This window comes from Nonomuraea sp. NPDC005501 (genome assembly GCF_040605905.1).
Classification (GTDB): Bacteria; Actinomycetota; Actinomycetes; order Streptosporangiales; family Streptosporangiaceae; genus Nonomuraea.
Genome location: NZ_JBEXDT010000074.1, coordinates 1 through 49,069, shown reverse-complemented (window position 1 = coordinate 49,069; position 49,069 = coordinate 1). Strand labels below are relative to the sequence as shown.

49 protein-coding genes, 2 tRNA genes and 1 other RNA gene are annotated in these 49,069 nt (G+C 71.7%); 21 read left to right on the top strand and 31 right to left on the bottom strand.

Features of this window, described 5'->3' with window-relative positions; genetic code table 11:
* Positions 1–136 precede the first annotated feature (136 nt).
* From ABZS51_RS30255 to ABZS51_RS30245, 3 genes are read right to left on the bottom strand one after another with little or no spacing between them, the layout of a single operon-like run.
* Positions 137–1,135, bottom strand: a complete 999-nt coding sequence (locus tag ABZS51_RS30255) for an LLM class flavin-dependent oxidoreductase (RefSeq protein ID WP_355447949.1) — start codon at positions 1,133–1,135, stop codon at positions 137–139.
* Positions 1,136–1,144: 9 nt separating this feature from the next.
* Positions 1,145–1,816 (bottom strand): ribonuclease HII, encoded by a 672-nt coding sequence (locus ABZS51_RS30250; protein ID WP_355447946.1) that lies wholly within the window; start codon positions 1,814–1,816, stop codon positions 1,145–1,147.
* 11 nt (positions 1,817–1,827) lie between these two features.
* On the bottom strand, positions 1,828–2,763 hold the full coding sequence (locus ABZS51_RS30245) for a LysR family transcriptional regulator (protein ID WP_355447943.1): 936 nt from the start codon (positions 2,761–2,763) through the stop codon (positions 1,828–1,830).
* Between the two features lie 79 nt (positions 2,764–2,842).
* On the opposite strand from ABZS51_RS30245, the gene ABZS51_RS30240 reads away from it, so the two are divergent.
* From ABZS51_RS30240 to ABZS51_RS30230, 3 genes are all read left to right on the top strand, one after another.
* Positions 2,843–4,129, top strand: coding sequence for a pyridoxal phosphate-dependent aminotransferase (locus tag ABZS51_RS30240; protein WP_355447940.1), 1,287 nt, complete (start codon positions 2,843–2,845; stop codon positions 4,127–4,129).
* Positions 4,130–4,270: 141 nt separating this feature from the next.
* Positions 4,271–4,915 (top strand): GNAT family protein, encoded by a 645-nt coding sequence (locus tag ABZS51_RS30235; RefSeq protein ID WP_355447937.1) that lies wholly within the window; start codon positions 4,271–4,273, stop codon positions 4,913–4,915.
* A gap of 313 nt (positions 4,916–5,228) precedes the next feature.
* Complete coding sequence (locus ABZS51_RS30230) at positions 5,229–8,279, top strand: BTAD domain-containing putative transcriptional regulator (protein WP_355447934.1); 3,051 nt, start codon at positions 5,229–5,231, stop codon at positions 8,277–8,279.
* 319 nt (positions 8,280–8,598) lie between these two features.
* On the opposite strand, the gene ABZS51_RS30225 is transcribed toward ABZS51_RS30230, so the two are convergent.
* Positions 8,599–10,023: a methyltransferase gene (locus ABZS51_RS30225; protein ID WP_355447931.1), complete on the bottom strand. Its 1,425-nt coding sequence runs from the start codon at positions 10,021–10,023 to the stop codon at positions 8,599–8,601.
* A gap of 147 nt (positions 10,024–10,170) precedes the next feature.
* Between ABZS51_RS30225 and ABZS51_RS30220 the strand changes: the two genes are divergently transcribed.
* The gene (locus tag ABZS51_RS30220) at positions 10,171–10,473 is read left to right on the top strand and encodes a hypothetical protein (RefSeq protein ID WP_355447928.1); all 303 of its coding nucleotides are present in this window, start codon (positions 10,171–10,173) and stop codon (positions 10,471–10,473) included.
* Between the two features lie 23 nt (positions 10,474–10,496).
* On the opposite strand, the gene ABZS51_RS30215 is transcribed toward ABZS51_RS30220, so the two are convergent.
* On the bottom strand, positions 10,497–11,096 hold the full coding sequence (locus ABZS51_RS30215) for a TetR/AcrR family transcriptional regulator (protein ID WP_310707846.1): 600 nt from the start codon (positions 11,094–11,096) through the stop codon (positions 10,497–10,499).
* A 26-nt stretch (positions 11,097–11,122) separates the two neighbouring features.
* Entirely contained in the window at positions 11,123–11,605 is a 483-nt protein-coding gene (locus ABZS51_RS30210) for a GNAT family N-acetyltransferase (protein WP_355447924.1), read from the bottom strand.
* Positions 11,606–11,665: 60 nt separating this feature from the next.
* On the opposite strand from ABZS51_RS30210, the gene ABZS51_RS30205 reads away from it, so the two are divergent.
* Positions 11,666–12,133: a helix-turn-helix domain-containing protein gene (locus ABZS51_RS30205; RefSeq protein ID WP_355447921.1), complete on the top strand. Its 468-nt coding sequence runs from the start codon at positions 11,666–11,668 to the stop codon at positions 12,131–12,133.
* 127 nt (positions 12,134–12,260) lie between these two features.
* Here the strand turns inward: ABZS51_RS30205 and ABZS51_RS30200 are convergent, their stop codons facing one another.
* Positions 12,261–12,908, bottom strand: coding sequence for a VC0807 family protein (locus ABZS51_RS30200; RefSeq protein ID WP_355447918.1), 648 nt, complete (start codon positions 12,906–12,908; stop codon positions 12,261–12,263).
* A gap of 240 nt (positions 12,909–13,148) precedes the next feature.
* Between ABZS51_RS30200 and ABZS51_RS30195 the strand changes: the two genes are divergently transcribed.
* Positions 13,149–13,964, top strand: a complete 816-nt coding sequence (locus tag ABZS51_RS30195) for an SURF1 family protein (RefSeq protein ID WP_355447916.1) — start codon at positions 13,149–13,151, stop codon at positions 13,962–13,964.
* A gap of 198 nt (positions 13,965–14,162) precedes the next feature.
* Positions 14,163–15,359, top strand: coding sequence for an amidohydrolase family protein (locus ABZS51_RS30190; RefSeq protein WP_355447913.1), 1,197 nt, complete (start codon positions 14,163–14,165; stop codon positions 15,357–15,359).
* 20 nt (positions 15,360–15,379) lie between these two features.
* Here ABZS51_RS30190 and ABZS51_RS30185 read toward each other — a convergent pair whose 3' ends face one another.
* The 3 genes from ABZS51_RS30185 to ABZS51_RS30175 form a co-directional block, all read right to left on the bottom strand.
* Positions 15,380–15,721 carry a YkvA family protein gene (locus ABZS51_RS30185; protein ID WP_355447910.1) on the bottom strand — a complete coding sequence of 114 codons (342 nt, stop codon included), beginning with the start codon at positions 15,719–15,721 and terminating at the stop codon, positions 15,380–15,382.
* A 69-nt stretch (positions 15,722–15,790) separates the two neighbouring features.
* Complete coding sequence (locus ABZS51_RS30180) at positions 15,791–16,732, bottom strand: LLM class F420-dependent oxidoreductase (RefSeq protein ID WP_355447952.1); 942 nt, start codon at positions 16,730–16,732, stop codon at positions 15,791–15,793.
* A gap of 139 nt (positions 16,733–16,871) precedes the next feature.
* Positions 16,872–17,540, bottom strand: coding sequence for a TetR family transcriptional regulator (locus ABZS51_RS30175; protein ID WP_310707838.1), 669 nt, complete (start codon positions 17,538–17,540; stop codon positions 16,872–16,874).
* Positions 17,541–17,816: 276 nt separating this feature from the next.
* Here ABZS51_RS30175 and ABZS51_RS30170 point away from each other — a divergent pair, with 276 nt between their 5' ends.
* A complete protein-coding gene (locus ABZS51_RS30170; protein WP_355447907.1) occupies positions 17,817–18,329 on the top strand; it encodes a hypothetical protein in 513 nt (170 codons plus the stop codon).
* Between the two features lie 353 nt (positions 18,330–18,682).
* Here ABZS51_RS30170 and ABZS51_RS30165 read toward each other — a convergent pair whose 3' ends face one another.
* From ABZS51_RS30165 to ABZS51_RS30145, 5 genes are all read right to left on the bottom strand, one after another.
* Positions 18,683–19,741, bottom strand: a complete 1,059-nt coding sequence (locus ABZS51_RS30165) for an aspartate-semialdehyde dehydrogenase (RefSeq protein WP_355447904.1) — start codon at positions 19,739–19,741, stop codon at positions 18,683–18,685.
* Positions 19,738–21,012, bottom strand: coding sequence for an aspartate kinase (locus ABZS51_RS30160; RefSeq protein ID WP_310707835.1), 1,275 nt, complete (start codon positions 21,010–21,012; stop codon positions 19,738–19,740). The genes ABZS51_RS30165 and ABZS51_RS30160 overlap by 4 nt, the downstream gene beginning before the upstream one ends.
* A 111-nt stretch (positions 21,013–21,123) precedes the next feature.
* Positions 21,124–21,654: a DUF5063 domain-containing protein gene (locus tag ABZS51_RS30155; protein ID WP_310707834.1), complete on the bottom strand. Its 531-nt coding sequence runs from the start codon at positions 21,652–21,654 to the stop codon at positions 21,124–21,126.
* Positions 21,647–22,246, bottom strand: a complete 600-nt coding sequence (gene recR, locus ABZS51_RS30150; protein WP_175590161.1) for a recombination mediator RecR — start codon at positions 22,244–22,246, stop codon at positions 21,647–21,649. Before recR ends, ABZS51_RS30155 begins: the two co-directional genes overlap by 8 nt.
* Positions 22,247–22,249: 3 nt before the next feature.
* Positions 22,250–22,600 carry a YbaB/EbfC family nucleoid-associated protein gene (locus tag ABZS51_RS30145; RefSeq protein ID WP_310707833.1) on the bottom strand — a complete coding sequence of 117 codons (351 nt, stop codon included), beginning with the start codon at positions 22,598–22,600 and terminating at the stop codon, positions 22,250–22,252.
* Between the two features lie 289 nt (positions 22,601–22,889).
* On the opposite strand from ABZS51_RS30145, the gene ABZS51_RS30140 reads away from it, so the two are divergent.
* Positions 22,890–24,629 (top strand): GAF domain-containing protein, encoded by a 1,740-nt coding sequence (locus ABZS51_RS30140; RefSeq protein ID WP_355447898.1) that lies wholly within the window; start codon positions 22,890–22,892, stop codon positions 24,627–24,629.
* Between the two features lie 507 nt (positions 24,630–25,136).
* On the opposite strand, the gene ABZS51_RS30135 is transcribed toward ABZS51_RS30140, so the two are convergent.
* Positions 25,137–27,902: a DNA polymerase III subunit gamma and tau gene (locus ABZS51_RS30135; RefSeq protein WP_355447895.1), complete on the bottom strand. Its 2,766-nt coding sequence runs from the start codon at positions 27,900–27,902 to the stop codon at positions 25,137–25,139.
* A gap of 30 nt (positions 27,903–27,932) precedes the next feature.
* Positions 27,933–28,028: signal recognition particle sRNA small type (gene ffs, locus ABZS51_RS30130), an RNA gene on the bottom strand.
* Between the two features lie 96 nt (positions 28,029–28,124).
* On the opposite strand from ffs, the gene ABZS51_RS30125 reads away from it, so the two are divergent.
* Positions 28,125–28,212, top strand: a tRNA-Ser gene (locus tag ABZS51_RS30125).
* Between the two features lie 220 nt (positions 28,213–28,432).
* Here the strand turns inward: ABZS51_RS30125 and ABZS51_RS30120 are convergent.
* Together ABZS51_RS30120 and ABZS51_RS30115 are read right to left on the bottom strand one after the other, a co-directional pair.
* Positions 28,433–28,843, bottom strand: coding sequence for a MerR family transcriptional regulator (locus ABZS51_RS30120; protein ID WP_355447894.1), 411 nt, complete (start codon positions 28,841–28,843; stop codon positions 28,433–28,435).
* A gap of 9 nt (positions 28,844–28,852) precedes the next feature.
* Complete coding sequence (locus ABZS51_RS30115) at positions 28,853–29,629, bottom strand: SDR family oxidoreductase (RefSeq protein WP_355447891.1); 777 nt, start codon at positions 29,627–29,629, stop codon at positions 28,853–28,855.
* A 155-nt stretch (positions 29,630–29,784) separates the two neighbouring features.
* Between ABZS51_RS30115 and ABZS51_RS30110 the strand changes: the two genes are divergently transcribed.
* A complete protein-coding gene (locus ABZS51_RS30110) occupies positions 29,785–30,219 on the top strand; it encodes a hypothetical protein (RefSeq protein WP_355447888.1) in 435 nt (144 codons plus the stop codon).
* A gap of 12 nt (positions 30,220–30,231) precedes the next feature.
* On the opposite strand, the gene ABZS51_RS30105 is transcribed toward ABZS51_RS30110, so the two are convergent.
* On the bottom strand, positions 30,232–30,873 hold the full coding sequence (locus ABZS51_RS30105; RefSeq protein ID WP_355447885.1) for a LysE family translocator: 642 nt from the start codon (positions 30,871–30,873) through the stop codon (positions 30,232–30,234).
* Positions 30,874–31,038: 165 nt separating this feature from the next.
* Between ABZS51_RS30105 and ABZS51_RS30100 the strand changes: the two genes are divergently transcribed.
* The 3 genes from ABZS51_RS30100 (at position 31,039) to ABZS51_RS30090 (ending at position 33,734) form a co-directional block, all read left to right on the top strand.
* The gene (locus ABZS51_RS30100; RefSeq protein ID WP_355447882.1) at positions 31,039–31,878 is read left to right on the top strand and encodes a neutral zinc metallopeptidase; all 840 of its coding nucleotides are present in this window, start codon (positions 31,039–31,041) and stop codon (positions 31,876–31,878) included.
* 94 nt (positions 31,879–31,972) lie between these two features.
* Positions 31,973–32,269 (top strand): type II toxin-antitoxin system VapB family antitoxin, encoded by a 297-nt coding sequence (locus tag ABZS51_RS30095; RefSeq protein WP_310707822.1) that lies wholly within the window; start codon positions 31,973–31,975, stop codon positions 32,267–32,269.
* Positions 32,270–32,876: 607 nt separating this feature from the next.
* Complete coding sequence (locus ABZS51_RS30090) at positions 32,877–33,734, top strand: hypothetical protein (RefSeq protein WP_355447879.1); 858 nt, start codon at positions 32,877–32,879, stop codon at positions 33,732–33,734.
* 77 nt (positions 33,735–33,811) lie between these two features.
* Here the strand turns inward: ABZS51_RS30090 and ABZS51_RS30085 are convergent, their stop codons facing one another.
* The gene (locus ABZS51_RS30085; protein WP_355447875.1) at positions 33,812–34,852 is read right to left on the bottom strand and encodes a bile acid:sodium symporter; all 1,041 of its coding nucleotides are present in this window, start codon (positions 34,850–34,852) and stop codon (positions 33,812–33,814) included.
* A gap of 343 nt (positions 34,853–35,195) precedes the next feature.
* The gene (locus ABZS51_RS30080) at positions 35,196–35,636 is read right to left on the bottom strand and encodes a hypothetical protein (RefSeq protein WP_355447872.1); all 441 of its coding nucleotides are present in this window, start codon (positions 35,634–35,636) and stop codon (positions 35,196–35,198) included.
* A 192-nt stretch (positions 35,637–35,828) separates the two neighbouring features.
* Here ABZS51_RS30080 and ABZS51_RS30075 point away from each other — a divergent pair, with 192 nt between their 5' ends.
* A complete protein-coding gene (locus ABZS51_RS30075) occupies positions 35,829–37,646 on the top strand; it encodes a glycosyltransferase (RefSeq protein ID WP_355447869.1) in 1,818 nt (605 codons plus the stop codon).
* A 4-nt stretch (positions 37,647–37,650) separates the two neighbouring features.
* Here the strand turns inward: ABZS51_RS30075 and ABZS51_RS30070 are convergent, their stop codons facing one another.
* The 4 genes from ABZS51_RS30070 to ABZS51_RS30055 are packed head-to-tail and all read right to left on the bottom strand — an operon-like array spanning position 37,651 to position 42,102.
* Positions 37,651–40,176: an FtsX-like permease family protein gene (locus ABZS51_RS30070; RefSeq protein WP_355447866.1), complete on the bottom strand. Its 2,526-nt coding sequence runs from the start codon at positions 40,174–40,176 to the stop codon at positions 37,651–37,653.
* Positions 40,170–40,847, bottom strand: a complete 678-nt coding sequence (locus ABZS51_RS30065; protein WP_355447863.1) for an ATP-binding cassette domain-containing protein — start codon at positions 40,845–40,847, stop codon at positions 40,170–40,172. Before ABZS51_RS30065 ends, ABZS51_RS30070 begins: the two co-directional genes overlap by 7 nt.
* Complete coding sequence (locus ABZS51_RS30060) at positions 40,844–41,536, bottom strand: ABC transporter ATP-binding protein (protein WP_355447860.1); 693 nt, start codon at positions 41,534–41,536, stop codon at positions 40,844–40,846. Before ABZS51_RS30060 ends, ABZS51_RS30065 begins: the two co-directional genes overlap by 4 nt.
* On the bottom strand, positions 41,494–42,102 hold the full coding sequence (locus tag ABZS51_RS30055; protein ID WP_355447857.1) for a hypothetical protein: 609 nt from the start codon (positions 42,100–42,102) through the stop codon (positions 41,494–41,496). The genes ABZS51_RS30060 and ABZS51_RS30055 overlap by 43 nt, the downstream gene beginning before the upstream one ends.
* A gap of 86 nt (positions 42,103–42,188) precedes the next feature.
* Between ABZS51_RS30055 and ABZS51_RS30050 the strand changes: the two genes are divergently transcribed.
* Positions 42,189–43,502 (top strand): HAMP domain-containing sensor histidine kinase, encoded by a 1,314-nt coding sequence (locus ABZS51_RS30050; RefSeq protein WP_355447854.1) that lies wholly within the window; start codon positions 42,189–42,191, stop codon positions 43,500–43,502.
* On the opposite strand, the gene ABZS51_RS30045 is transcribed toward ABZS51_RS30050, so the two are convergent.
* From ABZS51_RS30045 to ABZS51_RS30025, 5 genes are all read right to left on the bottom strand, one after another.
* Entirely contained in the window at positions 43,490–44,167 is a 678-nt protein-coding gene (locus ABZS51_RS30045; protein WP_355447851.1) for a response regulator transcription factor, read from the bottom strand. The two genes, ABZS51_RS30050 and ABZS51_RS30045, sit on opposite strands and share 13 nt — an antisense overlap.
* Before the next feature lie 230 nt (positions 44,168–44,397).
* A tRNA-Ser gene (locus tag ABZS51_RS30040) sits at positions 44,398–44,484 on the bottom strand.
* A gap of 10 nt (positions 44,485–44,494) precedes the next feature.
* Positions 44,495–44,866, bottom strand: coding sequence for a nucleoside deaminase (locus ABZS51_RS30035; RefSeq protein WP_355447848.1), 372 nt, complete (start codon positions 44,864–44,866; stop codon positions 44,495–44,497).
* Positions 44,867–45,080: 214 nt separating this feature from the next.
* Positions 45,081–45,554, bottom strand: coding sequence for a tRNA adenosine deaminase-associated protein (locus ABZS51_RS30030; RefSeq protein WP_310707821.1), 474 nt, complete (start codon positions 45,552–45,554; stop codon positions 45,081–45,083).
* Positions 45,555–45,572: 18 nt separating this feature from the next.
* Entirely contained in the window at positions 45,573–46,082 is a 510-nt protein-coding gene (locus ABZS51_RS30025; protein ID WP_310707820.1) for a tRNA adenosine deaminase-associated protein, read from the bottom strand.
* A gap of 141 nt (positions 46,083–46,223) precedes the next feature.
* Here ABZS51_RS30025 and upp point away from each other — a divergent pair, with 141 nt between their 5' ends.
* The 5 genes from upp to ABZS51_RS30000 form a co-directional block, all read left to right on the top strand.
* On the top strand, positions 46,224–46,862 hold the full coding sequence (gene upp, locus ABZS51_RS30020) for a uracil phosphoribosyltransferase (RefSeq protein WP_355447845.1): 639 nt from the start codon (positions 46,224–46,226) through the stop codon (positions 46,860–46,862).
* Positions 46,863–47,033: 171 nt separating this feature from the next.
* Entirely contained in the window at positions 47,034–47,279 is a 246-nt protein-coding gene (locus ABZS51_RS30015) for a hypothetical protein (protein WP_355447842.1), read from the top strand.
* A gap of 96 nt (positions 47,280–47,375) precedes the next feature.
* A complete protein-coding gene (locus ABZS51_RS30010; protein ID WP_310707817.1) occupies positions 47,376–47,534 on the top strand; it encodes a hypothetical protein in 159 nt (52 codons plus the stop codon).
* A complete protein-coding gene (locus ABZS51_RS30005; RefSeq protein WP_310707816.1) occupies positions 47,531–48,061 on the top strand; it encodes a PH domain-containing protein in 531 nt (176 codons plus the stop codon). The genes ABZS51_RS30010 and ABZS51_RS30005 overlap by 4 nt, the downstream gene beginning before the upstream one ends.
* Before the next feature lie 154 nt (positions 48,062–48,215).
* A partial coding sequence (locus ABZS51_RS30000) for a helix-turn-helix domain-containing protein (RefSeq protein ID WP_355447838.1) occupies positions 48,216–49,069 on the top strand: 854 nt, incomplete at its 3' end.

Below are 49,069 nucleotides of genomic sequence, written 5' to 3'. Positions count from 1 at the left end.
TCTCTTCCGATCTAGCAGGACGGCCGTAACATGATCATGGTGCTCGGCCCGCACAAGAAGAAGGCCGAGTCCCCGCGGGATCGACGGCCGGCGCGAGTCCCCGCGGGATCGACGGCCGGCGCGGGTCCCGGCGGGATCACAGTGTCGCCGCCCGGACGCGGGGCAGCACCTCGGCGCCCAGGCGGCGGACGTTCTCCACGGCCCGCCGGTGGTCGCCGATCCCCTCGACCATGAGGATCAGCCGCCGCACCCCCGTGGCCTCGGCCGTGCCGAGGATCGCCTCCACGCACCGGTCCGCCGACCCGACCGGATGCACCCGGGTCAGGAAGCCGGCGTACGCGGCCACGTCCCGGCGGGGCCTGGGCCGCCCGTCCACCGGCAGGTAGCCGGCCAGGCCGGGCTCCAGCCAGCGCGGCATCGCCTCCCTGAGCTCCCGGACGGCCTGCCGCGTCGAGTCCGCCACATGCCCCACGGCCGCCGCCACATGCCCGGCCTCCCCCGGCCGGTGCTCACGCAGGGCGTCGTACGCGGCCACGGCGGCGGCCTTCTCCCGGTCGTCCACGTGCATCCCGAGCAGCATCGGCAGCCCCCGTTCGGCGGCCAGCGCCAGCGTCGCCTCCGACGTGCAGGCCACCACCGGCCGCAGCGTCGCCGCGGGTACCATGGCCACCTCCCGGAACCGGAAGAACTCCCCCTCGGCCGACACCCGGCCACCCGACAGCGCCCGTACGAGCAGGTCCAGCGACTCCCCGAACCCGCGCTCGAACCGCTCCGGCCCGGTCCCGAACACCTCCAGGTCCACCCACGGCCCGCCCCGCCCGACTCCCAGCGTGAACCGGCCGCCCGACAGGTGGTGCAGCATGGCCGCCTGCTCGGCCAGCGCCACGGGATGCCAGGTGGACAGCACGCTCACCGCGGTGCCCAGGCCGATCCGCGAGGTGCGCCCGACGGCCACGGCGGCCAGCGTCGTCGCCGACGGGCACACCCCGTACGTCATGAAGTGGTGCTCGGCGATCCAGGCGTCGTCGAACCCGGCCTCCTCGGCCGCCACCACGAGCTCGACCGTGTCGGCCAGCACCCGCCCCGGGTCCCGCCCGGGGAAACCGGCCGCCACCAGGAAGACGCCGACGCGCACCGGACCTCCCTATCCGAACAGGCTGACCTGGCCCTCGCTCGCCGCCGGATCGCGGTGGCGCTTGAGGTGGCGCCACTGCGGCAGGTCGTCGAGGTAGGACCAGGACACGCGGTGGTGCTCGGTGGGCCCGAGCCGGGCCAGCGCCTCCTGGTGCACGGGCGAGGGGTAGCCGGCGTTGTCGGCGAAGCCGTAGTCGTCGCAGCCGAGCGTCGCCATGTGCGCGTCGCGCCGCACCTTGGCCAGCACCGACGCGGCGGCCACCGAGACGCTGGCCGCGTCGCCCCTGACCTCCAGGCGCACCGGCCAGGGCGGGCCGATGTAGTCGTGGGAGCCGTCGAGGATGACCGCCCCCGGCCGTACCGGGAGGGCGTCGAGGGCGCGGCGGGCGGCCCGGCGCAGCGCCTCGGTCATGCCCAGCTCGTCGATCTCCTCATGCGTGGCCTCGCCGTAGCCGATGCCCGCGGCCCACGACGGCAGCTCGGCGGCCAGCGCCTCGCGCCGGGCGGCCGTGAGCTGCTTGGAGTCGGTCAGCCCGGCGGGCGGCTCGGACAGGTCGGTGACGACCGCGCAGACGGTCACGGGCCCGGCCCAGGCGCCCCGGCCCACCTCGTCCACTCCGGCCACCGTGCTGACGCTGGGCTGGGAGAGCAGGAGGCGCTCGATGTCGTACGTCGGCGGCATAGCCGCACACGCTACCGGTCGGCGAGCCGTATCGGGTCCAGGTCGGCGGCGATGTAGCGGGCCGCCACGTGCACGGCCCGCAGCGTCACCGACACCGACGGCCGGTGGACGCTCGACCCGCGGGCGACCGCGTGGACCTCCCGCCCCACCGGGTCGCCCGGGAACTGGCGCACCGCCACCCCCCGTACCCCCGCCGCGAGCGCGAGCGCCGGCACGGCGGCGATGCCCAGCCCCTTGGCCACCAGCGACAGGATCGCGCCCAGCCCCTCGAACTCCCACGGCGTCGGCCGCGTGCCGCCCACGTCGGAGAGGAGCCGGTCCACGGCCAGCCGCGACGGCTCGCCGTCCGGGGTGGCCATCCACGGCTCGTCGCGCAGCTCGCGCAGGTCGATCGGCACGTCCGGGTCGGCCAGCCGGTGCTTACGCGGCACCACCAGCACGAGCGGGTCGCGCAGCAGCGGGAAGACGCGCAGGTGCTCGCTGTCGCGCGCGCGGCCGTACCAGTCGTCGACCAGCGCGATGTCCACCTCGCCCGACTGCACCTCGCGCATGCCCCGGCCGGACCGGCTCTGCCGGAGCCGGAGGGTCAGCTCGGTGTGGCGGCGCAGCGAGCGGGCGAGCGCGGGCGCGAACGCCACGGCACCCGTCGGGAAGGCCGTCACCACGACCCGCCCCGAGGGCGTGCCCGCGTGCGCGGACAGGTCCGACTCCGCCTCCTCCACCATGGACAGGATGCGCTCGGCGTGCGCCACCAGCCGGCGGCCCGCGTCGGTCAGCTCGGCGCTGCGCGCGGTCCGGTCGAGCAGGGCCGTGCCGGTCTCGCGCTCCAGGGCGACGAGTTGCTGCGAGACCGCCGACGGGCTGTAGCCGAGCGACGCGGCGGTGGCGGCGATGCTGCCCCGTCGAGCGAACTCGCAGATCAACGTCAATCGCCGCAGATCGAGCATCGGACCTTCTTTCGCCTACCCACAAAAAGCCTCGCTTGTCCTGATGCAATACTTTAAGCAGGCTGGGAACGTGACAAACATGAGCATCACCCTCTCCGCCACACTGGCGGCCAACGAGGACATCGAGCGAAGACGGCGCGCCGGGGAGCGCGTGCTGCACCTGGCCTTCGGGGAGGCAGGTCTGCCCGTCCACCCGGCGCTGCGCGACCGGCTGGTCGCCGCGTCCGGCCGCAACGGCTACGGCCCCGTCGCGGGCGCCCCCGAGCTGCGCGCCGCCGCGGCGGGCTACTGGGCCCGGCGCGAACTCCCCACCGACCCCGACCTGGTCGTCTGCGGACCGGGCAGCAAGCCCCTCCTGTACGCCCTGCTCCTCGCGATCGGCGGCGACATCGTCCTGCCCGCGCCGAGCTGGGTCAGCTACGCCGCGCAGGCGGACCTCGTCGGCTCCCGGTCCATCCTGGTGCCCCCGCCCGCCGGCGAGGGCGGCGTGCCGGACCCCGGCCGGGTCGCCGAGGCGGTCCGCCACGCCCGCGCGCGGGGCCGTACCGTGAGCTCCCTCCTCGTGACGCTGCCGGACAACCCGACCGGCCGCCTCGCCACCGCCGAGACCATCGGCCGTCTGGTGGACGTGGCCCGCGAGCTGGACCTCGTGATCATCTCCGACGAGATCTACCGCGACCTGATGCACGACCCCGCCCCGCCCTACACCTCGCCCGCCGACCTCGCGCCCGAGCGCACGATCGTGACCACCGGGCTGAGCAAGAGCCTCGCGCTGGGCGGCTGGCGGATCGGCGTGACCCGGCTGCCCGAGAACGCGCACGACCTGCGCGAGAGGCTGCTCGCGGTGGCCAGCGAGATCTGGTCCTCACCGGCCGCGCCGGTGCAGCAGGCGGCGGCCTGGGCGTTCACCGAGCCGCCCGAGCTGGCCGAACGCGTCGCGCTGAGCCGCCGCCTGCACGGCGCGGTCGCGCGGGCGGTCCACGCCCGCTTCGCCGCGGTCGGCGCCCGGACGCCGGAGCCGCAGGGCGGCTTCTACCTCTACCCGGACCTCGGCCACCTCCGCCTCGGCGGCTCGGCCGCCGTCACCCGCCTGCTGCTGGAGGAGCACGGCATCGGCGTCCTGCCCGGTCACGCGTTCGGCGACGACCCCTCCGCCGCCCGCGTGCGCGTCGCGGTCAGCCTCCTGTACGGCGAGACGGCCGAGCAGCGGCTGGCCGCCCTGGACGCCCCGAACCCCGTCACGCTGCCGTGGATCTCGGCAGCCCTGGACCAGCTCTCGGACGGCCTGTCGGGGCTCGCGAAGGGCCGCCCGGAGGCGGCGCGTGAACGACGGCCGGCGCTCGTGCCGACCGCATGTCACGGTTAGGCGAAATCTTCGCCCAGCGGGCCCGTCCGAAACCCGGAATCACCCCGCTGACCTGGGCAAACACCATGTTGCCCGAAACCCGCCGAAGAAGGTGCTCGCGGCCTGGTCACAACGGGCCCGGTCAGCCCTCATCATGTGCTCATGCCCGCTCTTGTCACCCTGTCCGGGCGCCTCGTGCGCCTGGAACCTCTCAGCCCCGCGGCGATCGACGACCTCGTCGCCGCGGCGAGTGAAGACCGCTCCACCTATGCCTTCACTCGCGTCCCGAACGGCCGGGACGAGATGGTCTCCTACGTGGAGGCCGCGCTGGCTGAGCAGGCGGAGGGCCGCACGCTGCCCTTCGCCATCCGGTGGCTGCACACCGATCGCCTGATCGGTGCCACCCGTCTCATGAACCTGGATTACTGGCAGGGCCCCATGCCCTGGCCTCCGGGCGCACAGAGCGTGGTGGGCGAGGTCCCGTCCGTGGCGGACATCGGCTACACCTGGCTGGGCGCCTCAGCCCAGGGCACGGGTGTCAACCGGGAGAGCAAGTTCCTGCTGCTCTCACACGCCTTCGAGACCTGGAACGTCCACCGCATCACGCTCAAGGCTGACGTACGCAACGTCCGATCCAGGGCCGCCATCGAGGCTCTCGGCGCACACTTCGACGGGGTGCGGCGAGCGGAAAGCCGGGGCGCCGACGACACGGTCCGAGATACGGCGTTCTATTCGATCCTCCACTCCGAGTGGCCGGCCGTCCGTGAACGGCTGGCGCGAAGACTCGGGCTGGTGGAGGCCGCGTAGAAACCATGTCCAAGGCCCCGCCCGGGTGATCAGGGCGGGGCCCGTATTCCGTTCCGGGAGGCATGACCGCCCCCGCTTCGTTCCGGGGCCATGCCTCACTTGCTGCTCAGCATCCGCTCCGGTACTCAACGCCCGATCAACACTGAATCAACGCCTTAACCCGAAAATACGAAGAGAATCCCGCTAGAGCCCCTTTCGGCGAAGATCGCGATGCGCCGGAAGTTTTCCCGGCAGAGGGGCATGCCTATGTGTCAGGCAAGGTTCGCTCTATGATTTGGTAACAAATCGTTCCATTGCCCTGGAGACATACGGCATGGCTGGTCAGAGCGTCGAAGGCGGCCTACGGTTCGCCGTGCTCGGTCCCGTGCGGGCGTGGCGTGATGGCGAGGAACTCGACCTGGGCACGCCCCTGCAGCGGTCCATTCTCGGCATGCTGCTCCTCCGCGAGGGCCGCGCGGTCACCCCTGCCGAGATGATCGACGCCGTCTGGGGGGACGACTCGCCGCCCAGAGCCCTCGGCGCCCTGCGCACGTACGTCTCCCGGCTGCGGACGGTCCTCGAACCCGACCGGCCCGCCCGGTCGCGCCCCGAGATCCTCACCTCGGTGGGACGCGGCTACGCGCTGCGCCTGTCCGACGGCGCGCTCGATCTCGTCCGCTTCGAGCGCGGCCTGCAGGAGGCGGAGACGGCCCGCAAGGCCGGGCGGCCCTCCGCCGCGGCCGGGGCGCTGCGCGCCGCCCTCGCCCTGTTCGAGGGCGAGCCGCTGGCCGGCGCCGTCGGCCCCTACGCCGAGCACCAGCGCGACCGCCTCGTCGAGTGCCGGCTCAGCGCCATCGAGACGCTCATGGACGTGGACCTGGAGCTGGGCCGCCACGCCGACGTGGTGTCCGAGCTGATCGCGCTGACCGCCGATCACCCGCTGCGCGAGCGGCTGCGGGCCCAGCTCATGCTGGCGCTGTACCGGTGCGGGCGGCAGGGCGACGCGCTGGCCGTCTTCACCGAGACCCGCCATGCCCTGATCGACGAGCTGGGCATCGAGCCCGGCCCCGACCTGTCCGCGCTGCACCAGCGCATCCTGGCCGCCGACCCGTCGCTCGCCGCCGCCGCTCAGCCGGCCGTCACGGTCGCCCCGGAGCCCGCGGAGGAGCCGGAGCCGCGCGCGGAGGAGCCGGTCCACGAGCTGCCCCGCCCGGCGCAGCTCCCGGCCACGGTGAGCGACTTCACCGGCCGCAAGGAGATCTCCAGGCGGCTGCGCACGATGCTCGGATCGCACACGGGCGCGCTCTCGTCGCACACGGCCGAAGGCGTGCCGGTGGCCGTGATCTGCGGCATCGGCGGCGTCGGCAAGACCACCCTGGCCGTCCACGTGGCCCACGCCGCCGACGACCTCTTCCCCGACGGACAGCTCTACGCCGACCTGCGCGGCTACACCGGCGAGGCGACCGCGCCCGAGTCGGCTCTGGGCGCGTTCCTGCGGGCGCTCGGCATCCCGCCCGACGTGATCCCCGAGGTGCCGGCCGAGCGGTCGGCGCTGTTCCGGTCGCTGCTGGCCGACCGCCGCATCCTCGTCCTGCTCGACAACGCCCGAGACGCCGAGCAGGTCATCCCGCTGTTGCCGGGCTCGCCCGGCTGCGCCGCCATCGTCACCAGCCGGGTCAAGCTGGCCGACCTGCCGGGGGCGCGGCTGTTCGACCTCGACGTCATGGAGCCGGACGAGGCACTGTCGCTGTTCGCGTCCGTGGCCGGGCCGGAGCGGGTCGCCGCCGAGCACGCGGCGGCCATGGACGTGGTGGCCGCGTGCGGGTTCCTGCCGCTGGCCGTGCGGATCGTCGCGGCGCGGCTGGCCGCCCGGCCGTCCTGGACGGTCGCCTCGCTCGTGCCCCGGCTCGCCGACGAACAGCGCCGCCTCGACGAGCTCCGCGTCGGCAACCTCGCCGTGGAGGCCACGTTCGCCCTCGGCTACGGCCAGCTCGACCCCGCCCAGCAGCGCGCGTTCCGGCTGCTGTCGCTGCCCAACGGCCCCGACATCTCCGCCGGCGCCGCCGCCGCGGTGCTGTCGCTGAGCCCGTTCGAGGCCGAGGACCTGCTGGAGTCGCTGGTCGACGCCAGCCTGCTGGAGGCGCCCGCGCCGGGCCGCTACCGCTTCCACGACCTGCTGAAGCTGTTCGCCCGGCGCATCCTCGACAGGACCGAGCGGCAGCAGGCCAAGACGCTGGCGCTGCGCCGGCTGCTCGGCTTCTACCTGGCCTCGGCCCAGTCGGCGCACCGGCTGGCCTACGAGGGCAGCATGATCGCCGACAACCTCGTGGTGGTCGGCACGGGCCGGGCGTTCGGGGCGGCCGACGAGGCCGTGGCCTGGCTGATCGCCGAGGGTGACTCGCTGTTCGCCGCGATCAACCAGGCGGCGTCCGACTCGCGTACCGCCGAGGAGCTGCTGCCCGCGGCCGACCTGCTCGTGGCCATGGAGCCGCTGATGGAGTCGGGCACCCACACCCGCGAGTTCGACCACGGCACCCGGGCGGTCCTGGCCGCGGCGCTGCGCATCGGCGACGCCGGCAGCGAGCTGCGCTCCCGCTACGTGCTCGGCCGGGTGCTGTTCGCCGGCAACCGGCTGACGGAGGCCGAGGAGCAGTTCAGGACGGTCCACGAGCTCTCCGTGGAACGCGGCGAGAAGATCGTCACGGGCGAGGTCAAGAACGCGCTCGCCGTCGTCGTCGGGCGGCAGCGGCGCCACACCGAGGCCCTGTCGTGGTTCGACTCGGCCATGCGCTGGTACCGGGAGAGCGGCGTGCCCGCCGGCGAGGCGCTGGTGCTCAGCTACTCCGCGCGCGACCATCTCGGCCTCAACCGGCCGGAGGACGCGATCGCCGCCGCCGAGAAGGGCCTGGCGATCTTCACGGAGATCGGCAGCGGCGCCGGCACCGCCCGCGCCCGCTACCACCTCGGCATCGTGCTGTCCCGCGTCGGCCGCCTCACCGAGGCCGTCCACCACCACGCCGAGTGCCTGGCGTTCTTCCGGGCGAGCAAGCAGCGCGTGTGGGAGCAGCGGGTGTGCTCGCGGCTGGCCGAGACCTTCATCGCCGCCAAGCGCTACCCGGAGGCCGTGCGCCACGCCGAGCAGGCGCTGGTCGTGTCGCGGGAGATCGGCCACCCGTACGGCGAGGCGCTTTCGCTGGCCGTGCTGGGCAAGGCGCTCAAGGGCCTGGGCAGCACCACGCGCAGCACCGACTGCCTACGGCAGGCCTTCGACATCTTCTCCAGGCTCGGCGCTCCCGAGGCCGGAGACCTGAAGGTCCTCCTGGACTCCGCCGCCGCCCCCGCCTCCGTGGTCGAGGCCGTCGACGGGCCCCTCGTCGAGTCCTGAGTACAGCGTGTCGTCCAGTCGTGTCATCCACACATGGTTGATCAAGGCTGTCCTTAGGGAGTCACGAGCCCCCGTGACCGTTCGTCTGAGGAGTGGTGCAGCCCGGCCGGCCATCTCGGTCGCCGCGCGTCGCCAGGGGGCCCGGATGTCGGGTTGCTCCGCGCGACGGCCAGCCGCCTCACACAGACGACCGGCCGGACCCGGCACCGGCCTCGAACCCCCCGGGGCCGGTGTCGTGCTCCAGAGCCTCCACCGGAGGGCTCAACATCGGATCAACACCGGATTGCCGCACCGGTCAACGCCGTTGTGACTCGCGGAGTCAAAGCGTGAAGTAGCCCTCGGCGATGAGGGGGCGAAGGGCGTCGGCGCCCAGCACCTGGCCGTCGCCGACCAGCTCGGCGATCACGTTGAGCAGCGGGCCCAGCGCCAGGTCCCCGTCGCACACCCCGGCCAGCGCCGCCTCCACCGTGCCGACCTCCCGGCTGCGGCGCAGGCCGTCCGTCTGGCGCAGCACGATCCGCATCGGGTCCTCGGCCCCGGGCAGTCCGACGCGCTCGTCCAGCAGTCCATCGGCCGTGCGCAGCCGCGCCGTCTGGAGGTCCTCGACGCGGTGGGCCGTCGCGATGGCGTCGAGCACGCGGTCGACGTAGTCGCCCACCGGCAGCGAGACCTGGTGGGTGAGCCGCTCCAGGCGTACGACCGGGTCGAGCGTGCCGGAGTTGCGCATGGAGATCCAGCCGAAGCCGACCGCCTCCACCTTCCGCTCGTCGAACCACGACAGCCAGCGGTCGTAGTGCTCCGTGTAGCCGGGGGTGCCCTGCTCGGCCGCGTCGCGCAGCCACAGCTCGACGTACTCGGCGGGGTCCTGGACGTCGCGCTCCACCACCCAGGCGTCGCAGCCGGTGCCCGCCAGCCAGCCGCCCACGCGGTCGCGCCAGTCCTCGCCCTCGACGTGCAGCCAGTTGGCCAGGAAGTGCGCCTGTCCGCCGGGGCTGAGGTGGCGGGGCGCCCGCCGTACGAGGTCGCGGCAGAAGTCGTCGCCGTCGCCGCCCGTCTCGCGGTACGTCAGGTGGCCGCCGGGCGAGATGACGAACGGCGGGTTGGACACGACCAGGTCGAACAGCTCGTCCTCGACCGGCTCGAACATCGATCCCGTGCGGGCGTCCACCCCCGTGATCCCCGACAGCTCCCAGCTCAGCCGCGCCAGCTCGACGGCGCGCGGGTTGACGTCCGTGGCGGTGATCTCCCCGGCCCGGCCCGCCAGGTGCAGCACCTGCACGCCGCAGCCCGTGCCGAGATCCAGCGCCCTGCCCACAGGGCGGTGGGTGGCGAGCTGGGCGAGGTTCGCCGAGGCGCCGCCCGCGCCCACCACGTGGTCGGCGCGCAGGGCCGGGTCGCCGGGCCGCACCTTGCGGTCGGAGACCACGTAACCGCCGGTCTCCCATGGCTGGAGATGCACCCCGGCCCGCACCATGCCGTCGCCGGCGCCGCCGTCCGCGCCCACCAGCCCGCACTCGCGCACCACCGCCGGCAGCCGGTCGGCCGGAACCGGCACACCGAGCCACCACAGCCTGATCAGCGTGCCCAGCGGATCGCCGTCCGCCGTCACGCGCAGCGCCGGCACCAGCTCCTCACGCGCCAGCGCCGAGGCCGCCACGTCACCCAGGCGGTCGCGGACGCCGTCGATCGTGTAGCCGTTCTCCAGCAGGTGGTCGCGCAGTCGTGCCAGTTCCACAGGGTCCATCCTTTCATCGCAAAGGCCCGCGCATGATCCGATACCCACAGTGACCGTACTGTGACCGAGATACCCAAGCGTTCTGCAAGCGCGGGACAAGCCGGGCGCGATATCTCTTAGGGACCCAGCTCGCCGTTCGAAAGAGGAGCGGAACCCATGCTCATCCCGTGCCTGGCCTGCGAGTCCCGGTTCGTGCCTGACGAGTACTTCCGCGCCTGCTCCGACTACAACCGCGGCCTGGACCTCGTGTCGTGGACCTGCCCGCGCTGCGGCAACCGCGACGACCTCCGGGTGCTGCCCGGCGAGCTCGGCTTCGGCTACCCGCACAGGGGGCGGTACGACGTGCACGCCCGCGTGCGCGTGCCCGGCCTGCGCAGGCAGCGCGGCGACCTGCGGCTCGACATCTCACTCGACGAGGCGTGCTGGCGGGTGGCCACCCGGGTCCGCCAGGTCGCCTGAGGTCTGCTGCGCTCCCTGCCCGATCAGCTCTCGGCGCGCTGGCGCAGGCTCTGCCAGGCGGCCTCGCCCAGCCCCCTGATCTCCTCGTCCGTCGGCGTGTGGGCGCCGGCGAACCACAGCCGGCACATCTCCTGCGCCGGGCCGAGCCACAGGACGTAGCACATGGTCGGGTGCACGGGCTGGAGCAGGCCGTTGTGCATGTGCGGCCGCCACCAGTCGGAGACGCGGCGGAAGAATCCCCTGCGCTGCTCGGCGACCTCGGCGCCGCCCGGCTCGTGCTTGCGCGGCGGGCGCTCGCTCACGAGGAGCCTGGCGCGCTCGGGGTGCTCGCCCGCCCAGCGCATGTGGAGGGCGACGACGGCCTCGATGCCGTCGCGGGCCGACTCGTGCTTCTCCAGTTCGGCGATGAACGCCTCCTGGTAGGCCTCCAGGATCTCGGCGTACAGCACGCCGAAGACGTGCTCCTTGCTGGCGAAGTGGTGGTAGAAGCTGCCGACGCTGACGCCGCTCTCCTCGCGGAGGCTGGCCAGCGTGGTGGCCGAGACCCCGTCCTGGCTGAATCGGCGCAGGGCTCCCTCGATGATCCGGGTACGCCCGTCGCGTCCGTTCTTGGCACTCTTCACGTTGTCAATGGTGAGGCACCAGAACGTTATTCCGCAAATACGGGCGTCCGATTGATCATAGCCGTCACCTCGACGGACCCGGAAGCGACCTTCATCGTGGCGTCGGGCCACTGCCTGCGGATCATCCTCAGCGCCCGCCGGTTCTCCCCCAGGACGTCCATCCCGACCGTCGTCGCGCCGCGTACGGCGGCCCTGAGCAGCAGCGTGTCGATCAGCCGCGGCCCGAGCCCGAGGCCCTGCCACTGGTCGGTCACCACCACGGCGATCTCCACGTCGGCCGTGCCGCCCCGGTAGCTCATGGCGTGACCGATGATCTCGCCGTCGAGCGTGGCCACCAGGGCGTCCCGCCGCTCGTCCAGCGAGAGGAGCACGCGCACCATGCTCGCGGCCGGTCGGCTGAAGCCGGTGAAGAAGCGCAGCGTCCGGGTCTGCAGCGAGAGCCCGGACAGGAAGCGCCCGATCCGCTCCACGTCGTCGGGGCGGGCGGGACGGATCTGAGTTCCCAACATGGACCCAGCTTCCCGCGTGACATCTGAGTCTGTCAATTGAACTCAGGTATGATATGACGCATGATCCTGCCTTTCCGGGCTGAAAACTGCTCCATCGAGCGCACCCTGGAAGTCGTCGGGGAGAAATGGACGTTCCTGGTGCTGCGTGAGGCGTTCCGAGGGGTACGCCGCTTCGCCGACATGCAGGCCGCCACCGGCGCCCCCCGTCAAGTCCTGAGCGCCCGGCTCGCCCGGCTGGTCGAGGAGGGCCTGTTGCGGAAGGAGCCGTACCGCGAGCCCGGCCAGCGCCAGCGCGACGAGTACCGGCTGACCGACAAGGGCCGCGACCTCTATCCGCTGCTGGTGGCGCTCATGCACTGGGGCGACAAGTACCTCGCCGACGCCGGCGGCCCGCCGATCCTGCTGACGCACCGCGACTGCGGCGCCGCGATCGAGCTGCACCTGCGCTGCGAGGAGGGTCACGACGTCGCGGGCCCCCGCCAGGTCACCGCCCTGCCCGGCGAGGGGGCCCGCCTCCGGACGGCCTAGCAGTGCGGCCTTTCGCGGCTCAGGAGGTGACACGGCCGTTCGCGGCTCAGGAGGCGGAGCGGCCGTTCGCGGCTCAGGAGGTCGAGCGGCCTTTCGCGGCTCAGGAGGTCGAGCGGCCTTTCGCGGCTCAGGGGGCCGGGCGGAGGGCGCGCAGGCAGCGACGGAAGTCCAGCAGCGTCAGCAGCGCCGCCCCCGACAGCAGCACCGCGACCGCCGACGTCCGGACGAGCAGGTACGTCTCGATCGTCTGGCTCAGCAGCAGCCACAGGCTCAGCGTCGCGTTGCCGAGCTGGGCGCAGCCCCAGACGAGCGACTGACGCGTGAAGAAGCGCCGCATGACCGGCTCCTCCATCACATGCGCCGGCAGCGGCACGAGGTCCTCCGCCACCCGCCGGGCCAGCGGCCTGCGCACCCGCGCGGTCCCCAGGAAGCCCGCGCTCGCGCAGAACACCCCCAGGGTCGGCTGGAGGAAGAACAGCACCGGGCTGTCCGCCAGCAACGCCAGCAACGCCCGCACGGTCACCATGCCGGCGGCCAGCAGCACCCCGCCCGGCACGCTCCTGCCCCGGACGAGCCGGTAGAGCACTCCGCCGTACACCCAGGCCACGGCCACCACCACGCCGCCGGCGAACCCGGAGACGACCAGACCCACGTAGAAGACGGCGACCGGGAGGATCATGCCCTCGACCACCCGCGGAACGGCGTGGCGGAGCAGGGCGGCGAGCTTGGGCAGCTCGAACACGTGCCCTTCGGGGGGCGCGGCAAGCACGGTCATGGGGCTGCTGGAGGGCCTCTCGGGGGGCTCGGCTGAGGGGAGTCCGCGGTGCCCGTGCGGGCCGCGCGGCACGAATCACGACCGTACGCGATGAACTGGCTTTCGGTAAGGGTTTCGACCAGATTGCGATAAGGTCACGCCCGCGCCACGGCGGATGGGGTACGGTGCGTCCCCGTCGCGTCGCGCGAGGCGAGGCCAGGCAGGTGATGAGGCACAGGGGGCGGTGCCTACCCTTGAAGGGTGTACCGGTTCCTGCTGACGCCCCGCTGGGTCGCGCTCCACGTCGTGGTGCTGCTCGTGATCCCCGCCTTCGTGTTCCTGGGACGCTGGCAGTTCGGACGGTTCGAGGAGCGCTCGGCCAACAGCCACCAGGTGACCGCCAACATCGAGGCCGCGCCGGTGCCCCTGGAGAGCCTGGCCGGCCAGGGCGTCAAGGAGTCCGACCGCTACCGCACCGTGACCGCGGCCGGCGCCTACGACGCCACCCACGGGCTGGCGGTGCGCCGGCGTCCCCAGGACGGCCGGGCGGGCTTCTACGTGCTCACGCCCCTGGTGCTGGGCGACGGCCGGGCCGTGATCGTCAACCGTGGCTGGGTGAAGGCCGGCGCGACCGCCGACACCCCGCCGGACGTGCCCCCGCCACCGGCAGGTCAGGTAACTGTCACCGGACGGCTACGGCTGAGCGAGACCGAGGAGTCCAGCGGCATCAGGGACCGCCCCGGCCTGCCGCCCGGCCAGGTCCTGCTCATCAACGCGGCCTCGATCGGCAAGGGCCTGCCGTACCGGCTGGTGGACGGATACGTCGAGCTCACGCAGCAGAAACCGGCCACCGACCCCGCGCCCGAGCCCGTCCCCGCGCCGGACGTGGGCGCCGGAGGCGGCCTCAACCTGGCCTACGGCGTGCAGTGGTGGCTGTTCATCGGCGTGGCCATCGGCGGCTGGATCCTGCTGGTCCGGCGCGAGGCGGCCGACCTGAGGAGCCGCGAAGGCACCGGCTCCCCGGACGATCCCGCGGCCGGCCCGGCGAGCCGGACTGAGTCGATCTCCGGTGGGTAGGGGGCGCACCGGGGTTCGCGTGAGCGGCACCCTCACGGAGCGGACCCCGCACGGTCCGGGATCGTCCGTCATCCCCCTCCAGGCGGTCCCGGGCCCCGGGGACCGAGCCGTGCCGGGCGTCCGGCGGAGCCGCGGTGGATATCCAACGGAGACGTCGCAGCTTGTTCGACGTTATCCCGCCGTCGTACGGTTACCTGCGTGACTACGCCGCTGCTCCCCGATCCGGATCCGAGGCGGCGCGACTATGTGATCATCTCCGCCGACGATCACCTGATCGAGCCCCCTGACCTCTTCGAGGGCCGGCTCGCGGAGAAATATGCCGAAGTCGCGCCCAAGGTCGTGGAGACGGAGGCCGGTCACCAGGTCTGGCGCTACGGCGGCGCCACCTACCCGTGCGCGGGCATGGACGTCGGCGCCGGCCTCCCCCGCGAGCAGTGGACCCTGGACCCCATCCGCTTCGAGAGCATGCGCCCCGGCTGCCACGACATCGAGGCGCGCATCGAGGACATGGACCTGGCCGGTGTCTGGGCGGCCCTGTGCTTCCCCGGCATGCTGGCCAACCAGGCCGGCATGCCGTTCGCCAAGACCCGCGACCAGGAGCTCGGCCTCGCCCTCGTCCGCGCGTGGAACGACTGGCACATCGACGTCTGGGCCGGCACCTACCCCGAGCGGATCATCGGCCTGCAACTGCCCTGGCTGCCGGACCCCGACGTCGCCGCCAAGGAGATCCGGGCCAACGCCTCGCGCGGGTTCAAGGCCGTGGTGTTCCCCGAGTTCCCGACGCGGCTGCGGCTGCCGTCGATCCACAGCGGCCACTGGGACCCGTTCTTCGCCGCGTGCGAGGAGACCGGCACGGTCGTCGCCCTGCACACCGGGGCGTCGAGCTGGTCGCCCGTGCCCTCGCCCGACACGCCCATCGAGGCCATCACCACGCTGATCCCGACGAGCGCGATGTTCGCCTGCGCCGACTGGCTGTGGTCCGGCGTGCCGTTGCGCTTTCCCAACCTGCGCATCCTCATCGTCGAGGGCGGCGTGGGCTGGCTGCCGCTGCTCGCCGAGCGGGCCGACTACGCGCTCGACCACCCCGTGGCGGGCGAGGCGCAGTGGGACGGCGGCCTCAAGCCCAGCGAGGTCCTGCGCCGCAACTTCTTCTTCGGCACGCTGAACGACCACGCGTTGTCGGGGGTACGGCTGGCCGTCGGGCTCGACCACGTGCTCCAGGAGAGCGGCTACCCGCACTCCGACTCGACGTGGCCCGACACGCAGAAGTCCGTCGCGCGCAATCTGGGAGCGCTGCCACCCGCCGACATCGCCAGGGTCGCGTACGGCAACGCGGCCCGGCTGTTCGGACACCCGCTGCCGTCACGCGCCTGGCTCCGCATGGAGGAGATCTAGACGACTCGGGACCCGCTCGTCTAGGCGTCGAGCGCGCCGTGCACGACCTTGCGCTCGTGGTCGAGGTAGCGGCCGCTCTCGCCGAGCAGGGACGCCATCAGCCAGAGGAAGACCCCGAAGTCGTCCGCGACGCCGATCAGGACGAGGAAGTCCGGCACGAGATCGATCGGGGAGATCAGGTAGAGCACGCCGAGGCCCATCATGGCCAGCTTGCCCTTGCCCATGCCCGCGTACCGGCCGCTCATCACCGCGCCGATCAGTCGCGGGATCGCCCGCAGGCGCGCCATCACGCCGGGGGTGCCGGGCTTCTTGACGTCCCGGTACACCCGCCAGGCCGCTGCGGCCCGTGCTGCTTTCGCCATCATGCGCCCCCTCTACCCCGGCCTCTCACGACATAACGCGTTAGCCGGCGCCCGGAGTTCCCCGGGAGGTCAGGCGGTGGGGGCGAGGTCCCGTACGGCCTGCTCCAGCGGCACCTCACCGCCGGGGACGGGCGCGAGGACGGGCGTGTCCAGCCCGTTGGCCACGTACTCGCGGATCCGGGCCCGGCACGTCGCCGCGTCCCCGTGCACCACCAGCGCGTCCACCACCTCGTCGGGGATGGCCTTGAGCGCCGCCTGCCGGTCGCCCGCCGCCCATGCCTCGCGCATCGGCCGCAGCACCTCGCCACGCCCCAGCCACTCGTGGAAGGCCGCGTACACCGGCACGGTCAGATACGCGGCCAGCATCCGCCGGGCCAGCGCCCGGACCCGGTCCGCGTCCTCGCTCACGCACACGAACAGCCGCGCGATCAGCTCCGTGTCCGGCCCGATCTCCGCGCGCACCTTCTGGACGTCCTCGGGCGAGAGCCAGTTCGTGATGGCCCCGTCCGCCTCCTCGGCCGCCAGCCGCAGCATGCGGGGCCGCAGCGCCGCCAGCACGATCCTGGGCGGCTCCACGGGTGCACGCTCCAGCTTGAACCCGCTGATCTCGAACGTCTCGTACGTCTCGGTCACCTTCTCGCCCGCCAGCGCCCTCCTGAGGAAGCGCAGGGTGTCCCGGGTCCGGGCGTACGGCTTGGCGAACGTGCCCGCGTTCCAGCGCTCGACGATCGCCGGCGAGGACGACCCGATGCCGAGCACGAACCGGCCGGGCGCCAGGTCGGCCAGCGTGGCGGCGGACATGGCCAGCAGGCCCGGCCCGCGCGTCGAGACGGGAACGATCGCCGTGCCCAGCCGCACCTGGGGCGCCCACTGCGCCGTCAGCGCCAGCGGCACGAACCCGTCCACCCCGCTCACCTCGGCCGACCAGACATCGGTGTAGCCGAGGGCGGGCAGCCCCTCGACCAGCTCGCGCGACTCCGCCAGCGAGCGATCCTGGAAGGGAAGGGTCATGCCCCAGCCCCGCTGGGTGGTCTGCCCGGTCGTGTACCCCGTCGTGTGCTGAGTGGTCTGCTCCGTCATCGCGGCCTCCGGCTCGGCATCCGTGTTCCGGCGACCATACCAACCGGGCGGTATGCCGTCGCGGAGAGGCTCACGCCCGCAGCTCGTGCACCGCCGCGATGAAGTCCTTGGTGATCCCCCGCAGCCCCGGCAGGTGCGACAGCCCCACCAGCCGGTCCACCAGCGGCACGGTCACGTCGATCAGCCGGTACGTGCGCTCACAGCCGGGCGAGGTGTCGTGCACCCAGAACAGCACCATGCCCATCGACAGCAGCCACAGCAGCTCGGGCAGCTCCTCGCGCAGGTCCTGGTTCATGCGGTCGCGCGAGCCCTCGACGACCTGCCGGTAGATGGCGATCGACGCCTCACGCGCCGGCGAGGTCTGCGCGCTGAACGGGCTCAGCGGGTTGGTGGGCTCCGCCGCGTGCTTGAAGAACTTCACCGCGAACTCGTGGTACGGCTCCGACACGCGCACCCACTCGCGCAGCACGCCGCTGAGCCGCGCGGCGAAGGAGGTCTCCGTGTCGAGCAGCTCGCGGCAGGCGACCTCGTGCTCGGTCTGGGCGCGGTCGTAGTACGCCTGGATCAACGCCTCCTTGCTCTCGAAGTAGTAGTAGGCGTTACCCACGGACACCCCGGCCTCGGTCGCGATGGCGCGCATGGTCGTCGCGTCGAAGCCGCGCTCCCGGAACAGTCGCAATGCCGTCTCGACGATGACCTCTCGGGTGCTCTCCGATCCTCGGTTTCGGGCTTCGGACACGCTGGTCACTTTACGGGTTCGTACCGGGTCAGGTCATGGAGCCGCACGGTGATCGCCGCCACAAGGCAAAATCCCTGAGCGACGGGAGTTATCCGGCGTGAAGCATGGGATTGATGTTTTCAGGCGGAAGGGCTATTTCCGCGAAAAGGCACCGACATGTGGATACGTGGAAGAGTGCGGCCTCTGCTGGCCGCGATCCTCGGCATTGAGATCTCCATAATCGCGCTGGCGTCCGCTGCTGCGGCCGCTCCCATGACGGGTGACGGGGAGCAGTGGATGGCATCGCCAGTGATCATCAGGTCGTACTCCGTCAGCCTCCCGCGACGGGGCTCCGCCAAGCACCGGGCATCGCAGACGCCGGACCTGGAGCAGGTCCGCGCCCGCAACGCGCCGATGGTGCGGATGTCGCACGACCTCGCCGCCGGCTTCCTGGAGGAGGCGGGGATGCGCTACAAGTCCTCCGGACACTGCACGAACCGGCAGGTCTTCACCTGTACGTCGCTGGAGTCGGTCCGAACCGGGACGATCAGCCGGATCATCGAGCTCAAGGAGGAGAGCGACTGCCGGATCACGGTGACCGGCGGCACCGAGGTCGGCCACGCGCCCGGCCGCTACAGCCACGGCGCCGGCTACAAGCTCGACATCGCACACAACCGCTGCATCGACCGGTACATCACCGACCACTACCCGCGCACCGAGACCCGGGGCGACGGCTCGCCTCTGTACCGCTCGGAGGCCGGCACCATCTTCGCCGACGAGCCGGACCACTGGGACATCCTGTTCCGCTGACGGCTCCGCCGCGCGACCAGGGGACGCCTTCCATCCGGTCACACCGACGAACGTCCCCCGCCCGGCAGAACCCGGGCCACCACGCCAGCATCGGGCGCCACCGCGCCACCCACTGGTACACACGCGCCACCGCACCGGTACGCGTATTGAGCGTGCACGCGTACTGAGCCTGCACGCGGACTGAGCCCGCACGCGCAGCGCCATCCGAAGACCCGGCAGCGCACACACGCCCACGGCCCGAGGCAGCACACGCCCACGGCCCTGTGCGCCACGCCCACGAACGGGTGTGAGGAGCCGCAGAAAACCTCGACGGGCCGCGGCCAGGAGCCGCGGCCCGACGAGCGGAGCCGGCCCTACAGCTCGCGCGCGACCAGCTCGGCGATCTCCGCCGCGTTGAGGGCGGCGCCCTTGCGCAGGTTGTCGCCGCACACGAACAGGTCGAGCGTGTTGGGGAAGTCGATCGCCTGCCGGATCCGGCCCACATAGGTGGGGTCGTTGCCGACCACGTCCAGCGGCGTCGGGTAGACCCCGTTGGCCGGGTCGTCCATGAGCACCACAGTCGGCGCCGCCTCCAGCACCCGGTGGGCGTCGGCGACCGTGATCTCCCGCTCGAAGCGGGCGTGGACGGCCAGCGAGTGCGTGGTCACCACGGGCACCCTGACGCAGGTCGCGGAGACCTTGAGGCCGGGGATGCCGAGGATCTTGCGGGACTCGTTGCGGAGCTTGATCTCCTCGGAGGCCCAGCCGCCGTCCTTCAGCGAGCCCGCCCACGGCACCACGTTGAACGCGATGGGCGCCGGGAACGGCGAGTCGCCGGGGAGCTTATTGGCCAGGACCTTGCGCACGTCGCCGGCCGTCTGGCCGATGGAGCGGTCGCCGGCGAGCGCCTCGACCTCGTCGTACAGCCGGGCCGGGCCCGCCACGCCCGCGCCCGAGACCGCCTGGTACGACGCGACGACGAGCTCCTGCAGGCCGTACTCGGCGTGCAGGGCGCCCATGGCCGCCATCATCGACAGCGTGGTGCAGTTGGGCGTGGAGATGATGCCCCGGGGGCGCTGACGCGCGTCCTGCGGGTTGACCTCGGGCACGACCAGCGGGACGTCCGGCTCCATGCGGAACGTGCCGGACTTGTCGATCGCGATGGCGCCGCGCTGGGCCGCGATCGGCACCCACTCGGCCGCCACCTCGTCCGGGACGTCGAAGATGGCGATGTCGATGCCGTCGAACACCTCGGGCGCGAGGGCCTGGACGACGACGTCCTCGCCGCGCACCTTCAACGTCTTGCCCGCGGAGCGCGGGGACGCGACGAGACGGATCTCGCCCCAGATGTCGTCACGGGTCGACACGATGTCGCGCATGACGGTGCCCACGGCGCCGGTGGCGCCGATCAGGGCGAGGTTGGGCCTGCTCATCGTCCGGTACCTCCGTACACCACGGCTTCGACCTGGTCGGCGTCGAGGTCGAAGGCGCTGTGCGCGGCCGCCACGGCCGCGTCGACGCCGTCCTGCCCGACGACCACTGAGATGCGGATCTCCGAGGTGGAGATCATCTCGATGTTGACCCCCGCGTCGGCGAGCGCCGCGAAGAACGTCGCGGTGACGCCGGGGTGCGACCGCATACCCGCGCCGATCAGCGAAACCTTGCCGATCTGGTCGTCGAACAGCAGCGACTCGTAGGCGATGTCACCCTGGATCTTCTTCAGCGCCGTCAACGCGGTCGAGCTGTCGGCCGTGGGCAGCGTGAAGGAGATGTCGGTGCGGCCCGTCGCCGCGGCCGAGACGTTCTGCACGATCATGTCGATGTTGATCTCGGCGTCGGCCAGAGTTTTGAAGATCGCGGCAGCCTCGCCGACCTTGTCGGGCACCCCGACAACGGTGATCTTGGCCTCGCTCCGGTCGTGCGCGACGCCGGAGATGATCGGCTGCTCCATCTCGGTTCCTTCGGTGTAAGGGTCGGAGACGACCCAGGTGCCTTCCTTGGTGCTGAACGAACTGCGGACGTGGATCGGCAGGTCGAACCGGCGCGCGTACTCGACGCACCGCAGGTGGAGGATCTTGGCCCCGCAGGCCGCCATCTCCATCATCTCGTCGTACGAGATCCTGGGGATCTTGCGTGCCGGGGGCACGATGCGCGGGTCGGCGGTGAAGATGCCGTCCACGTCGGTGTAGATCTCGCACACGTCGGCCTGCAGAGCCGCCGCGAGCGCCACCGCGGTCGTGTCGGAGCCGCCCCGGCCCAGCGTGGTGATGTCCTTGGTGTCCTGCGAGACGCCCTGGAACCCGGCCACGATCGCGATGTGGCCGAGGTCGAGCGCCTCGCGGATGCGGCTCGGCGTCACGTCGATGATGCGCGCCTTGCCGTGCGTGGAGTCGGTGATCACGCCCGCCTGCGAGCCCGTGAACGACCGCGCCTCGTGGCCCAGGTTGGCGATCGCCATCGCCAGCAGGGCCATCGAGATGCGCTCGCCGGAGGTCAGCAGCATGTCGAGCTCGCGGCCCGGGGGCAGCGGCGACACCTGCTCGGCCAGGTCGAGCAGCTCGTCCGTCGTGTCGCCCATCGCTGAGACGATGACGACGACGTCGTTGCCGGCTTTTTTCGTCGCGACGATCCGCTGCGCGACCCGCTTGATGCAGGACGCGTCGGCGACGGACGAACCACCGTACTTTTGCACAACGAGCGCCACGAGAGTCTCCCGATTCGGACTGTGAGCTGTCAGTCTACTGGGGGCTTCTCATGCGGCCGCTGGCTCATACCACTATGTGGGACGCCCAGGTCCTCTCCGTGGACTACCGGATCAGACCGCCGTGGTCTCCTCCGCGACGTCGAGACGGGAGTGGGCGGCCAGCGCCTGGAGGGCCCTCATGGCCGCGCCCGCGTGGTTGCCCCAGGTGTTGAAGTAGGAGTACTGCCACCACCACAGCGCCTCGTGCGGCCGGCCCGCCTGGTAGTGACGCAGCCCGTGGATCAGGTCGGCGGCGACCGCGGTCAGGTCGTCGGACAGCCGGTACGGCGTGACGTTGGTGTCCTTGTACGGGTCGAACACCTCGGCGTAGTCGTCCACCGCCCCCAGCCGCTCGGCCAGCGCGGTGCGGACGCCGTCGATGTCCGGGTCCTCGCTCAGCGGGGGCTCGTTGTTCCCCGAGAGGATCACGTCCTCGTTCGCGCCGAGCTTGGCTCCCGCCAGACTCATCTGGGCCACCTCGACCAGCAACAGCGACCAGATCGCGTCGCCGCCCTCGCCGCCCGCGACCCTGGTCAGGCCGTCCACGTAGTTCTGCGCGTGCGCCGCGATCTCCTCGGCCAGCGCGCTCCACTGGTCAGACATCCAACAGCCTCCGTCCTTCGAACGCCCGGCCCAGCGTCACCTCGTCGGCGTACTCCAGGTCACCGCCCACGGGCAGGCCGCTGGCCAATCGTGTCACCTTCATGCCCATCGGCTTGACCAGCCTGGCCAGGTAGGTCGCCGTCGCCTCGCCCTCCAGGTTGGGGTCCGTGGCGAGGATCAGCTCCGTGACCCGGCCGTCGGCCAGGCGCGTCATGAGCTCGCGGATGCGCAGATCGTCGGGCCCGATGCCGTCGATCGGGCTGATCGCTCCGCCGAGCACGTGGTAGGTGCCGCGGAACTCGCGCGTCTTCTCGATCGCGACGACGTCCTTCGACTCCTCCACCACGCAGATCACGTGGGTGTCGCGGCGCGGGTCGCGGCAGATGCGGCATTCCTCCTCGGACGCCACGTTGCCGCAGACCCGGCAGAACCGGGCTTTCTCCTTGACCTCCAACAGAGCGTGCGCCAGCCGCTTGACGTCGGCCGGATCTGCCGCCAGCAGGTGGAACGCGATGCGCTGCGCGCTCTTCGGCCCGACCCCCGGCAGCAGCCCGAGCTCGTCGATGAGGTTCTGGACGACGCCTTCGTACATGGTCTAGAACCCTGGCAACTGACCGAGACCGCCGCCGCCGAGCCCCTGCGCGAGCGGCCCGAGCTTCTCCTGCTGCAGGTCGGCCGCTGCTCGGACCGCGTCGCGGACGGCCGCGATCACCAGGTCGGCGATGGTGTCGGCCGTGTCCTGCGGGTCGCCGGTGTCGACGACACTCGGATTGATCTTCAGCTCCAGCAGCTCTCCCGAGCCGTTGACGACCGCCGTGACCAGGCCGCCGCCGGCCGAGCCCTCGATCTGCGCGTCGTTGAGCTCCTGCTGGGCGCTCACGAGCTGCTGCTGCATGAGCTGAGCCTGCTCCAGCAGCTGCTGCAGGTTGACATCCCCTGGGTTCACCGTCGTGCGCTCCTCGTGGCTCCGCGTTCCTGACTGCCACGAGCCTACGGTGTTTGGGGCCCGTCATGTACTGGGGGCTTACCAGTGTTTCGCCTCGGGGGGTTTTGTTCGGCCGGGTCCCGGCCCCCCTCCAGTGTCCGAGACCCGGCCGGCACGCCGGCCGGAGCGGCCGCGCCGAGCCGGCGTTCGAGGACCGACCGTAGACTTCCTCACGTTGCACACACGTTGCGATCGCGTCATCACTGTGCGCGATCCGTCGAAGCACTTGCGCCGGCCACCCTGAACGCGGATGCTCGCCATACGGGTCGACTACTTGGAGTGGCCGATGAGTTACGCCCACCGCGACGCGTACTCCCGCCGCCTGCACGCCGCCCACGACGCCGCACTGAGTGACTCCCTGCTGGGTGACGCCGACCTGGGTGACGCCGTGCCGGGTGACGCTCGACCGCGTGACGGGCGCAGGAGGAGCGAGCCCGCCACGGCGGTCCCGGACAGGCCCGCGACGCCCACCTCGACCACCGGGACCGCCGCGGCCGCCGCAGCCTCCGGGGGCGCCCCCGGAGCTCACGGGAGCGCTCTGAACGGCGGGGGCCGGGCCGGCGGGGAGGGTGCGCCGAGCGACAGGAGCAGGTCCGGCAGCGGGGGCGCGGCGAGTGACGGGACACGCGGGCTCATCTCCGCCTCCTGGCGCCGCTCCATCCAGGCCGGCGTCGACCCGGAGGACGGCCCCGCCCCGCTCGCCCTCGACCTGTCCCGCCTCGGCGACCTGCGCGAATCCCACCCCCTGCGCCCCGTGCTCCCCCTCCTCACCGAGACGCTCGCGCGGACGGCCGACGAGTCGCAGCACGTCGTGGTCATCACCGACAGGGAGGGCCGGGTGCTGTGGCGCGACGGCAACCCGGGCGTCATGCGCCGCGCCGACACCATCGGCCTGACCGACGGCCACGGCTGGTCCGAGGAGCGCATGGGCACCAACGGCATCGGCACCGCCCTGGCGGTCAGGCGCCCGGTGAACGTCTACTCCGCCGAGCACCTGCTGCGCCTGCTGCACATCTGGTCGTGCAGCGCCGCCCCCATCCTCGACCCCGACTCGGGCGAGCTGCTCGGCTGCGTCGACGTCAGCGGCACCGCGCTCAGCCTGCACCCGGCCACCGCCGCCCTGGTCGGCGCCGCCGCGCGGCTCGCCGAGTCGGAGCTCGCGCTGCGCATGTACGAACGCGACGAGCGCCTGCTGCGCCGGTACGAGGCGCTGCGCGGCCGCCCCGCCGTCCTGCTCTCGGCCACCGGCCGCGTCATCGCCGGCGACCCGGGCGGCGCCCTCGGCTCCCGCGTGCAGCTCCCGAACGGAGGCGAGCGCCTGCTGCTGCGCGACGGCAGGGTGGCGACGATGGAGCCGTTCTGCGGCGGCTACCTGGTACGGGCCACAACGGCGGCCACGACGACGGCCACGACGACCGCCGCGCCGCCGCCGCTCCGCCTCGGCTTCCTCGGCGAAGGAGTCCCGACGGCCACGGTGAGCGACCGCCGCCTGCCGCTCTCCCTCCGCCACGCCGAGATCCTCGCCCTGCTCGCTCTCCACCCGCGCGGCCTCAGCGCCGAGCAGCTCTCCTTCCACCTGTACGGCGACGCGGGCAACCCGGTCACCATCCGGGCCGAGATCCACCGGCTGCGCGCCCAGCTCCGCGGCACCATCGGCGCCAAGCCGTACCGGCTCACCTCCTCCGTGGAGGCGGACTTCCTGGAGCTGAGACACCTGCTGGCGGCCAACGACCCGGCGGCGCTGGCACGCACGTACAACGGGCCGCTGCTGCCACGCTCTGAGTCGCCGGAGATCCGCCGCGAACGCGACGAGCTGGAGGTCCAGGTGCGCGCCTGCCTGCTGCTGCACGGCTCGCCGGACGACCTGTGGACCTACGCCCAGACGGCCAACGGCCGGGACGACCTGCAGATCCTCGAACGGCTGGCGGAGTCCTTACCCTTCACCGACCACCGCGCCGCAGCGGCCCGAGCCCGCCTCTACACCTGCTGATCTTGCCGGCCACCCTCCCGCCTCTCTCGACATCCCCGCGCCCCCTCGCGGACCGTCCCTTCGCGGACCGCCCCTTCGCGGACCGCCCCTTCGCGGACCGCCCCCTTGAGGCCGTCGCCCGCCCAGTCCCACGCGCCCCCGACGCCTCCACCCGAGCAGCCCCCTCAGGCCCGTCCCGGCGCACACGCCCGACCCGCGGCCCGTACCCAGCGCAGAAGCCCACACCCGGGCAGGTCAGCGCAGAGTCCCGACACGCGCGCAAGTCCAGCGCAGAAGCCCGACGGCCCGGTAGATCCGCACAGAAGCCCGACACCCGCGCACGTGCGGCGCAGAAGCCCGACAACCGGGCAGGTCCGGCACACAAACCCGACACCCAGGCCACCGGCCCCTGCTCGACTCCCGAGCCGCCCCATCGCCGTACCGGCCCGCGTCGCTCCAGCCCCGGCGGGACCGGGCAGGCCAAGCCAGTGCGGTGCGGTGCGGGGCGGGGCGTTCTCCGCCTTACCGTCAGGTTTGGTCGAGCTCGCCGATGACCGTGGCGCCCAGCTCGCGTTGGAGCAGGGCCATGCCGCTCAGCTCGTCCACGTCGGCGTTGGCGTCGTTCAGGGGGTCGACCTCGTCGGAGTCGAACGCCCTCCCACGGCCCGGCACCGTCTCCGGCCAGGCGGACGTGGCCGCTTGGCGGGAGACCGAGGCGCGGGAGCCCGGAGCGCGGGGGCCCGCCTGGGCGGCGGCCTTGGCGGCGGACCGGGCGGCGGCCAGCCCAGGGCCGACCGCCCCGGGGCCTGCCGTGCCCCCGCTCGCCGTGCCTCCGCTCGCCAGGCCGGCCGCCGCCAGGGCGCCTCCCTGCGAGCCCGGCTCCCCCGCGTCCCACGACGCGCCGCCCCTGCCGGGGCTGGTCTGCGTGGGGTCGGGGGACGGCGGTGAGCCGAGTCCGGGATCGTCCGGAGCATCGGGCCAGGACTCGTCGGTCGTCGGCCTGCCGCCGGACGCCTGACCACCCTGAGGTCCCTGACCCCCCTGAGGTCCTTGACCGCCCTGTGGTCCCTGGCCGCCCTGTGGTCCCTGGCCGCCCTGTGGTCCCTGGCCGGGCTGAGGCCCCTGGCCGGGCTCAACTCCATGACCGGCCGGAGCTGCCTGACCGGCCTCGACTCCATGACCGCCCGGAGATCCCTGGCCCGCCTGACCACCAGGTTGCGGCCCGCTGCCCGGGTGGGCCGGGGCGCCTGGCTCGCCCGCCTCCTGGGCGCCGGTCCCGTCGTGGGACGAGCCGTGCGAGCCCGTACGGCCGGACGGCGCGTGCGCGGCGGCACCCCCGGGCGCCTGGGATGTCTGGGCGGCGGACTGCTGCGGCACCGACTGGGACTGCGGCCTCGACGGGCCCGGCGGAGGTCCGCCCTGTGTCGCCCGCGATCCGGCCGAGACCGGGGAGCCGCCGACCACGGCCTCCACCCGCCACGTGTTGCCGAGGACGTCGCCCAGCGCGGCGGCCACGACCGCGTCCTTGCCGCCGCCGGTGAAGTTCTTCATCGCGCCGACCTGGCTGAAGCCGAGCGTGACGAGGTTGCCCTCGACGCCGACGACCTGCGCGTTGGTGCTGACGTTGGCCCAGACGACGATGCTGCGCTGCTTGAGCGCCGCGAGCACGGCGGGCCACTGCTGTTGCATGAGCCCCAGCCCCGACCCTCCGGCGGCGGCTCCACCGGCCTGACCCGCCTGACCCGCCTGACCCGCCTGACCCGCCGAAGCGTGGCCGGGCACGTCCTGCGCCTGACCGTGCGCGCCCTGCCCGAGTCCTTGGGCGCCTTGCGCGTACCCTGAACCGCTCTGCGCCGGGGCGCCGGGACGGGCCGGCTCGGGCCAGCCGTCGTCCTCCTGCGCGGCTCGCGGCGCGCCCGCCGCCTGGCCCCCCGCAGCCTCGGCGGCCTGGCCGCCGGCGCCGGACGCCTCACGGACCGGAACGGCCTGGACGGGCTGAACGTGCTGGACCGGCTGGGCGACCTGGGCGACGGGAACGGCGGGAGCGGCTGCGACACCGGACCCGGGCGCTCCGCCGGCGGCCGTACCCGTACCCGCCATGGCCGATGCTCCCGAGCGGGTGGCCATCGCGGCGACCGCCCCGCCGCGCTCCAGACGTTCGAGCCGCGCGAGCAACGCCTCCTCGCCCTGCGCGGCACCGGGCAGCAGGACGCGCGCGCACATCAGCTCCAGCAGCAGCCGGGGCGCGGTCGCGCCGCGCATCTCCGTCAGCCCCGCGTTGAACACCTCGGCCGCCCGCGTCAGCTCGGCGGGCCCCATCGAGGCGGCCTGCTGAACCAGGCGCTCCAGCTCGTCGGCGGGTCGGTCGAGCAGGCCGCTGGAGGCCGCCTCGGGGACGTTGGCCAGGATGACCAGGTCGCGGAAGCGCTCCAGCAGGTCGGAGGCGAAGCGGCGCGGGTCGTGGCCGCCCTCGATGACGCGGTTGACCGTGTGGAAGACCCGGGCGCCGTCGCGGGCGGCGAACGCGTTGACGACCTCGTCGAGCAGGTCGCCGTCGGTGTAGCCGAGCAGGGAGACGGCCTTGGCGTACGTGATGCCGTCGTCGTCGGCGCCCGCGAGGAGCTGGTCGAGGATCGACAGGGAGTCACGCGCGGAGCCCGCGCCGGCCCGCACGACCAGCGGCAGGGCGTTGGGCTCGTAGGGGACGCTCTCGGAGCTGAGGATCTCCTCCAGCAGCGCGCGCAGCGTGGCCGGAGGCATCAGCCGGAACGGGTAGTGGTGGGTGCGCGACTTGATGGTGCCGATGACCTTCTCGGGCTCCGTCGTCGCGAAGATGAACTTCAGGTGCGGCGGGGGCTCCTCGACGAGCTTGAGCAGCGCGTTGAAACCCTCGCGGGTCACCATGTGCGCCTCGTCGATGATGTAGATCTTGTAGCGGGCGGAGACCGGGGCGAAGAAGGCCCGCTCGCGCAGGTCGCGCGCGTCGTCCACGCCGCCGTGGGAGGCCGCGTCGATCTCGATGACGTCGAGGTGGCCGGGGCCGGTGGGGGCCAGCGCGACGCAGGACTCGCAGACGCCGCAGGGGTCGGGCGTGGGGCCCTTCTCACAGTTGAGGGAGCGGGCCAGGATGCGGGCGCTGGACGTCTTGCCGCATCCCCGGGGGCCGCTGAACAGGTAAGCGTGGTTGATGCGCCCCGTGCGCAACGCCTGCCGCAGCGGATCGGTGACGTGCTCCTGTCCCTTGACCTCGGCGAAGGTCCCGGGTCGGTACTTGCGATAAAGCGCAAGGCTCATGCGACCATCCCGCCTGCGAGGGGCCCAAACGAAGAGAACCCCTCGCACACCCGCCAGAGCCCGCTTATCCTTGCTGCCTTCCGGCCCTGGGGAGGTTCACAGGATGACGCCGCGCGAGGGGTCCTTGGACAGTCTAGCGGGATACGGCAGTGCTCGCTGCAGCGAAATCCACCTGTGAAATCGTGGTCTCCGCACCGCCGGAAGTCCGGTAAGCTCGTCGGCGGAGGATTCGCCTAGTGGCCGAGGGCGCACGCTTGGAAAGCGTGTAAAGGGCAACCTTTCGGGGGTTCAAATCCCCCATCCTCCGCCAGCTCAGAGGGGTCATGCCGTGATCAACGGCATGACCCCTCTCGCTTTGGGTCTCGGTCGGCTCTTCAGGGGCCACGGTCCACCGGATGCCGCCTGTCACAGGCTGCCACCGCGCCCGCCATGCCCGTGCGCTCCGGCACACCGGGGATGAGCGCCCCCGTGGCGGCGGTGTGACGGGCGTCGCGAAGACGTGCTCCGCGTGAACCGGCGGCCTTGGGTCTCTAATCGTGAGCGGGGCGGCTGTAGGCGGGGTGGCGAGCGATGGCGCCGGGTTGCTGCGGTGTCGCGTTGCCGATCAGGGCCTCCACGAGCCGGTCTCGTACGGCGCCCAGCTCCGCGATCCGCTCGTCCAGGGCCGCGACCTTCCTGCTCACCGCTTCCACACCGGGCGGGCAGGCCGGTCCCAGCGAGACATCGCCATCGTCCAGGCAGGGCAGGAGGTTTCGTACGTCCTGAGCGGTGAAGCCGTTCGACAGCAGGAGCCGGATGTTGCGGACCTTGGTCACCGCTCTGCCGTCGTACTGCCGGTAGCCGTTGGAGGTCCGTTCCGGCTGCAGCAGACCCTGCTGCTCGTAATAGCGCAGGGCCCGGACGGTGACGCCGCTCGCTCGCGCCAGCTCCCCGATCAGCACTGTCCCAGTTTATGCCTGCTGCCCCGCTGCCACGGAGAGGCCGCCGTCGACGCGAACCACCGTGCCGGTGAGGTAGCCGGCCTCGGGCCGCGCCACGTTCACGATCCACCAGGCGATCTCGCCGGGCTGGGCGACGCGGCCGAGCGGGATGCGTCCGACGAGTCCCCTGCCCGCGGCGGCGATCTGCTCCTGGGTGAATCCGGCGTGCGCCAGCACGGGTGTGGCGGTGACGCCGGGCGCCACGGACACGACCCGCACGCCCTTGGGGGCGAGCTCGACCGCCCAGGTGGCCGTCAGGAAGTCGAGGGCGACCTTGGTGGAGCCGTAGACCGAGTTGTCCGGCCAGCCGCCCCAGGGCGGGTTGGACGACACGTTCACGATCGTCCCCTTCGCGGAGGTCAGGTGCGGCAGGGCGGCCTGGGCCAGGAAGATGGGAGTGAGCAGGTTGGTGGCGATCTGCTCTTCGGCGGTACGGCGATCGATCGTCCCGAGCGCGGCCGGCCGAGTGATCGCGGCATTGTTGACCAGGACATCGATCCGGCCCAGCCGCTGCACCGCCGCCTCGACGATCCGCTCGGGCCCATCGACCGCCGCGCTGTCAGCGGCGAAGGCACTGATCGAGGAGTGCGCGGCAGCGGTCTCCTCCAGCCGCGCCGCGGTGCGGCCGACGACGAGCACCTGCGCGCCTTCGGCGGCGAACCGGTGAGCCGTGGCGCGGCCGATCCCTGTGCCGCCTCCGGTGATGACCACGCCCTTGCCTGCCAGGCTGCCCGAGATGTCGCCCATGAGTGTCCCCTCTGTCCGCAGGTGAGTGGACGTGACGCTAAAGGCTGACCTGGGCGTCAAGGTCAACGCGCGAAGCTCCGTCCCGGGTCGGGAAGATTCCGGCCACCGGACTCGGCATCCGCTCGTGACGAGGGCGTCGAGTGGTCTGCCCCGGCGTGACTGCTCAAGATCTGGACGGCGACGAGCCGCACCCGGCCGACCGGCACACGATCGCGGTCCAGGTGTACGGCCTGGCGCTGAACGCGGCGTTCCTGACCGGGTTCGCGCTGCTGGCCCACGTGAGCGCGGCGGCGCTGGTCTTCATGCTGGGCGTCGGCCTGGTCGGCGTCACCATGAACCCGGCCATGGTCACCCGCGTCCAGCGCGCCGGGAACGCGGGACCGCTGGTCAACACGATCCACTCGTCGTTCATCACGCTGGGCGTGGTCATCGGCTCCTCGGCCGGCGGCCTGGCCATCGACGCGTACGGCCTGCGGGCCCCGCTCTGGCTGGGCGCGGCGCTGGCCGTACTGGGACTGCTGGCCCTGCTGCCGGAGCGCCGCCGGACGCGGGGGCTCGCCGAGCCCGTCCCGGCGAGGACCCCCGCCTGACCCGCAGACGGGTCAGGCCGTCAGCAGTGCCTTCGACCGGTCGGTGGCCAGGCGGATGGCGATGCCGCCGAGCACGGCGCCCATGAAGTACCGCTGGACGCGCAGCCACAGCGGGCGGCGGGCCAGGAACACGGCCAGGCTGCCCGCGCTGACCGCGATGATGCCGTTGACCAGCGTGCCGATGGCGATCTGCACCGACCCGAGCGCGAGGCTCTGGAGCAGGACGTGGCCCATGTCCTGGTCGATGAACTGCGGCAGCAGCGACAGGTACAGGATCGCGATCTTGGGGTTGAGCAGGCAGGTCAGCAGGCCCATGGCGAACAGCTTGCGCGGCGGCTCGACCGGCAGCTCGCGCGGCTCGAAGGCCGAGGTGCCGCCCGGCTTGACGGCGTTCCAGGCGAGCCAGAGCAGGTACGCGGCGCCGCCCAGCTTGAGCGCCGTGTACGCGGCGGGCACGTACGCGAAGATCGCGGTCAGGCCCAGGCACGTGGCGGTCAGGTAGATCGTGAAGCCCAGCGCGACGCCGGTGAGGGAGATCAGGCCCGCCTTGCGGCCCTGGGTGATGGAACGGGACACAAGGTAGATCATGTTGGGTCCGGGCGTGAGAACCATGCCGAGGGACACGAGCGCGATCCCGATCAAGCCTGCGGTCATTTCCCGAGATTATCGGACGTGTCCACGGAGAATTCGGGGGCCTGCCCGAGCGCCCCGACCACGAGACCGCCGCCCGGCGTGGAATCACCCGCCGCCTTTCGGGAAGCTGTCATGCGGGCACACCGAGCATGTGGCATGCGGGCGCATGGAGAAGGGACGTTGGCGATGGACTTCCGAGACGACGTCAATCTCGATTCCTCCCAGGTGGAGGACGTCGGCGGCAGCGGTGGTGGGGGCGGGGGGTTCCCCGGCGGGATGGTCCTGGGTGGCGGCGGCATCGTCACCCTGATCGTGGCGGTCGTGGTGTTCCTGCTGAACAACGCCGGCGGAGGTGGCGGCGGCGGAGAGCCCGCCCAGCGGCAGCCGGCCTCGAACCTCTCGCAGGAGTGCAAGACCGGCAAGGACGCCGACCAGTCGGAGAAGTGCCGGGTGATCGGCGTGGTCAACAGCATCCAGGACTACTGGAAGGACGAGGTCTCGGGTTACCGGTCCGCCAAGACCATTCTGTACTCGGGCGGCGTCCGCACGGCGTGCGGCGCGGCGGACTCGTCGGTCGGCCCCTTCTACTGCCCCGGCGACCAGCGGGTCTACCTCGACCTGAGCTTCTTCGACGACCTGCACAGCCGGTTCGGCGCCAAGGGCGGCCCGTTCGCCCAGGCGTACGTGATCGCCCACGAGTACGGGCACCACGTGCAGAACCTGACCGGCGCGCTGGAGGGCGGCGGCTCGGTGGCCACGGAGTTGCAGGCCGACTGCTACGCGGGCGTGTGGGCCAAGAACGCCATCGACACCGGCTTCTACGACAAGCCGTTCACCGACACGGACATCGCCGAGGCGCTGGACGCGGCGGCCGCGGTGGGCGACGATCGGATCCAGCAGCGCACGCAGGGCCGGGTCGATCCCGACTCGTTCACGCACGGCTCCTCGGAGCAGCGCGTCAACGCCTTCAAGCAGGGGTACGGCTCGGGTCAGCCGAAGTCGTGCGCCGCTGGTCAGCTCGGCTGAACGGAGGTCCCGGCCCGGGTCGTCGCGGGCCCGTCGGCACCGATAATTCTCGCAAACAGCACAACGAGGCTGAATCTCTCCTAAAATCGGGGGGGTGATCTTCAAGCTGGTCGGCGACGGACGCCCCTATCCCGAACATGGTCTGACCCACCGAGAGTGGGCCCAGATCCCGCCGCGCCAGGTCCGGCTCGACTCCCTGATCACCACGAAGGCGATGCTGGACCTGCACTCCCTGCTCGCCGCCGACTCCACCTTCTACGGCGACCTGTTCCCGCACGTGGTGCAGTGGCAGGGCGAGCTCTACCTGGAGGACGGCCTGCACCGGGCGCTGCGGGCCGCGCTGCACCAGCGCTCCATCCTGCACGCCAGAGTGCTGGACCTGCCCGCCTGACCTCCGAAGCCGGAAAACGCGTCGGGCCCCTGAACTGGTCAGGGGCCCGATCGGCGGCGGTGGTGACGGGATTTGAACCCGCCCACCTACCTTCTCTGGCCTGCGATCATGCGCCGAATACCCGGTAGTGGCGGGCGTATCCAGACTCTCCTGGACTAATGCGGACCGGCCCGGACCGCTCGTTCCCCCGACCAGGGAGCACGATGGCCGTGATCATCCTGAGGCGCGGGCCAGATCCTCTGGGCACCGTCATGGCCCGATCAAGGTTCGGTTAGCACCGCCCCTTCGTCCCCGCAGGTAGGGCGCAGGGGCCATCCGTGCAAATTAACCTCGCGTTATGGCTGACAGAACCCGCCGCTGTCCGTCGTTTTCGCAGACTGAGATGCATCAGCAAGGCGTCAATGCACATGGATATGTCCTGCAGCCGGCGCCACCACCCGATGCCGAACATCCCATGCGCCTGATCGACGCGAACCACTCCCACCCGGCGGGACGTACAACGCACAGCGCTGTCGGCCACCCGCCGCAGCGTCAGGTCCCGCGGGAGTGACGGTTCGCCCAGCGGTTCGCGAGATCACAAACTCGCACGTCCTGAAGGAGATGAGCAGTGCCAGGACGCAACGTCTTCACCGAGGCGGGCATCGCCGGCGGGGGCAGGTACGTGATGAAGAAGCTGCCCGAGGTCACGCTGGCCTTCTGGATCATGAAGGTCGCCGCCACCACTCTCGGCGAGACCGCCGGCGACCTGTTCGCCCAGACACTGAAGGTCGGCTACTTCCTCACCACGGTCGGGTTGTCCCTGATCTTCGTTGTCACTCTGGTGATCCAGCTCGCCTCCAAGCGGTACAACCCGTTCTTCTACTGGACGGTCATCCTGTCCACCAGCATGGCCGGCACCACGATGTCGGACTTCATGAACCGGGACGCCAGCAGCGCATACCTGGCCAACGGAGCGACGTCGCTCGGCTGGGGGCCGCAGGGCCTCGGCCTGGGCTACCCCGTCGGAGCCGCGATCCTCATCTCGATCCTCATCGCCATCTTCGTCAGCTGGAAGATCACCGGCCTGACCTTCGCGATCCGCGACATCGACACCTTCCGCGGCGAAGCCCTCTTCTGGGCGGCGATCCTCGTCTCCAACACGCTCGGCACCTCCTTGGGCGACTTCCTGTCCGACAGCTCAGGCCTCGGCTACGGCGGAGGCGTGGTGCTCATCACTGCCCTGCTCGCACTGCTCCTCGCCCTCAAGTACGTCCCGGCCGTGCCCAATGTACTGCTGTTCTGGCTCGCCTTCGTCCTGACCCGACCCTTCGGCGCCACCGCCGGTGACCTCCTCACCAAGCCGACCGCCAAAGGCGGGCTCGACCTAGGAACCGCCGGCTCCTCCGCTGTCCTGCTCGCCGTGCTGTTCGGCCTCATGGGTTGGGCTCACCTACAGGAACGTCGCAACGACCTCCAGCCGGCATAGTGGGCGGAGTGGTCGCGATGGTCGCCGGGACCGCGCCCGCCCCGCGCTCATGCGTCACCGAGACGGTGCTGGAGGGCTCATGACAGCGCAGCAGGCGGGGCGGGCGGCCGGGTTCCGAACAGACCGGCGGCGAGCTTCTGCAGCAGGCTGTAGGCCAGAATCGGCAGGAGGACCTGCGGACGGTGCGCGAACCAGCTTGCGGCCAGGACCGCCGCCGCGCTGGTGTTGTTCATGCCGGTGGCGAAGGTGAGCGAGATCCCGTCCGGAGTGTCGCATCGGGTCCATCGGGATATCCACCTGCCGACGAGGAAGGACAAGCAGCAGACCGCGCCGGCCACGCATACGGCCAGGACCACGAAGTCAGGGTCGGGGTGTGACAGGGCCGGCCCGAGCGCGCCGGAAGCATTGATGTAGCAAAGCAGCAGGATGTTCACGATGTTGACCAGCTTGGTGATCGGGGCGGTGCGTGCCGCTCGCCGCTCCCCGAGCATGGCCCGCGCGATGATCCCTCCCAGGCACGGCAGCACGATCAAGGCCAGGGCGAACGCGCCCGCGCCCGCCGTCCCGGCCAGCCCGTCGAGCCGCGCCGTGTCATCAAGGCTGCCGACGCCCGCCGGACCGACCAGGGCGGCGGACAGGGCCAGCCCCCACGGAACCGTGACAGGACTGAGCAGCGTCGAACCCACGACCATGGCGACCACCAAGGGGACATTGCCACCCGCGTTCTGCCCCCAGGACGCCGCTCCGCCGGCAATCGGCATCGCGAGCACCAGCAGCAATCCGACCGCGAGGCACTCCACCTCCGCAGCGTCGGACCAGGCCCGCAGGCACATCGCAGCGACCGGCAAGAGCGCCACAGGCAGGAGCGCGTTCACCGCCACGCCCGACGCCAGCCGCAGGGGTCTGCCCACCACTGCGCACAAATCCCGCGCCCGCACCCCCAGACCGGCAGCCGACAACATCACAGCCAGCAAGACCATGGGCATCGTCACGCCATTACCGGATCCAGGCAAGCGCAGCGCCATCGTCCGCAAGACCTCACCCGGACGCGGCATGACCGCAGCCAGCAGATAACAGACCATCATCAACGCGAGCAGCCACCGCTGCACCGTCCCCACCACCCGGATTATCACCTAGGTAACCTATCGATTACTTTCAGTGACTGGACTGGGCGAGGAGGAATTTGACGCCACCGGACGTGACTGTTTGCCAAGGCCTTCCGCGTGTTGCGCCCGCGGCGGCCATGGTCAGCAGCAGGCCGGTCTGCCAGGGGGCGTCGCCGTCCCGGGCGGGCAGCCCGGCCGGGAGCACGCTGGTGCATCCGACCCGAGGGTCCGCAGTGCCGCGCGTAGATCTTCACGTGGCCGCTCTGGCGCGGTGGGGCGCGCCCTGAGAGAGCCGAGTGCGAAGGGCGAGCCGGGCACCCCAGCATGGTGAGTTCCGGGGTGCCCGGCGCTTGGCTCAGCCGTCCTCGGGCTCGGAGGCGTCGCCCTTGCCCTCCTGCTCGTTCTGGTCGCCCGCCTGGCCTTGCTTGCCCTCCTGAGCCTCGGAGCCGGCCTCCTGCCCCTTGTCGTCCTGACCGTCCTCGGCCTCGGCCTTCTCGCCGCCCTTGTCGTCCTGACCGTCCTCGGCCTCGGCCTTCTCGCCGCCCTTGTCGTCGTTGCCGTCCTCGGCCTCGGCCTTCTCGCCCTGCTCGTCTTCCTTCGTGCCCTCGTTGGGCTCCGCGCTCTCCTCAGGAGTGGCGGCCTCGTTCTCGGGGGCCTGCTCAGTGGGGGCGGCGGAGGACTGGGCGGAGGAGGAGGCAGGGCTCTGGTCGGTGGAGGAGGCGAAAGCAGCGGCTCCGCCGCTCGCCACGAGGACGGCCGCGGTGGCAAGTCCGGCGATGATCGTAGGCTTACGCACTGAAATATCTCCGATGTGTTGACGTCGTACTGACGCCCACAGTCTGCGGAAACGTCGGATAGCAACAGGTTCGGCCAGCCACAACGCGAGGTTAATCCTGGGCCGAAACCTCGGCCTGCGGGGTGTAAAGGTTAGCGCCGCGCTAACCGAGTGCTGAGCGAGCGTTGTAACGCCTCTCCATACCGTTCGTTCATGAGATCAGGCAGCAGAACGACAGTCCCGGTGCCGGTCTCCGCCGCGTTCCTGGGCCTGGGCGTGGCCGGCGGCTTCGCCGCGCGCACGCCTGCGTGGACCGCGGCGGACACGGACCTGAGCCAGGCCCTGCAGTCGCTACGCGGCCCCTGGCTGACCGCAGTGGCGCAGGTGTTGAACGTGGGCTTCGGCACCATCGTCGGCACGGTTCTCGCCGCGCTCCTCGTCGTGGGTGTCGCCGTCTCGGGGCGGACGCGCGCCGCCGGAGGCGTGCTGCTCGTGATCGCCGCGGGGTGGGGCGTGGGCGCACTGGTCAAGGTCATCGTCGCCCGCCCCCGGCCCGCGGCGGTCCACGCTCTGGTGCGGGAGCTCGGCCCCGACAGCTACCCCAGCGGTCACGTGTGCCTGACTCTGTCGATCGTGGTCGCCGTGGCGCTGCTGGCCAGGAAGACCCGGTTCTTCTGGCCTGTGGTGGCGGTGGGTGGCGTGCTCGTGGCCGGTCAGATGGCCGCGAGGGTCTATCTCGGGGCGCACTATCCCACCGACACCCTGGGTTCGGTCATTCTGACCACGGCCGCCGTCCATCTGGCCGTCAACGCGCGAAGACTCGGAGTGTTCTCGCTGCGTGTGGCCAACCGCCGCAGGGAGCGCCGGGCCGGCCCGCCCAGCACCCGGCAGGTGAAGATCCTTCTGCTGCACGCGCACGGCATGGGCGGGACCATCCGGACCGCCTTCAACCTCGCCGGCACGCTGGCGGCCGATCACGACGTGGAGATCGTCAGCGTCACCAAGACCAAGGACAAGCCCTTCTTCGAGGTGCCGCCTGGCGTTCGCGTCACCTTCCTGGACGACCGCACCGACCGCCGGCCCCGCGGCGCCCTGCTCGCGCGCCTGCTCCGCAGCAGGCTCATCCCGCGGGAGGAGGCCGCGTACGACAGGTTCGACCTGCGTACCGACCTCGCCCTGGCGCGCTTGCTGCGCGGCCTGCGCACCGGCGTCCTGATCACCACACGCCCAGGACTCAACCTGGCCACCGCCCTGCTGGCCCCGCCCGGCGTGATCACGATCGGGCTGGAGCACACCGGCTACGGCTCACACAAGCCCACCGTCCGGCAAATGATCGCCCGCCGGTACGGCAGGCTCGACGCGCTGGTCACCCTGACCGAGGCCGACCTGGACGCCTACCGGACGGCCCTGGGCACCCGCGCGCCGCGGCACCTGCTGCGCATCCCCAACGCCACGCCGCCGCTCACCGGCGGCCGCTCTCCTCTGAACTCCAAGACCGTCGTGGGGATCGGCCGCCTGACCAAGGTCAAGGGCTTCGACCTGCTGCTGCGCGCCTGGCGACAGGTCAGCGTCGTACACCCCGACTGGACGCTGCGCATCATCGGCTCAGGGCCCGAACGCGCCCACCTCATGAAGCTGGCCGGGAAGCTCGGGCCGGCCTGCTCGGTCGAGCTTCCCGGGCCCTCCCGCGACGTCGGCGCCGAGCTCGACGACGCCTCGATCTTCGTGCTCAGCTCCCTCCGCGAGGGCTTCCCGATGACCGTGCTGGAAGCGCTCAGCAAGGGCGTGCCCGTGGTCGCCTTCGACTGTCCGCACGGCCCCGGCGAGATCATCACACACGGCCACGACGGGCTCCTCGTCCCCCGGCAGAACGTCGACGCCCTGGCCGCGGCGATCGGTCTCCTCATCGACGACGAGATCGAGCGCCACCTGATGGGGACGGCCGCTCTGGCCACCTCCAAGCGGTACGCCCCGGAGTCCATCGGTGAACGCTGGACCGCGCTGCTGGCCGATCTGCAAGCGGGACGCTGACCGGTCACAGGTCGCGTAGCACGGTCAACGGTGGCCGGCGTGCTGCCCGTACCGTGGCGGCTCCTGCGGCCAGCAGCGCCGCGACACCGAGGACCGCCAGGACGGACAGGTACGCCCACGGCACGGCCAGCGCGTCGGGAGGCGGGTCGAACACTCCCCTGAGCACGGCGGCCAGCATCCGCGACAGCGCCCACCCGCACAACGCGCCCAGCACGGCCGCGGCCACTCCGACCAGCGCCACCTCCGCCCACACGAACGAACCCACCTGACGCGGGGTGGCCCCCAGCACCCTGGCCAGCGCGTACGTGCGACGCCGTTCGGCGAAGCCGAGCACCAGCAGCAGGCCCGTGGCCAGGGCCGCCAGCGTCAGCCCGTAGCCGAGCTCGATGGCGGTCAGGCCGGCCAGGTCCACGGCGGTGAGGCTACTGCCGACGACCTGACGGGTGGTCTCCACGTCGGTGACCTTCGCCGTCGGCCCGAGCCTGCCGCGCAAGTCGGCGGCGACCCGGTGGGGCGGCGTCCCGTCGGTGGTGATCAGGTACGTGGTGTCGGCGGGCATGGTGCGGGCCAGGTAGGAGGCGTTGGCGACGAGAAAGCTGTCGCGGGGTGCTGTCGGGAACTCGGTGACGATGCCGGCGTAGTGGAAGGGGACGGTCCTGCCGTCCTCGGTGCGCAGCCGTACCTGGTCACCGAGGTGAAGCTGGAAGTCGTTGACGGTCTCCTGGCTGACCAGCAGCGCGTCCGGCCGACGGGCGAGCCGATCGAGAATCTCGCGGGCGGTGCCGCCGGAGACGTAGGTGTCGTGCAGCCGGACGGTGGCGGGGCGCAGGCCGTACAGGTCCTGCAGGTCGGAGCCGACGTAGGCGAAGCGGTGTAGCAACGGCTCGACCCTGGCCACGCCGGGCACGGTTGCGAGCTGCCCCGACGTGGCGGTGGTCTGGGAGACCGTGACGTCGCCGCCGTTGGTCAGCTCGGCGTCCACCTGCGCCTGCTGGCGGTAGGTGGTGTCGAAGACGGAGGTGGAGACTGCGAACGCGACGGCCAGCGCGGCCAGGGTGGCTGCGCGGGCCAGCGGGGCGCGCTGGCGGGTCAGCATGGCGGACACGGTTCCCGCCAGCCCTCCGGCCAGTGGCCGCACCGCCCAGGTGATCGGCAAGGTCCTGGTCAGGCGCCAGATGAGCAGGCCCACGCCCGCCCACAGCAGTGCCGGCCCCGCGAAGGCCCAGTAGTCGACCGACAACTGGGGCAGGCCCTCGGGGACCAGGACGAGCTGGTAGCCGTTCCTGCTGGTGATCCAGAAGATCACGGCGGAACCGGCGAGCAGCCACAGGTCCAGCCCGTACCGAAGCCCTGCGGGGGCACGGCGGCGCTCACCGACCGGACGGCGGGCGGCCGCCACGGTGGAGGCGCGCAGCGCGGGCATCAGCACGGTGACGGCCGCGACCAGCAATCCCAGGACGGCCGCCCACCAGGAGACGTTCGCCGAACCGAACAGCACCCGTCCGGCCACTGCGGCGAGGCCCAGGCCGGCCAGCACACCGGTCACGCCCACCAGCGCCGTCTCGGCCAGCGCGAGCCGCACCAGCGTGCCCCTGGACGCGCCCCTGGTACGTAGCAGCGCCTGCTCGGCCGTCCGCCGCGGCGCGCCGGCCCGCGTCACGAGACCGGCGAGCAGCGCCGCGAGCACGACCGCCGGCGCGCCCAGGAACAGGAACAACACTTGGGAGTACACGGCGTCCTCGCGGGCTGTACCCAGAGCCGCGCCGAGGTTGTCACCGACCAGGCCGCTGCCGGCCATCCGTTCCTCCAGGTTGCGCGCCTGCCCGGTGACCGCCGTGTAGGCCGCGGCGGGGTCGGGCGGCAGCCGGTGGCCGATGCGGACGTGGTACTGGGTGCGTACCCGGTCGCGTGCGATGCCGTCGAACAGCCGGTGCCAGTCCGCCTCCGGCAGTAGCAGAACATTGTCGGGGGGCGCCTGCGGCTGCGCGCCCGGCGGCGCGCCGACCCGCTGGAACAGCGAGTCGGCGGCGGGCAACTCCGCCACCCCCGTGACCGCCACTGCCGTGTCGGGCAACCCTGGGCGGCGCACGGTGACGCCGGCACCGGGTCGGGCGTGCAGGTTGGCGGCGGTCTGCTGGGCCAGCAGCGGCCCGTTCGCGTTCCCCGCGAGCAGGCGCAGCTGGCCGGGGAAGGTCGCGGCGTAGTCGGCGGGCAGGCCGAGAACCTGGCCCGCGCCCGTGGTCAGCGTCTGCCCGGCCTGGCGGGACTCGAAGCCGTCCACTCTGGCGAAGCTCACCTCGCGGGACGTGCCGGGCATCGGGACGGACACGGTCTGGCCGGGCTGCTGTTCCACCTGCCAGTCGACCACCACCCGCTGGATCGAGCGGGCCGTCATGGTGGCCTTGGCGGAGGCGAGGAACGCGCCCAGCGCGGCGGGCAGGGCCACGGCGAGCGCGATGCCCGCCGCTGCCGCGGCCAGCCTGCCCGCCCGGCGGGTCAGCAGGCCACGCAGCCACAGGAGGATCAGCATGTGAGAGCTCCGTCGCTCATGGTCCAGGTGTCGGGCAGCCGTGCCGCGACCAGCGGGTCGTGGGTGGCCACCACGAGGGCCGACTCGAGCTGGGAGGCCACCCTGGTGAGCAGGTCCACCACTCGGCGGGCCAGGTCCGAGTCGAGCTGCGCCGTGGGCTCGTCCGCGATGATCAGGCGAGGCTCGGCGGCCAGCACGCGGGCGACCGCGACGCGCTGCGCCTGCCCCCCCGACAGCTCTTCGGGCAGTGACCCGGCCAGGTCGGCCAGGCCGATCATGGCCAGCGCGGTCAACGCCCGCGCCCTGGCCTCGGCGTCCCCTACTCCCGCGATGATCAGCGGCAGCGCGACGTTCTCCGCGACGTCGAGCGGGGGAAGCAGGCTGGGCCCCTGGAAGACCACGCCGACGCGGCCGCGCGGGTGGTCGTCGAGGGCGGGCCAGGCGATCCGCCCCGCCGTGGGCCGGTCAAGCCCGGCCAGCAGGTGCAGCAACGTCGTCTTGCCCGACCCCGACGGGCCGGTGACCGCGACCTGCTGCCCCGGCCGCAGCTCACAGGTGACGCTGTGCACGGCGACCAGGGCGTTCGCTCCCTTGCCGTACGACCGGGCCAGGCCCTCGCAGGTGACCAGCGCGGTCATGCCGGCCGCCCGGTCCTTCAGCTCCACGGTCATGTCACTCGGCCGTCCTTCAGCTCAACGACGCGGTCGGCCAGCCGCCGTACGCCCGGACTGTGCGAGGCGATCACCACGGCGGTGCTCTCACCGGCCTGCTCGCGGATCAGCCGCAGCACGGGCCCCTCCGTGTGCTGGTCGAGCTCGCCGGTGGGCTCGTCGGCCAGCAGCAGAGCCGGACGGTTGGCGAGCGCCACGGCCAGCCCCGCGCGGGCCGCCTCTCCACCGGACAGCCGGCTCGGCCATGCCCCCGCCCTGGCCGAGATCCCCAGACCGGCCAGCAGCTCATCGCGCAGGCGACGATCACGCCGCCCCGCCAACCGCTGGGCCAGATCGACGTTGGCCGCGACCGTCAGATGCTCGATCAGGTTGCCGCTCTGGAACAGCACGCCCACCAGCCGGGCCCGCAACGCGGCCCGCTCGGCCTCCGGCCGGTGGCTGATGCGGTGGCCGTCCACCCTGACGGTGCCGCCGTCCGGGTCGTCCAGCCCGCCCAGGCAGGCCAGCAGCGTGGACTTGCCCGACCCCGACGGGCCGCTGACCAGCACGACCTCGCCCGCGGCGACATCGAGGCTGACCCCGCGCAGCGCCCTGGTCTCCTCATCGCCCGACCGGTAGAACCGGTAGAGCTCCTCGGCCTGCAACATCACGACGCCGTCCAGCGGAAGGAGTCGGAAACCGTGCGCCATGGGTCCACGTTGTCGGCGCCGACCGGCCCGGACAGGGTCAGGATCGCCTCGCGCCCGGCGCGGTAGAAGGTGTAGCGCTCGACCTGGTCCTTGACGACCTTTCCGGTGACCGGGTCGGGGCTGCTGTCGGCGCGGTAGACGATCCGCACCGCCTGGCCGCCCTTCCTCGTCACCGTGCCGACCGTGCGGATGTCGCCGCTGTGCACCTGCCTCCTGATCGACGCCTCGGTCGGCGGGGAGGCGGCGGGCCCGGTCTCGATGCGGATGCTGTTCAGCTTGTCGGTGAAGCTCGCGCCGGTGGGCAGGTCCGTGCGCGCCCACCCCTCGGGCACCTTCACCTGGTACGGCTGCCTTGGGTGCCGGTAGCTCACGAAGACCGTGTCGTCCGGGATGTCGCCCGGCGGATTCGACTCCGTGGGCTGCGGAGCCGGGGCCTTGTCGCTCGCTGGTGCCTCTGCGTGCGCTTGGGTCTGGGTCTGGGCCTGGGTCTGGGCGGGCGTCGCTGCCGCGCAGCCAGCCGCCAGCCCGGCCATGGCCAGTGCGATGACGCTCTGCCGTACCTTCATGTCTCCCACGCTAGGAGCGCGCCGGAAAGCGCCCGCTGAGCAACGGATTAGCGGGGCGTTTACCTGACTTCTGCCACCCTGGACGAGTGACAGCGCAGGGCGTGCCGCTGCGGCGGCGGGTGCTGGTGGTGATCGTGAGCGTGACCGTCCTGGCCGTCGCGCTCTTCCTGGTGCCCCTGGCGGTCGCGGTCAACATCCTTTACCACGACCAGGCGGTGGCCGCGCTGCAACGTGACGCCGCCTGGGTCGCCGCCGCGGTCCCCGAGGAACCGCGTGTGCCGTTGAAGCTGCCGACGGGCCTGTCCGGCGAGCTGGCCATCGGCGGCTACCGACTGGACGGCACCCGCGTGTTCGGCGACGGCCCCGCCCACTCCCGCCTGGCCACCTCCAGTGAAGACGGCCGCGTGCACGACACGGTGGAGGGCGCATTCCTGGCCGTGACCGCACCCGTCCCCTCCGACGAGGGCCCCGCACTCGTCATCCGCGTGGCGACCCTCAACTCGGAGGTGGAGGAGCGCGTCCACGAGGCGTGGCTGATCATGGGCGGACTCGCGCTGGTGGTCATCACCCTGGCCGCGGGCGCGGCCTCACGCCAGTCGGCCAGGCTCGCCGCCCCGCTGGAGCGGCTGACCGCCGCGGCACTGGCGCTCGGCGGCGGCGACTTCAGCATCCGCGCCGCACCCTCCGGGCTCCGCGAGGCCGACCAGGCCGGGCAGGCCCTGGAGTCGACGGCCCGCCGCCTCGGCGACGTGCTCGCCCGCGAGCGGGCCTTCAGCGCGGACGTCTCCCACCAACTGCGCACCGGCCTGACCGGCCTGCTGCTCGGCCTGGAATCGGCGCTGTCCCGGCCGGGCGGGGACCTGGCCCCGGCGGTCCGGGCCGCGCTGACAAGGGGCGAGCGTCTGCAGGAGGTCATCGATGATCTCGTACGGCTCAGCCGCGACGCCCGCGTGCCGAGTGAGCAGATCGACGTGGACGCGCTGATGGAGGAGATCTGCCAGGAGTGGCACGGCCCGCTGGCCGAGCAGGGCCGCCGCCTGACCATCACCGTCGAGCCCGGTCTGCCGCCGGTGACGGCCCATCCCGCAGCCGTCCGGCAGATCCTGCGCGTCCTGCTCGACAACGCCCTGCGCCACGGCAAGGGGGAGGTCCTGGTCACCGTCGCCGACGTGGGCCCGGGGATGGCCGTCGAAGTCAGCGATCACGGGCCGGGCCTGGCGGAAGGAGCCGACCCGTTCGTCAGGGCCAGCGGCCACACCCACGGCATCGGCCTCGCCCTGGCCCGCTCACTGGCCGAGGCCGAGGGCGGCAGGCTGGTGCTCAGCCGGGCCAGCCCGCCGCTGTTCAGCATGCTGCTGCCCGGCCACGACGCCTCACGGCTCACGGCTCACGGCTCGTAGCGGTAGCCGCGCCCCCGCACCGTGACGATCCGCTCCATCCCCTCGTTGTGCTCGGCCAGCTTGCGACGCACCGCGAACACGTGGACATCCAGCGTCTTGGTGGGGCCGAACCAGTTCTCGTCCCACACCTCGTCCATGAGCTGCTCACGCGTCACCACCTCGCCCGCGCGACTCACCAGCGCTGCCAGCAGGTCGAACTCCTTGGGTCGCAGCGCCACCTCCGCCTCCCCGACGTAGGCGCGCCGGGCGAGCAGATCGAGCCGCAGCCGCCCGGCCGTCAGCATGCGCTCCCCCTGCGCCGGGCCGCGCCTTCGCAGGTGCGCGCGGATCCTGGCCATCAGCTCCGTCAGCCGGAACGGCTTGGTCAGGTAGTCGTCGGCACCCGCGTCCAGCGCCACCACGACCTCGAACTCCTGCGTACGAGCTGTCAGCACGACGATCACCGTGTCCGGCGCCCTTGACCGGAGCCGGCGGCACAGGGCCACCCCGTCCACGTCGGGCAGCCCCAGATCCAGCAGGACGAGATCAGGCTGGTGCCGCTCCGCCGCCTGTAGCGCCTCGGCCCCGTCCGCGGCCGGCTCCGCCTCGTAGCCCTGGGCGGTCAGTGCCTCGACCAGCTCTGACCTGATGACCAGGTCGTCCTCCACGACCAGCACGCATGTCATGTGCCCGATGGTACGGGCAGTGCTGTCGTGTGGGGGTGAGCTGCAAGGAGACGCCGGAGCGGTCGTTGACTCAGCCGAACTTCGTGCTGGAACGGAAGCGGCTCAAGCGGCATCAGCCCGCTGCCCGCCCTCGGAGAGCGCCGCCGGCCCGTTCTTCCACGGTTCCCTCATGATCTTGACATGCGAAGGCCTCCGACCTGTTGATCCAGATCGGAGGCCCTACGCAGCGGCGGTGGTGGTGGGATTTGAACCCACGGATGAGTTGCCCCATCACACGCTTTCGAGGCGTGCGCCCTCGGCCACTAGGCGACACCACCGCGGACGAGCTTACCGGATCCGCCGAGTGGCGAAGAACTCGGAAAGGACGGCGGCGCACTCCTCGGCCATCACACCCATGACGACCTCCGGCCGGTGGTTGAGACGGCGGTCCCGGACGACGTCCCAGAGGGAGCCCACGGCGCCGCCCTTCTCGTCCACCGCGCCGTAGACGATCCGGTCGACCCGGGCGAGCACCGCGGCGCCCGCGCACATCGTGCAGGGCTCCAAGGTGACCACGAGGGTGCAGCCGTCCAGCCGCCACCCGCCGCGGATCCGCGCGGCCTCACGCAGCGCGAGGATCTCCGCGTGCGCGGTGGGGTCGGACGCGGACTCGCGGTCGTTCCCGGCGGCGGCCAGCACCGCGCCACCCGACCCGCCCAAGTCACCCGGTCCGCTCAAGCCCCCCGGCCCGCCTGAGCCACCTGGCCCGCCCAAGCCACCCGGCCCGCCTGAGCCGCCAGGGACTTCGCGGCCGGCGGGACCGAGGACGACCGCGCCCACGGGAACCTCGCCGCGCGCGCCGGCGCTCGCGGCCTCGGCCAGCGCCAGCCGCATCGCCCCGTCGTACCCGGACGTCACCGCGTCCCGCGCGGGGTCACCGCAGCCGGTCGAGCTCGTCGGCGAACGACAGCCGCTCGGCGATCACGGAGAGGATGTCGGCCGGCAGCACGCCCTCCTCCATGCTGAGCTCCAGCAGCTCCTCCGAGCTCAGGCCGAGGTCTCTCAGCAGCTCGAAGTCGCCCGCCGGCCGTACGCCCAGCGCGTTGCTCTCCTTGTCGACGCTCACGCCCGCGAACTCGGCGAACAGCTCACCGAGGCTGCCCGGCGCGATCGCGTGGGCGTCGGAGAGGAACACCCGCGGCTCCTCGTCGCCGAGGTAGCGCACGATGGCGAACCACTCGTCCTCGACCTCGACGCAGAGCAGCGCCATCTCGTCACCGGACAGGCTGAGCGCCTCGGTCACGGCGTCGCCGAAGTCGTCGACGATCTCGGCCTCGCTCAGGTCGACCTCGGCCCCGCTCCAGCCGTCCGGGGTCCTGACGAAAGCCGCGGCGAACGTGTTGGCCATGTGTGCAAGCTCCAGGGGTCAGCCGAAGACGGATTCGATGGCGCGCTCGAACGGCTCGGAGAAGCCGAGCCGCGCGGCGATGCTCGACAGCACGTCCTCGGGCAGCAGGTCAATGTCACCCGACAGGATGCCCAGCTCCATCTCGTCCAGACCCAGATCGGCGAAGATCGACAAATCTCCCGCGGGGAGCGCGACCTCCTCGTCCTGGAGGATCTCGTCCAGCTCGTCCTCGTCGGGGACCGGCACGTCGAGGTACTCCAGCACCTGGCGGGCCAGGGGGAAGTCCCAGGAGGCGGCGATGTCGGAGAGGAACACGTCGACGCGCTCCCCCAGCACCCGCAACGCCACGAAGAACTCGTCGCCCACCGCGACCAGGCCGATGGTGCCGCTCTCGCTCGGCTGCTGGCGAATGGCCTTGATCAGACCGTGCAGGTCCGACGTGAGCGCCACCGGCAGCATCTCGGCGTCCCAGCATTCGTCCTCGCGATAGACCACGATGGCGAAGTCGAACGCGTCCTCGTCTGTCATCGTCCACCCCACCCGATGCGGCCCGTACGGGCTCCCAATCGTTCCAGACACCACCGGCACCCGTGTGCCGCTCCGACCAAATCGTGGTCAAACCGAGGCACGACGTGCCGGTACGTCCCACACAAGATAGCGTTATCCGTTATGGAAACCCTCGTCGTCGACCATCCGCTCGTGGCCCACAAGCTCACCACGTTGCGCGATGTCCGCACTGACTCTCCCACGTTCCGCAGGCTCGCGGACGAGTTGGTCACACTTCTGGCGTACGAGGCGACCCGCGACGTCCGCGTGGCGGACGTGACGGTGCGGACTCCCGTGGCCGAGGCTCACGGCGTCCGGATGGCGAAGCCCTACCCCCTGGTGGTCCCGATCCTGCGGGCCGGGCTGGGCATGCTCGACGGCATGACGCGGCTGCTGCCCACGGCCGAGGTGGGCTTCCTCGGCATGATCCGCAACGAGTCGACCCTGCAGGCCGAGACGTACGCCACGAGGCTGCCCGACGACCTGTCCGGCCGGCAGTGCTACGTGGTGGACCCGATGCTGGCCACCGGCGGCACGCTGGCGGCGGCCGTGCAGTTCCTGTTCGACCGCGGCGCGGAGGACGTCACGGCGATCTGCCTGCTGGCGGCGCCGGAGGGGCTGGCGCACATGGACAAGGTGTTCGCCGGCTCGGGCAAGCCGATCCGGGTGGTCACCGCGGCGCTGGACGAGCGGCTCAACGAGAACGGCTACATCGTGCCGGGCCTGGGCGACGCGGGCGACCGGCTGTACGGCGTCGTCTGACCTGATCACTTCGGGACCGGCCGAGTCACTCCGGGACCGAGAAATCACCCTTCCGTCACGCGGAGTGGTCTCTTCGTTACATACTGTGGTTGCATGGGTACGTAGCGAGAAGAAGGCAACTTCCGCATGGGCGCGAGGGGGCGCGATGAACGAGCTGGCAGGGGTGCTCCCGTGAGCGAGCACACCGAGGCGGATCCGAGTCCGTACGCGGACGTCCCGGCTCCGTACGCGGACGTCGAGACCACGCTGCGTGACGAATTCGCCGGCGTCCACTCGGCGACCACCGTAACGCGTTGCGTGGAAGCGGCGCACTACGGCGCGCTGGAAGTCACCGGCTACGCGCATCCGAGCCTCGTGGAGCGGATCGCGCGCAAGCATCTTCACGTCCTCGCGCTCGTGGCGAGCGAGCGCGGCTAAGCAAGATCTCAGCTAAGCCGTGAACCTACCTTTACCCGGGCTGCCGGGTGGGTAATGTATACGGCGGGTGCAGTGGGTAAGGGTACGGAGGCCACAGTGCAGGTCAAAAAAGTCCTCTCATACGGCGGGATAGGTTTTGCGGCGTACTACCTGTTGGCACGACCGACCGACGCGGCGACGGCGGTCAAAGGTGCCTTCGACTCGGTGGTCAACGCGGCTGACTCCCTGGCGCAATTCGTGAACAACCTGGCATGAGACTTGTGACCCACGGGGACTCGGCCCCGTCGTCGGTCAACCGTTACCTGCTCCCCGACGAACAACAGGTCATCATGGTGCGGCGTCACCCGGCCGTGCTGCTCCGCCCCGTCGCCGAGGTCTTCGGCGGCCTGATCATCGCCGGACTGCTCAGCAAGTTCTTCGGTGACTCGGGGGGCGGCACGGCTCTCGTGGTCGTCTGGTGGCTCTGGCTGTTGCTACTGATCCGTTTTGTATGGAAAGTCGCGGAGTGGTCAGTCGATTACTTTGTGGTGACTTCCAAGCGGATGTTGTCGACCACCGGCCTGGTCACGCGCAAGGTCGCGATGATGCCCCTGTCCAAGGTCACCGACATGAGCTTCAAGCGATCCCTGCTGGGGCGCATGCTCGGCTACGGCGAGTTCATCCTTGAGTCCGCCGGCCAGGATCAGGCACTGTCCACTGTCGAGTACATTCCTTACCCCGAGACGCTGTACCTCGAGGTGTGCCAGATGCTTTTCCCGAGCAAGGACGGCGGGGACGATTAAATCCCGGGGCAGGGATTTCTGCACCTGGGGATACCAGATTCGGCTACTTCATGCAATCATTGCGTGTTGTTGACCCTTCCCCGCCTTGAGAGATGAGATGCCGAGTCAGGGAACCATCGGTGACCGCGTCCGTGGACTGCGGCTGAACAGGCGGATGTCCCAGGCCCAGCTGGCCGGGCCCGACCTGTCTGACAGTTATGTCTCCCTCATCGAGTCGGGTAAGCGCACTCCGACTCCGGTGGTGGCCCGGCTCCTGGCGGAGCGGCTGGGATGTACCACCGAGTTCTTGTTGCACGGCATCGAGCCCCGTCAGCGCATCGACACCGAGCTGGGGCTGCGCCACGCCGAGCTGGAGTTGCAGCACGGTGACGCGGCCCTCGCGGCGGAGCGCTTCACGGAGATCGTGAAGGCCGCCGACGAGGAGAACGCCATGCTCACGGCGCACGCCCGCTTCGGCCGGGCGCGTGCGCTGGAGGCGCAGGGCCGGCTGGGTCAGGCCGTCGAGGCGTTCGAGCGGCTGCGCAGGGAGGCCTCGGCCCACCCGGAGCGGCTGGCCGATCTGCCGCTGGCCGTGGCGCTGAGCCGCTGCTACCAGCACGCCGGTGACCGGCTGCGGGCCCGCGATCTCGCCGCCCACGCGCTGCGGCAGGCGGAGCGGCTGGAGATCACACAGGGTGAGATCGCCATCGACCTCGCCGCGGCGATCGTCGAGGCGCGCGAGGAGATGGAGAGCGGCTCCGCCGAGCTCGCCTACGTGCGCCGGGTGCTCGACGTCAACGGCGTTCCTGACGTGGTGGACCGTTCCGCTGAGATCGACGCTCTGTGGCAGGCGAGTGTCTCCGCCGCGGCGGGCGACGACTCGGCGCTGGCGGTGCGGCTGGCCGACGACGCCATCACGGCGGGCCGTTCGGCGCGAGCCGCTGGAAGGCAGGCTCTTCGGGAGTTTCGGCCATGGGGATGCTCGCCTATCGCTAGCGGAGAGATGTCATGGTACGCGGAGCGTGGGGG

What these genes read in the sequence shown, in the direction of transcription:
- ABZS51_RS30250 (WP_355447946.1), bottom strand. Translation starts at nt 1,816, where the DNA reads ATGCCGCCGACGTACGACATCGAGCGCCTCCTGCTCTCCCAGCCCAGC.
- ABZS51_RS30245 (WP_355447943.1), bottom strand. Translation starts at nt 2,763, where the DNA reads ATGCTCGATCTGCGGCGATTGACGTTGATCTGCGAGTTCGCTCGACGG.
- ABZS51_RS30240 (WP_355447940.1), top strand. Translation starts at nt 2,843, where the DNA reads ATGAGCATCACCCTCTCCGCCACACTGGCGGCCAACGAGGACATCGAG.
- ABZS51_RS30235 (WP_355447937.1), top strand. Translation starts at nt 4,271, where the DNA reads ATGCCCGCTCTTGTCACCCTGTCCGGGCGCCTCGTGCGCCTGGAACCT.
- ABZS51_RS30230 (WP_355447934.1), top strand. Translation starts at nt 5,229, where the DNA reads ATGGCTGGTCAGAGCGTCGAAGGCGGCCTACGGTTCGCCGTGCTCGGT.
- ABZS51_RS30225 (WP_355447931.1), bottom strand. Translation starts at nt 10,023, where the DNA reads ATGGACCCTGTGGAACTGGCACGACTGCGCGACCACCTGCTGGAGAAC.
- ABZS51_RS30220 (WP_355447928.1), top strand. Translation starts at nt 10,171, where the DNA reads ATGCTCATCCCGTGCCTGGCCTGCGAGTCCCGGTTCGTGCCTGACGAG.
- ABZS51_RS30210 (WP_355447924.1), bottom strand. Translation starts at nt 11,605, where the DNA reads ATGTTGGGAACTCAGATCCGTCCCGCCCGCCCCGACGACGTGGAGCGG.
- ABZS51_RS30205 (WP_355447921.1), top strand. Translation starts at nt 11,666, where the DNA reads ATGATCCTGCCTTTCCGGGCTGAAAACTGCTCCATCGAGCGCACCCTG.
- ABZS51_RS30200 (WP_355447918.1), bottom strand. Translation starts at nt 12,908, where the DNA reads ATGACCGTGCTTGCCGCGCCCCCCGAAGGGCACGTGTTCGAGCTGCCC.
- ABZS51_RS30185 (WP_355447910.1), bottom strand. Translation starts at nt 15,721, where the DNA reads ATGGCGAAAGCAGCACGGGCCGCAGCGGCCTGGCGGGTGTACCGGGAC.
- ABZS51_RS30180 (WP_355447952.1), bottom strand. Translation starts at nt 16,732, where the DNA reads ATGACCCTTCCCTTCCAGGATCGCTCGCTGGCGGAGTCGCGCGAGCTG.
- ABZS51_RS30170 (WP_355447907.1), top strand. Translation starts at nt 17,817, where the DNA reads ATGGCATCGCCAGTGATCATCAGGTCGTACTCCGTCAGCCTCCCGCGA.
- ABZS51_RS30165 (WP_355447904.1), bottom strand. Translation starts at nt 19,741, where the DNA reads ATGAGCAGGCCCAACCTCGCCCTGATCGGCGCCACCGGCGCCGTGGGC.
- ABZS51_RS30155 (WP_310707834.1), bottom strand. Translation starts at nt 21,654, where the DNA reads ATGTCTGACCAGTGGAGCGCGCTGGCCGAGGAGATCGCGGCGCACGCG.
- recR (WP_175590161.1), bottom strand. Translation starts at nt 22,246, where the DNA reads ATGTACGAAGGCGTCGTCCAGAACCTCATCGACGAGCTCGGGCTGCTG.
- ABZS51_RS30140 (WP_355447898.1), top strand. Translation starts at nt 22,890, where the DNA reads ATGCTCGCCATACGGGTCGACTACTTGGAGTGGCCGATGAGTTACGCC.
- ABZS51_RS30135 (WP_355447895.1), bottom strand. Translation starts at nt 27,902, where the DNA reads ATGAGCCTTGCGCTTTATCGCAAGTACCGACCCGGGACCTTCGCCGAG.
- ABZS51_RS30115 (WP_355447891.1), bottom strand. Translation starts at nt 29,629, where the DNA reads ATGGGCGACATCTCGGGCAGCCTGGCAGGCAAGGGCGTGGTCATCACC.
- ABZS51_RS30105 (WP_355447885.1), bottom strand. Translation starts at nt 30,873, where the DNA reads ATGACCGCAGGCTTGATCGGGATCGCGCTCGTGTCCCTCGGCATGGTT.
- ABZS51_RS30100 (WP_355447882.1), top strand. Translation starts at nt 31,039, where the DNA reads ATGGACTTCCGAGACGACGTCAATCTCGATTCCTCCCAGGTGGAGGAC.
- ABZS51_RS30075 (WP_355447869.1), top strand. Translation starts at nt 35,829, where the DNA reads ATGAGATCAGGCAGCAGAACGACAGTCCCGGTGCCGGTCTCCGCCGCG.
- ABZS51_RS30070 (WP_355447866.1), bottom strand. Translation starts at nt 40,176, where the DNA reads ATGCTGATCCTCCTGTGGCTGCGTGGCCTGCTGACCCGCCGGGCGGGC.
- ABZS51_RS30065 (WP_355447863.1), bottom strand. Translation starts at nt 40,847, where the DNA reads ATGACCGTGGAGCTGAAGGACCGGGCGGCCGGCATGACCGCGCTGGTC.
- ABZS51_RS30060 (WP_355447860.1), bottom strand. Translation starts at nt 41,536, where the DNA reads ATGGCGCACGGTTTCCGACTCCTTCCGCTGGACGGCGTCGTGATGTTG.
- ABZS51_RS30055 (WP_355447857.1), bottom strand. Translation starts at nt 42,102, where the DNA reads ATGAAGGTACGGCAGAGCGTCATCGCACTGGCCATGGCCGGGCTGGCG.
- ABZS51_RS30045 (WP_355447851.1), bottom strand. Translation starts at nt 44,167, where the DNA reads ATGACATGCGTGCTGGTCGTGGAGGACGACCTGGTCATCAGGTCAGAG.
- ABZS51_RS30030 (WP_310707821.1), bottom strand. Translation starts at nt 45,554, where the DNA reads ATGGCCAACACGTTCGCCGCGGCTTTCGTCAGGACCCCGGACGGCTGG.
- ABZS51_RS30025 (WP_310707820.1), bottom strand. Translation starts at nt 46,082, where the DNA reads ATGACAGACGAGGACGCGTTCGACTTCGCCATCGTGGTCTATCGCGAG.
- upp (WP_355447845.1), top strand. Translation starts at nt 46,224, where the DNA reads ATGGAAACCCTCGTCGTCGACCATCCGCTCGTGGCCCACAAGCTCACC.
- ABZS51_RS30005 (WP_310707816.1), top strand. Translation starts at nt 47,531, where the DNA reads ATGAGACTTGTGACCCACGGGGACTCGGCCCCGTCGTCGGTCAACCGT.